Origin of the sequence: Mycobacterium sp. D16Q13 (genome assembly GCF_002013375.1) — a bacterium.
In the GTDB taxonomy this organism is placed as follows: Bacteria; Actinomycetota; Actinomycetes; order Mycobacteriales; family Mycobacteriaceae; genus Mycobacterium.
Genome location: NZ_MAEW01000007.1, coordinates 171,537 through 228,989, shown reverse-complemented (window position 1 = coordinate 228,989; position 57,453 = coordinate 171,537). Strand labels below are relative to the sequence as shown.

General features: G+C 63.3%; 57 protein-coding genes, 2 tRNA genes and 1 pseudogene (2 of these 60 running past the window's edge). 31 read left to right on the top strand and 29 right to left on the bottom strand.

Translation table 11 applies throughout. The annotated features are described in order from the left end of the window. The 12 genes from B4400_RS08110 to B4400_RS08060 all read left to right on the top strand — a co-directional run. Positions 1-1,673: the 3' portion of a DNA primase family protein gene (locus tag B4400_RS08110; RefSeq protein WP_286151138.1), read on the top strand. The gene continues 820 nt to the left of window position 1, outside the view; only the last 1,673 of its 2,493 coding nucleotides appear in the window; its start codon lies beyond the left edge, outside the window; its stop codon occupies positions 1,671-1,673. A gap of 10 nt (positions 1,674-1,683) precedes the next feature. Further along, positions 1,684-1,809 carry a hypothetical protein gene (locus B4400_RS24865; protein ID WP_286151137.1) on the top strand — a complete coding sequence of 42 codons (126 nt, stop codon included), beginning with the start codon at positions 1,684-1,686 and terminating at the stop codon, positions 1,807-1,809. A gap of 34 nt (positions 1,810-1,843) precedes the next feature. Then, a complete protein-coding gene (locus tag B4400_RS08105) occupies positions 1,844-2,722 on the top strand; it encodes a hypothetical protein (RefSeq protein WP_078309238.1) in 879 nt (292 codons plus the stop codon). A gap of 681 nt (positions 2,723-3,403) precedes the next feature. After that, a complete protein-coding gene (locus B4400_RS08100) occupies positions 3,404-3,736 on the top strand; it encodes a hypothetical protein (RefSeq protein WP_043078140.1) in 333 nt (110 codons plus the stop codon). Then, positions 3,736-5,931, top strand: coding sequence for a type IV secretory system conjugative DNA transfer family protein (locus tag B4400_RS08095; RefSeq protein WP_078309237.1), 2,196 nt, complete (start codon positions 3,736-3,738; stop codon positions 5,929-5,931). The genes B4400_RS08100 and B4400_RS08095 overlap by 1 nt, the downstream gene beginning before the upstream one ends. Continuing rightward, complete coding sequence (locus B4400_RS08090; RefSeq protein ID WP_043078142.1) at positions 5,928-6,569, top strand: hypothetical protein; 642 nt, start codon at positions 5,928-5,930, stop codon at positions 6,567-6,569. The genes B4400_RS08095 and B4400_RS08090 overlap by 4 nt, the downstream gene beginning before the upstream one ends. Beyond that, positions 6,566-7,288, top strand: a complete 723-nt coding sequence (locus B4400_RS08085) for a hypothetical protein (RefSeq protein ID WP_043078143.1) — start codon at positions 6,566-6,568, stop codon at positions 7,286-7,288. The genes B4400_RS08090 and B4400_RS08085 overlap by 4 nt, the downstream gene beginning before the upstream one ends. 50 nt (positions 7,289-7,338) lie before the next feature. Next, entirely contained in the window at positions 7,339-7,596 is a 258-nt protein-coding gene (locus B4400_RS24335) for a hypothetical protein (protein WP_054416665.1), read from the top strand. A 2,033-nt stretch (positions 7,597-9,629) separates the two neighbouring features. Further along, positions 9,630-10,319 (top strand): hypothetical protein, encoded by a 690-nt coding sequence (locus tag B4400_RS24860; protein WP_286151133.1) that lies wholly within the window; start codon positions 9,630-9,632, stop codon positions 10,317-10,319. Positions 10,320-10,330: 11 nt separating this feature from the next. Continuing rightward, positions 10,331-10,516 (top strand): hypothetical protein, encoded by a 186-nt coding sequence (locus B4400_RS08070; RefSeq protein ID WP_078309235.1) that lies wholly within the window; start codon positions 10,331-10,333, stop codon positions 10,514-10,516. After that, on the top strand, positions 10,516-10,830 hold the full coding sequence (locus tag B4400_RS08065; protein WP_078309234.1) for a hypothetical protein: 315 nt from the start codon (positions 10,516-10,518) through the stop codon (positions 10,828-10,830). Before B4400_RS08070 ends, B4400_RS08065 begins: the two co-directional genes overlap by 1 nt. 245 nt (positions 10,831-11,075) lie before the next feature. Continuing rightward, on the top strand, positions 11,076-11,537 hold the full coding sequence (locus tag B4400_RS08060; protein WP_139361312.1) for a TIR domain-containing protein: 462 nt from the start codon (positions 11,076-11,078) through the stop codon (positions 11,535-11,537). 256 nt (positions 11,538-11,793) lie between these two features. On the opposite strand, the gene B4400_RS08055 is transcribed toward B4400_RS08060, so the two are convergent. Together B4400_RS08055 and orn are read right to left on the bottom strand one after the other, a co-directional pair. Next, positions 11,794-11,866 (bottom strand) — tRNA-His (locus B4400_RS08055). A 47-nt stretch (positions 11,867-11,913) separates the two neighbouring features. Continuing rightward, positions 11,914-12,540, bottom strand: a complete 627-nt coding sequence (gene orn, locus B4400_RS08050; RefSeq protein WP_139361311.1) for an oligoribonuclease — start codon at positions 12,538-12,540, stop codon at positions 11,914-11,916. A gap of 127 nt (positions 12,541-12,667) precedes the next feature. Here orn and B4400_RS08045 point away from each other — a divergent pair, with 127 nt between their 5' ends. Beyond that, positions 12,668-14,194 carry a helicase HerA-like domain-containing protein gene (locus B4400_RS08045; protein ID WP_078309231.1) on the top strand — a complete coding sequence of 509 codons (1,527 nt, stop codon included), beginning with the start codon at positions 12,668-12,670 and terminating at the stop codon, positions 14,192-14,194. A 25-nt stretch (positions 14,195-14,219) separates the two neighbouring features. On the opposite strand, the gene B4400_RS08040 is transcribed toward B4400_RS08045, so the two are convergent. Continuing rightward, positions 14,220-15,170: an AurF N-oxygenase family protein gene (locus B4400_RS08040; protein ID WP_078309230.1), complete on the bottom strand. Its 951-nt coding sequence runs from the start codon at positions 15,168-15,170 to the stop codon at positions 14,220-14,222. A gap of 128 nt (positions 15,171-15,298) precedes the next feature. On the opposite strand from B4400_RS08040, the gene B4400_RS08035 reads away from it, so the two are divergent. Next, entirely contained in the window at positions 15,299-15,958 is a 660-nt protein-coding gene (locus B4400_RS08035; RefSeq protein WP_286141890.1) for a TetR/AcrR family transcriptional regulator, read from the top strand. Here the strand turns inward: B4400_RS08035 and cmrA are convergent. After that, positions 15,955-16,758 (bottom strand): mycolate reductase, encoded by an 804-nt coding sequence (cmrA, locus tag B4400_RS08030; RefSeq protein ID WP_078309431.1) that lies wholly within the window; start codon positions 16,756-16,758, stop codon positions 15,955-15,957. The two genes, B4400_RS08035 and cmrA, sit on opposite strands and share 4 nt — an antisense overlap. A gap of 109 nt (positions 16,759-16,867) precedes the next feature. Between cmrA and B4400_RS08025 the strand changes: the two genes are divergently transcribed. Beyond that, complete coding sequence (locus B4400_RS08025; RefSeq protein WP_078309228.1) at positions 16,868-18,187, top strand: MFS transporter; 1,320 nt, start codon at positions 16,868-16,870, stop codon at positions 18,185-18,187. Here the strand turns inward: B4400_RS08025 and B4400_RS08020 are convergent. Continuing rightward, positions 18,184-18,915 carry an MmpS family transport accessory protein gene (locus tag B4400_RS08020; RefSeq protein ID WP_078309227.1) on the bottom strand — a complete coding sequence of 244 codons (732 nt, stop codon included), beginning with the start codon at positions 18,913-18,915 and terminating at the stop codon, positions 18,184-18,186. The two genes, B4400_RS08025 and B4400_RS08020, sit on opposite strands and share 4 nt — an antisense overlap. A 135-nt stretch (positions 18,916-19,050) precedes the next feature. On the opposite strand from B4400_RS08020, the gene B4400_RS08015 reads away from it, so the two are divergent. Continuing rightward, positions 19,051-20,430, top strand: a complete 1,380-nt coding sequence (locus B4400_RS08015; protein WP_078309226.1) for a cation:dicarboxylate symporter family transporter — start codon at positions 19,051-19,053, stop codon at positions 20,428-20,430. A gap of 11 nt (positions 20,431-20,441) precedes the next feature. Here the strand turns inward: B4400_RS08015 and B4400_RS08010 are convergent, their stop codons facing one another. Continuing rightward, positions 20,442-22,277, bottom strand: coding sequence for an amino acid permease (locus B4400_RS08010; protein ID WP_078309225.1), 1,836 nt, complete (start codon positions 22,275-22,277; stop codon positions 20,442-20,444). A 133-nt stretch (positions 22,278-22,410) separates the two neighbouring features. On the opposite strand from B4400_RS08010, the gene B4400_RS08005 reads away from it, so the two are divergent. Further along, a complete protein-coding gene (locus B4400_RS08005; protein ID WP_078309429.1) occupies positions 22,411-22,752 on the top strand; it encodes a DUF732 domain-containing protein in 342 nt (113 codons plus the stop codon). Positions 22,753-22,774: 22 nt separating this feature from the next. On the opposite strand, the gene cysC is transcribed toward B4400_RS08005, so the two are convergent. The 6 genes from cysC to B4400_RS07975 all read right to left on the bottom strand — a co-directional run bounded on the left by cysC (position 22,775) and on the right by B4400_RS07975 (position 31,598). Further along, positions 22,775-24,652: an adenylyl-sulfate kinase gene (gene cysC / locus B4400_RS08000; RefSeq protein ID WP_078309224.1), complete on the bottom strand. Its 1,878-nt coding sequence runs from the start codon at positions 24,650-24,652 to the stop codon at positions 22,775-22,777. Further along, positions 24,652-25,578: a sulfate adenylyltransferase subunit CysD gene (gene cysD, locus B4400_RS07995; RefSeq protein WP_078309223.1), complete on the bottom strand. Its 927-nt coding sequence runs from the start codon at positions 25,576-25,578 to the stop codon at positions 24,652-24,654. Before cysD ends, cysC begins: the two co-directional genes overlap by 1 nt. Next, positions 25,575-26,378, bottom strand: coding sequence for a trehalose 2-sulfotransferase (stf0, locus tag B4400_RS07990; RefSeq protein ID WP_078309222.1), 804 nt, complete (start codon positions 26,376-26,378; stop codon positions 25,575-25,577). Before stf0 ends, cysD begins: the two co-directional genes overlap by 4 nt. A 61-nt stretch (positions 26,379-26,439) precedes the next feature. Then, positions 26,440-27,816, bottom strand: a complete 1,377-nt coding sequence (locus B4400_RS07985; protein WP_139359850.1) for a sulfatase family protein — start codon at positions 27,814-27,816, stop codon at positions 26,440-26,442. A gap of 186 nt (positions 27,817-28,002) precedes the next feature. Further along, positions 28,003-29,202, bottom strand: a complete 1,200-nt coding sequence (locus tag B4400_RS07980) for an AAA family ATPase (RefSeq protein ID WP_078309220.1) — start codon at positions 29,200-29,202, stop codon at positions 28,003-28,005. 41 nt (positions 29,203-29,243) lie between these two features. Next, on the bottom strand, positions 29,244-31,598 hold the full coding sequence (locus tag B4400_RS07975) for a Tex family protein (protein WP_078309219.1): 2,355 nt from the start codon (positions 31,596-31,598) through the stop codon (positions 29,244-29,246). A gap of 45 nt (positions 31,599-31,643) precedes the next feature. Here B4400_RS07975 and B4400_RS07970 point away from each other — a divergent pair, with 45 nt between their 5' ends. Then, positions 31,644-32,342, top strand: coding sequence for a hypothetical protein (locus B4400_RS07970; RefSeq protein ID WP_078309218.1), 699 nt, complete (start codon positions 31,644-31,646; stop codon positions 32,340-32,342). Positions 32,343-32,349: 7 nt separating this feature from the next. On the opposite strand, the gene B4400_RS07965 is transcribed toward B4400_RS07970, so the two are convergent. The 3 genes from B4400_RS07965 to B4400_RS07955 all read right to left on the bottom strand — a co-directional run bounded on the left by B4400_RS07965 (position 32,350) and on the right by B4400_RS07955 (position 34,681). After that, entirely contained in the window at positions 32,350-33,411 is a 1,062-nt protein-coding gene (locus B4400_RS07965; protein WP_078309217.1) for a hypothetical protein, read from the bottom strand. 98 nt (positions 33,412-33,509) lie between these two features. Beyond that, complete coding sequence (locus B4400_RS07960; RefSeq protein ID WP_078309427.1) at positions 33,510-33,854, bottom strand: DUF732 domain-containing protein; 345 nt, start codon at positions 33,852-33,854, stop codon at positions 33,510-33,512. 77 nt (positions 33,855-33,931) lie between these two features. Next, a complete protein-coding gene (locus B4400_RS07955; protein WP_078309216.1) occupies positions 33,932-34,681 on the bottom strand; it encodes an SDR family NAD(P)-dependent oxidoreductase in 750 nt (249 codons plus the stop codon). 190 nt (positions 34,682-34,871) lie between these two features. Between B4400_RS07955 and B4400_RS07950 the strand changes: the two genes are divergently transcribed. The 4 genes from B4400_RS07950 (at position 34,872) to B4400_RS07935 (ending at position 38,619) form a co-directional block, all read left to right on the top strand. Then, positions 34,872-35,699, top strand: a complete 828-nt coding sequence (locus B4400_RS07950; RefSeq protein WP_078309423.1) for a helix-turn-helix domain-containing protein — start codon at positions 34,872-34,874, stop codon at positions 35,697-35,699. A gap of 76 nt (positions 35,700-35,775) precedes the next feature. Further along, positions 35,776-36,666, top strand: coding sequence for an aldo/keto reductase (locus tag B4400_RS07945; protein WP_078309215.1), 891 nt, complete (start codon positions 35,776-35,778; stop codon positions 36,664-36,666). A 13-nt stretch (positions 36,667-36,679) separates the two neighbouring features. Next, the gene (locus tag B4400_RS07940) at positions 36,680-37,513 is read left to right on the top strand and encodes an LLM class F420-dependent oxidoreductase (RefSeq protein WP_078309214.1); all 834 of its coding nucleotides are present in this window, start codon (positions 36,680-36,682) and stop codon (positions 37,511-37,513) included. Between the two features lie 95 nt (positions 37,514-37,608). After that, complete coding sequence (locus tag B4400_RS07935) at positions 37,609-38,619, top strand: GNAT family N-acetyltransferase (RefSeq protein WP_078309213.1); 1,011 nt, start codon at positions 37,609-37,611, stop codon at positions 38,617-38,619. 22 nt (positions 38,620-38,641) lie between these two features. Here B4400_RS07935 and B4400_RS24855 read toward each other — a convergent pair. Continuing rightward, a pseudogene (locus B4400_RS24855) lies at positions 38,642-38,804 on the bottom strand (cupin domain-containing protein); the annotation flags it as partial. A 611-nt stretch (positions 38,805-39,415) separates the two neighbouring features. Between B4400_RS24855 and B4400_RS24330 the strand changes: the two are divergent. The 3 genes from B4400_RS24330 to B4400_RS07915 all read left to right on the top strand — a co-directional run bounded on the left by B4400_RS24330 (position 39,416) and on the right by B4400_RS07915 (position 42,608). After that, on the top strand, positions 39,416-40,093 hold the full coding sequence (locus B4400_RS24330) for a helix-turn-helix domain-containing protein (RefSeq protein ID WP_139361309.1): 678 nt from the start codon (positions 39,416-39,418) through the stop codon (positions 40,091-40,093). Positions 40,094-40,177: 84 nt separating this feature from the next. Then, positions 40,178-41,173, top strand: a complete 996-nt coding sequence (locus B4400_RS07920) for a hypothetical protein (RefSeq protein WP_078356008.1) — start codon at positions 40,178-40,180, stop codon at positions 41,171-41,173. Positions 41,174-41,924: 751 nt separating this feature from the next. Next, a complete protein-coding gene (locus B4400_RS07915; protein WP_170914945.1) occupies positions 41,925-42,608 on the top strand; it encodes a hypothetical protein in 684 nt (227 codons plus the stop codon). 1,209 nt (positions 42,609-43,817) lie between these two features. Here the strand turns inward: B4400_RS07915 and B4400_RS07910 are convergent. The 11 genes from B4400_RS07910 to B4400_RS25035 form a co-directional block, all read right to left on the bottom strand. After that, positions 43,818-44,228, bottom strand: coding sequence for an HK97 family phage prohead protease (locus B4400_RS07910; protein WP_078356007.1), 411 nt, complete (start codon positions 44,226-44,228; stop codon positions 43,818-43,820). After that, positions 44,225-44,641, bottom strand: coding sequence for an HK97 family phage prohead protease (locus B4400_RS07905; protein ID WP_078356006.1), 417 nt, complete (start codon positions 44,639-44,641; stop codon positions 44,225-44,227). Before B4400_RS07905 ends, B4400_RS07910 begins: the two co-directional genes overlap by 4 nt. Before the next feature lie 156 nt (positions 44,642-44,797). Next, entirely contained in the window at positions 44,798-44,986 is a 189-nt protein-coding gene (locus B4400_RS07900) for a hypothetical protein (protein ID WP_078309199.1), read from the bottom strand. Continuing rightward, entirely contained in the window at positions 44,983-45,231 is a 249-nt protein-coding gene (locus B4400_RS07895) for a hypothetical protein (RefSeq protein ID WP_078309198.1), read from the bottom strand. Before B4400_RS07895 ends, B4400_RS07900 begins: the two co-directional genes overlap by 4 nt. A gap of 324 nt (positions 45,232-45,555) precedes the next feature. Further along, a complete protein-coding gene (locus B4400_RS07890) occupies positions 45,556-45,750 on the bottom strand; it encodes a hypothetical protein (RefSeq protein WP_078309197.1) in 195 nt (64 codons plus the stop codon). Next, complete coding sequence (locus B4400_RS07885; protein WP_078309196.1) at positions 45,747-46,781, bottom strand: helix-turn-helix domain containing protein; 1,035 nt, start codon at positions 46,779-46,781, stop codon at positions 45,747-45,749. Before B4400_RS07885 ends, B4400_RS07890 begins: the two co-directional genes overlap by 4 nt. 30 nt (positions 46,782-46,811) lie before the next feature. Beyond that, the gene (locus B4400_RS07880; RefSeq protein WP_078309195.1) at positions 46,812-47,357 is read right to left on the bottom strand and encodes a hypothetical protein; all 546 of its coding nucleotides are present in this window, start codon (positions 47,355-47,357) and stop codon (positions 46,812-46,814) included. Next, the gene (locus tag B4400_RS25140) at positions 47,354-47,530 is read right to left on the bottom strand and encodes a zinc finger domain-containing protein (protein WP_139361307.1); all 177 of its coding nucleotides are present in this window, start codon (positions 47,528-47,530) and stop codon (positions 47,354-47,356) included. The genes B4400_RS07880 and B4400_RS25140 overlap by 4 nt, the downstream gene beginning before the upstream one ends. Positions 47,531-47,532: 2 nt before the next feature. Beyond that, entirely contained in the window at positions 47,533-47,847 is a 315-nt protein-coding gene (locus B4400_RS07875; RefSeq protein ID WP_078309194.1) for a hypothetical protein, read from the bottom strand. Positions 47,848-47,909: 62 nt separating this feature from the next. Next, complete coding sequence (locus B4400_RS24735) at positions 47,910-48,254, bottom strand: hypothetical protein (RefSeq protein WP_078309193.1); 345 nt, start codon at positions 48,252-48,254, stop codon at positions 47,910-47,912. 154 nt (positions 48,255-48,408) lie between these two features. Then, positions 48,409-48,633 (bottom strand): helix-turn-helix transcriptional regulator, encoded by a 225-nt coding sequence (locus B4400_RS25035; RefSeq protein ID WP_078309192.1) that lies wholly within the window; start codon positions 48,631-48,633, stop codon positions 48,409-48,411. A gap of 125 nt (positions 48,634-48,758) precedes the next feature. Here B4400_RS25035 and B4400_RS07860 point away from each other — a divergent pair, with 125 nt between their 5' ends. Both B4400_RS07860 and B4400_RS07855 read left to right on the top strand, forming a co-directional pair. Further along, a complete protein-coding gene (locus tag B4400_RS07860) occupies positions 48,759-49,373 on the top strand; it encodes a helix-turn-helix domain-containing protein (RefSeq protein ID WP_078309191.1) in 615 nt (204 codons plus the stop codon). 229 nt (positions 49,374-49,602) lie between these two features. Next, positions 49,603-50,532, top strand: a complete 930-nt coding sequence (locus B4400_RS07855) for a tyrosine-type recombinase/integrase (RefSeq protein WP_286151124.1) — start codon at positions 49,603-49,605, stop codon at positions 50,530-50,532. A gap of 47 nt (positions 50,533-50,579) precedes the next feature. Here the strand turns inward: B4400_RS07855 and B4400_RS07850 are convergent. After that, positions 50,580-50,653, bottom strand: a tRNA-Arg gene (locus tag B4400_RS07850). Between the two features lie 73 nt (positions 50,654-50,726). On the opposite strand from B4400_RS07850, the gene B4400_RS07845 reads away from it, so the two are divergent. After that, positions 50,727-52,736 (top strand): bifunctional copper resistance protein CopD/cytochrome c oxidase assembly protein, encoded by a 2,010-nt coding sequence (locus B4400_RS07845; protein ID WP_078309189.1) that lies wholly within the window; start codon positions 50,727-50,729, stop codon positions 52,734-52,736. Here B4400_RS07845 and atzF read toward each other — a convergent pair. Beyond that, positions 52,733-54,343 (bottom strand): allophanate hydrolase, encoded by a 1,611-nt coding sequence (gene atzF, locus B4400_RS07840; RefSeq protein WP_078309417.1) that lies wholly within the window; start codon positions 54,341-54,343, stop codon positions 52,733-52,735. The genes B4400_RS07845 and atzF overlap by 4 nt on opposite strands. Positions 54,344-54,529: 186 nt before the next feature. Between atzF and B4400_RS07835 the strand changes: the two genes are divergently transcribed. From B4400_RS07835 to B4400_RS07825, 3 genes are all read left to right on the top strand, one after another. Next, a complete protein-coding gene (locus B4400_RS07835; RefSeq protein ID WP_078309188.1) occupies positions 54,530-55,012 on the top strand; it encodes a single-stranded DNA-binding protein in 483 nt (160 codons plus the stop codon). A gap of 117 nt (positions 55,013-55,129) precedes the next feature. Beyond that, the gene (gene ettA / locus B4400_RS07830) at positions 55,130-56,803 is read left to right on the top strand and encodes an energy-dependent translational throttle protein EttA (protein ID WP_078294218.1); all 1,674 of its coding nucleotides are present in this window, start codon (positions 55,130-55,132) and stop codon (positions 56,801-56,803) included. 227 nt (positions 56,804-57,030) lie between these two features. Beyond that, positions 57,031-57,453, top strand: the start of a protein-coding gene (locus B4400_RS07825) for an NAD-glutamate dehydrogenase (protein WP_078309415.1). 4,251 nt of this gene lie beyond the right edge of the window; only the first 423 of its 4,674 coding nucleotides appear in the window; the start codon lies at positions 57,031-57,033; its stop codon lies off the right edge, out of view.

The following is a 57,453-nucleotide window of genomic DNA, read 5'->3' as shown; positions in this document are numbered from 1 at the left end:
TGTCCGACCTCGACCTGGGCGACATCATCTTGGACGAGGCTGGGCTGCCGAAAGTCACGGGTGAGGTGGCTGACGGCTCGATGTGGTTCGACCCGGTAAGCGGGGAGTTCGAGCCCGAATCGACGGCCCGCGAACTCATCTCGGCACCGGATTCAGAGGTCGCCGCTATCGCCACCGGGTCCGATGACGGCGGTGCCTTGACGGTCTATTCACGTGGTGTCTGGCACACCGGACGTGCCGCGTTCACGGCGGTGGTCCTCTCGCTGCTGGGCGACAAGTTCTCGTTGCAGCGGCTGGCGACCGTCGAGGCGGCGGCGCTGACGCTGTGCATCCGGCATCGCCGGGTGTTGCCCGACCGCACCCCGTTCAAGGGGATGCTGAACTGCCGCAATGGAATGGTGGACCTGACCACGCTGACCCTGCATCCGCACGCTTCGAAGTTCCAGTCCATCCGCCAGGTCGCCGTCGAATGGAACCCGGACGCCACCTGCTCGAAGTTTGAGGCGTGGCTGGAAGACCGTGTGGGCGCGCAGCAGGTGCCCGCGTTCCTAGAGGCGTTCTCGCAGTTCCTCGACGAAGGGCGCACGCCAAGCAAAGCGTTGTTGCTGTTCGGTCCCAACAGGACTGGCAAGAGCACGGCGCTGCGTATCGCTAAGGAGCTTGTCGGAAATAACGTCTCGGCGGTCTCACTGCAGCAGCTCGCGGACGGCCAAGGCGGCGGAGGCTTCGCCGTCGCCGAACTGTTTGGTCGGGCGTTGAATGTCTGCCCAGACTTGCCGAAGGATCACATTCCAGACCTCAGCGCGTTCAAGCGGGTCACGGGAGACGACCCCATTACGGCGTCCAAGAAGTACGGGGCGATGCTGACATTCAGGGCGAACAGTCAATTCATGTTGTCGGCCAACACGTTGCCTACGGTTCCCGCCGCCGAGGGAACGAGCTACCTCAGCAGGGTCGTCCCGGTGGCGTTTTTGAAGACGTACCTCGGCTTTGAGAACCCCGGCATCGAGGACGAACTGATGGATGAGCTTCCGGGAATCTTGGTGCTGCTCGCTAAAGCGCGTCAGGCGCGTCTCCAGCGCGGACCCGGCTGGGAGCCTGTGCATCCGTCTGTCGCGGAGCACTTCGCGTCCGAGAGCGACCGCGTAGCACGCTTCATCGCGTCCTGCTGCCGTGTCGGCGTCAAGACAGCCACCAAAGAAGCCAAGCAAGCCGCCGCCGCGACCGGAACCGACACGGCTGCTGTGCGGCGTTTCGGTCCGACCGTGGTCAACATCAACCTGCAGACCTGGCCGAGCTTCCCCGCCCCGGCGACTAAGACGAATTTGTTCGATGCGTTCCAGGCGTGGACCACCGACGAACAGGGCAAGGGGATGAGCAAGAGCTTGTTCTTCAAGAGGTTGGAACAGATTCCGGGTGCGCGGATGGACCGCAAGGACTCGAACGGGAAAGACGTGACGAACATTTCCGTTCGACCCCAGGCCGAGTGGTCGAGCGGCGACAGCGCCACGTCGCTCCGGGAAATCCTGTTCCCCGGGTGGACTCCACCGGGCGCTGACCCCAAGGAGCCCTCGGAGGTCGCGGTGGGCGAGAACGCAGCCGACAACGTGACGACGTTGGATGTCCGGCGAAAGAAGTACGTCGGGGAAGCCCGAAGCAAGTATTGGAAATAGAGGAGCTGACGTGACCATCGACCCGTACCCCGATCTCCCGCAGCTCCCGCGCGCCGTGCAGTTGGCTTGTCAGACCATCCAGCGGGTCGTCGAGGAAGCGCTGAGCAACAGTGGGGACGTGACGCCCAGTGACTAGTCAAATGCCTTCAGCCCCAGGAACACTGACTCCCATGAGCATCCTCACCCGCCGAGAAGCCGAGCAGGCAGAGCACCAAGCGGTCACTCACACGCTCAAGGCCGACCGCCGATTTCTCTGGCTCTGGCTCACCATCGCCACCATGCTCAGTGTTTGCGGAAACATCGGACATGCCTGGCTCACCGTTCCAGCCGGAACCGCCCAACTGCTCGCTATCGGGTGGGCGGCGGCACCCCCGTGCCTCTTGATGCTCGCCGTGCACGGACTCCCGACGCTGAGCCGCATGCTCGGCTCCGAGCGCTCCGACACCCTCCTCAAGTTCGTGGTGTGGGGTGTCGTCGCGGTGACATTCGGCTGGAGCGCGTTCGGAATTTTCGGCTTCACCGCCGCGCTCGGAGTGCCCGCCGCGCTCGCGTGGGTCGCGCCCCTCGGAATCGACTTGAGCGTCTTCGGCGCGACGCGCGGTCTCGTTTTGACAAGCCCGCTCGCGGCTCGGCTCAAAGTCGGCGCGCCACCAACTCGCGCCGCGCAACCCCAGGTCAGCAACCGTCCCGCGCCCGCCACCGCGCCGCGTTCCACCCCTTCAACCGCGCCGCCCGCCGCGCCTCCGGCGCCGCGCTCACCTTCTCCGTCCGCGCCACCCGCACCGCGCCCCGCGCCTTCCGCCGCGTCGCAGGGCGGTGCTGACGCGCCGACCACCGCGCCCGAGGTGATCGCGCTGGCCGAGAGGATCGTGTCGAGCAAGTCTGTCCGACAGCCCGCTCGGGTCGTGGCGAGGATCCTCGAACTCTCGGAGACCGAGACCCGAAAGAACGTGATCGCCAAGCGGCTCGGCGTCCACCACAGCGTGATCACGAGGGTGCTGGCCGAGGCCGAGCAGGAACGCCGAAACACCCTCAGCCTGGCCTCCTGACCCCCCTTTGCCCGACCGCTGGAACCCCGCACCCCCTCATTCCGTAAGGCCGTGCGTTAGATGCCCCGTAAGACGGGTCGTAAGGCACGCCGTAAGGCGCTCCGTAAGATTCCGCTGACCCTTCCCCGAACCCTTTTTCACGTATCCGAGAGCCACCCGAGCCCTCGCTCCCGAGCGTCCTGGAAGCCCGCCCGTAAGCACCTCTGACCGCCCAATCCTGGAGCGCCATAACGGCTCTCGGACACCCGCACCACCCACTCGTAAGCACCGCTCCCTCCCCAGCACCCGCCGAGCCTCCCCGACGCACCGAGCCTGCGGCTCGGCACGCCGACTCGCGGCGAACTCCCTGGCCCCATGAGAACCCCCGCTGACCTGGACTTTCCCGTCAGATTTACTGATACCCTCAGTAGCATCTATAGCTTCTGACCTGCGGAAATGCACCGTCGTCGCAACTTCTCGTGTCACCCGTTTCCCTCGAAACCCCAGCTCACGGGCGGTTCCTGACCAGATAGCAAACGGTGGTGTTAATGCCAGAGTAACGGGAAAGCCTGGTAGACACCGGGATTGGTGAAATCAAGGGTTGACACAGCGAATATTTTGATTAGAATTAGTTAATAGCTCACGGAACTGCTCGCGCAAGCGCTCCCAGCCCGTGAGCATGGCTTTTGGAGGTGAGACCGAGTGGGCAAGTGGATTGGCGTTACAGTCCTTGCGCTGCTGGGCTTCTCACTTCTCGGTGGTCAGTACAGCCTCATTGGTCTCGTCATGTTGGCGGGCGCGGGGCTCATCATCTGGCTCGCCATTCGGGGCTCTGGGAGTTCCCGGAGCTACTCGGTGCCCGCCCGCCCCGGACAGCTTTCTTCGGCTCGATTCGACGCTCGGGAGGAACTCGCGTCCGCCGAGCACAGCGCGGCGCGCATGGTTCGTGCCGCCCAGGAGAACGCGGAAGCTGAAGGGCGCGAGGCGCTTCGCGCCGCCATGACGTTCCTCGCCTCCGAGCCGAGGTGGATGTGATGGCGTCCTCGAATCGCGCCGCGCGGTGCGCGGCCCAGGCGCGTCAGCAACACGCGCGCGATGAATTTATGTGGCGTCAGGATGTCCGCAGGGCGGAAGCCGCGCACCGTGACCTGCTCCGCGACGCCGACCAGGCCGATGCCGAACGCGAGCGCACCGCCGAGCGCGTGAAGACCATCATGGCGCGGGCACAGGCGGACGCCGACCGCGCGGTGGCCGAGGTCGGCAAGCGATTCGCCGCTGAGGAGAAGCGTTTGTTGGGACAGCCCGTAGTGCGGTACACGGGAGCGACCCGCGCCTTGGCGTCGGGCGTGATCGTGTGGCACTGGCGCGCTGCGTGCCCGCCCGCGCTCGCCGCGCGGTTGGGTGTTGGTCGCTCGGATGCTGGCCCCCTCGCGGTGCTGCGACCAAACGGTGGATTGGTCGAGACCGATAGCTGCCCTGACGTGTTCGCGGGACTGGACGCGACATTGTTGGACGACGCGGAGTTCATGGCGTGGGCGAGAACAGTGGCTGAGCTGTGGCACGGGGACGTGCAGCAGCGATACGGAATTCTCGGCACGTTGAGGGATGACGACTGGTTCGCGAGGTTGGCGGAGAGCGCTGGAATCGCGGACTCGCAGACGACCTCGGAGACACTCAGTGGACGGTATGGGGCAGTCGAGCGGAAAGTCGCCACGGTCGGGATTCCGTCCATCGCGGGTGTTGAGATTGGTCAGGACGGGTTGGAGCTGGCGTTCTCCCACAGCTCGAATGCGAGCGCGGCGAAGTGGACAAAGGGTCTCGACCTGCTGCGCAATGGGTTCCGCGCGGCGGGCATGGACTCCTCGAATTTGCGACTCGCGGATACCGCCGATGGCGGGGTGGTGATGCGCTTTGACGATGCTCCGAGTGCCTTTCCCGACGCGGCTGCGCTTCCGGCGCCTGTGCCCGCTGCCACTGTGGATGACGCCGTTCGTCGGGTGCCCGAGGCGCGCTGGCCCGTGGGGTGGGATGCACGAGGCAACCTGATCGCTCCCACTGTCACCAGCACTCGGCATTGCATCGCGGCGGGGCAGCCTGGTGTCGGTAAGTCGGTGTGGGTGCGCAGCGTTGTTGAGCAGTTTCGGCTCAGCGGGTGGGAGATTTATCTCGGCGACGGCAAGGGCTCGGACTACGCGGCTTTGGCCGAGCAGCCGAATGTGCGGATGGTCAGTAGCGAGCCCGCGCAGCATCTTCTGCTCGTGGCCGAGGTGTGTGCCGAATTGGAGCGGCGTCGTGCCGAGGCGAAGATCGCCAAGCGCACGACGGCAGAACCGTATGCCCGATACCCGGGCATCCTCCTCGTGCTCGACGAGTTCGGAACCATGAAATCGGAGGTCTCCGAGCTGGATAAGAAGAACGGGCTGGAGCTGTTCATGGCACGGCTGGCACGGATTATCCGAGTGGGCAGGGAAGCAAGGATCGTGGTGCTCATCGCCGCGCAGGACGTTTACGCCGACACCATTCCTGTGTCGTTGCAGGACCAGTTCGGCCTTGCTGTCTTGCTGGGTGTGCCAGGGGAGCGCACTGTCACGGGAACCTTCGTTCCGGAGAATCTGCGCGATGATGCACGCCGTATCGGTGGGCGGTTGACCCACCCAGGACGTGCGTTGTACGTCGATAGGGTCGGCAAGCAGGTTGTGGAGGTGCAAACCCCCTACTCCTACTCACCTGGCTCGGTGGTGTTGGCGAAGGCACCCTCAGATGAGGTTCGCACCATCTGGGAGCAGAGCGCGAAAGTCGCTGGCTCACTGCCGAGTCTGTATCCCAGGCTCGGCATCAAAGCCACTGCGGACTGGCGTAAGGGTGGCGCTGAGACCATCGCGGACACCGAGGTTGTCGTGCTTACCGACAGCGGAGGCAACCTCCTTGCTGGAGCTGAAAAGTTCGACCCACTGAGCGACCAGTGGGCGGGCGGAGAACAGATCGGCACGCTGAAACCCCGACCGGGCTCGACCACTAAAAGCCCTGTCACGCCCCCTGTACCCGCACCCGCCGACATCACCGAAATGACCGACATCGAGCGCCGCGAGGCCATCCGTCAGGAAGCGATTCGGCTGGGACTCATCCCCGCCGACGAGCAGTCCGAGTCGGTCGAGGAACAAGAGCAGACCGAGAAATCAGAGGAGAACACGGTGACGAAAAGACCATCCGCAGGGGGGTATTCACTATGAGCAGGCATGTCGTCGCACTTGACCCTGTGACCTCGGGGTGCTCGATTGTCCTGATAGCCGAGGACTCTCCAATCCCTCTGGTGAAGTGGGTTCCCGCGCCCTCGGCGAACAGCAACAGGAGCATCGCGGCTACCGTTCACCGCACCACGCAGACCGCCGAGGGTGTGCTGGATTCTGTTCTCCGCAGCGGGAAGCCAGCTCTCGTTGTGATGATGAAACCCCTCTGCGACCCCATCCACGAGGATCCCAGCGGCCCTCGGCGCATGATGCTTTCGGGCGAGATCATGCGACGACTGGTGGACGCGGATATCAAGGTAAGCGAGATCCCCCCGATGACTTTGGTGAAATGGGTGTTGGGTCGATTCGTCGGTGGGACAGCAGGACGCGAGTCGGTCACGAAGACGATGAAGGACAAGTTCACGGGCATCGACACAACGGACTTGGACAGCCGATTCCGCTGGAGCACAGTCGCACTGGCTGCGGCAGGAGCCCTGGCTGTGGGCATCCCAACCCGACTCGACGTGACGGACGACCGACTCAAAAACTTGAAGCTGATGGTTCTCCCGAGCACGTGGACACTGCCCAGCTCGGCTGCCGAATGGCACCAGAAGCACTCTATTCAGGAGGTATCAGCATGACTCTCAAGCGAATTGGCGCGGTGGTTGGACTGAGCGCCGTCCTGGCCGCTGTCCCGCTGACGATGCTCGCCACCGAGGACGGCACGACGGGCGCGATGCCCGTGGCCGCTGCTGCGCCCACGACTTTGTACCCCGGGGATCCTGGATATGACGATGCCAGGCAGTGGGAGAAGAACCTGCCGAGCTACACACCACCTGCGACCGCTACTCACACCGTCACGGTGACACCGACCACGACCACAAAGCCCGCACCGTCGAAGAGCACGGGCGGCGGCAGTGGAATACCCTGGTGGGTTTGGCTCGTCGGAACCATCGCCGCTATCGGTGGATTGCTGTGGTGGGGCACGACGCTCGACGGCGGGAGTTCCGCACGCACGGCGCGCGACGACGACGATGATGACGACGGCGGCGACGACGGTCAGTACCCGACTCCCCGCAACTCCGCCGAGGAAGCTGTGCTCGACCGCTGGGAAGAGCGCGAGGAAGCCCGCGAGCGTGCGGGTGCCTTGCCCCGCCGTTACCCGACCACCACCGAACTGACCGAAATGGCTCGGCTCGGAGTGCAGGACTACGACCAGCTTCCGGAGAATTCGGTGATGAGCTACCCCGCCATCACGAGCACGCCTGTCCCCGAGGTGGTTCCGTATCCCGAGCCGACGAGCGTTCCCGTGCAGCCCGCCCCGAGTGGCTCTCTCATGGACAGGCTCGGCGGCAAGTAGGCCTCAACCCAGACAAAACATCTGACCGACCATCAGAGAAATGAAGAGAAATGAAGAAAAACCTGATCCTCGCAGCCGTGGCAGCGAGCGCAGCGGCGGTCGGTCTTCTCACCGCCCCGCTCGCGGGCGCTGACCCGACACCAACCCCGACTCCTGGGGGCTACCAGGACCACCCGAACCCAAAGTCCTGCGCCGACGCTTGGGATTTCGACCTGTGCCGCGCCACGCACGGCAAGGACATGGGGCAACCCCCGTCCTACATCCATGTCCCATCGGCTTCCCCCGTGTGGACGGGGGCGGGACGATGAAAAGACTTGTCGCAGCGGGTGTCATGGCTCTCGGCATCCTGAGCGCTCCGCCCGCTGGTGCCGACCCGCAACCCTGGTGCACCTGGTCACCCGAGCTGGACACCCACTCGTGCGATTTAATCGTCGGAGTTCCTCCGACAGGGGAACTGGTCGATGGTCCAGGGGACTGGTCTACCCCAGAGACCCGCACGAGGGGATAGCGTGTGACCATGACTATCTATCAATCCCGGCCGGACACAAGGTATCTCGTGTCCCTGGTCGCCGCGCTCGGCGTGGGACTCGGGGTGGTGGGGTGCTCGACTCACCCCACCACCCCCACGGGGGCGAGCGCGGCGGGGACGATCAGTTCGGCGTCGGCTCAGGGCCTGGTGGACGTGGAGCAGGTGTGGGCGAGTCATCCGATGCCAGACTGCTCACGCGTTGTTATTGGAAATGCAACAGCGTCACCAGGATTGGTGCTTCCCGACGATGCGAGCGTTGCTCGGCAGCTCACGGGTGTCCGTAGTCCAGGGTCTGGGGAATGGGTGCGGAGCAAGTTGGGGTGGGTGACACAGGAACTGGCTGCGACTCGCGCGGACATTATCGACGCGAATAGTCCTGACGATAAGTCCATGTTGGACGGGTTCACGAGATACGTCGAGCATGTCAAATCCGAGTTGATTGCAGGACATGACATTACAGATTCTATCGACAAGACGTACCCCGAAGGATGTTCCTGACTGATGGCACCAAAACCCGATGTCGAGATGCCTCTCGATGACCCGTATGCCCTGATTGGAACGCACTGGCCATCTGAGTCGGAGAGCGCGTACCACGTCGCTGAGGTCGTGGCGGATGACGCATCGACCGCTGCCCGAACACAGGCCGAATCTGCTGACGATGCTAAGCGTCAGACCGATGAAGGCATGCAGGGCAGGACAGCTAACAGTGTGTCAGAAGGATATTCGAGCATCGCGGGCCAGCTCCGCCAGGAGAGTGCCGACTTCACCGCAATCTCTGGATGGATGTTGGACGCCGCCGGGAAGATTCGTGCGGCCAAGAAGCACATCGCGAATCTTGTCAGTACGGGTACGAGCGAAATCAAAGACGCCATCACCAGCGAGACGGCTGGCACCGCTGTTACACCGTCATCAACAGACCTCACCGCGAAGTACAGGGATGACATCGCTGGTGTCGCAAGCAAGCTGACCACCGACCTTGACGACATTGGCCACAGCCTTGCAGGCGCGCCAGGAGCTTCCACCACTCCGAGCTACACGAGTGTTCCCATGACGCCGAGCGCTCAGCAGCCTGATCCTCACGCGGTCGTGACGGCCTATAACACAGGCCAACACCCCGTCGTCGAGGCGCAACGCCTGCCGGAAATGCCCCGTGCGATGAGCACCTCGACTGTCGAGTTACCAAGCACGCCAAGCGCACCAGGGAGTACCAGTGCTCCCGCAGCCCCTGTGAATCCAACCCTCGCGGGACTCATCTCGGGGAGCGGTCCAGCGAGCACTCCGATATCTCCGAGCGCCAGTTCCCCGCACGGCTCGGCGTCGAGTCCGCTGAACACCCCCGCAGGACAGGGACCACGTGGCGCCGAGCAGCGCCAGGCCCCCGAGCACCACACTCCTGGACTGCCCAACACCCCGTCCATTCCATTGCCTGATCTGCCCGCCGTGGCATCGGACATCGCCACGGCGGTCACCAGCTCGGTAGGACATCAGCTCCCCGCCACGAGCATGGCACCCGCCACACCTCTCGCGCCCGCGAGCACGGGATTCACTCCAGGGACCAGCGGCACCTCTCCAATTCCCTCGGGGCTCGCGCCAATCGGCGGAGTACCGACCCCGCCACCCGTAACTCAGTCAGTAACACCCGCACCGCAGGGAACGCCAGCCTCCCCGCCACCAGGAGTCCAGACCCCCAGTGCTCCCCAGACTCCTGCATCAGCACCAGCTCCACGCGGTCCCGTGGTGGACGCCGCTTGGCTGCAAAGGACTTATGGGCTGGCCCCTGGTGTGGAACTCCCCAAGGATGAGAACACCTCTGTGACGGCACTATTCATCGCTTACCTGCCCGAACCCGAGGCTCGCCTGCACCGTGCGCTGGCTTCACTCTGTCACCAATTCGAGCAGGCGGGGTGGGCTCAGCCACTCGCTGTGGCCAGCATTCGGCGGGGGTTCGAGAGTCGCATCGTCTATGCCACGGCAGACGCCCTGTCTATCCACCCAGCGGGCATCCTCCTGCCCGCCGAGGTGACCCCGTTGGACGAGATGACAGGAATCTCAACTCATTCCGACCTTGAGGGCAGCCTCATGGTCGCGGACAAGCTCACCAGCCTCGTTCCCCCTGGCTGGGAAATCGAAAGCACTCTGAGCACCGTGCCCACCGACGAGCAGTTCCAGAGCGCCGAGCAGTTCCAAGTGTTGGCGGATGCTGGGGAGCTGTTGGCCTGCAAGGTCTCTCGTGGTCGAGATGATGTGGGAGCGGATGAGGCTGTGTCCACGTTCGCCCGTGCTGCGATTGGGAGTGCGGGTGTTGGAGAACTCGATGTCGAGTCGGCTCGGATTCGAGCCGCGCGGTGGGTCGGGGTGCGACCTGCGGGATACCTTGACACCCTGGCTCGGTACTACCTGGCCGACGCGGCAGAGGCGATGTCACGGGGGAACTGGGGTGAGGCCGTGTATAGCTCCGAGCGGTACATGTCCATCGCGGATACGAAAAGCCGAGCGGCATAAGGAGATAGAAGATGACAAGCATTCCAGAACTGCGCACGGAGGGGTTGCACTCCGACCATGCGGACATCCTGCAACAGGCACTCGATGAGGCCCGAGAGCTGCTGGAACGAGCACAACAGGGACCGTGGGGACTGCCCTCATCGGAAACCCGCGTAGTCCGCGCGGGTGAGTTCGAGACCAAGAAAGGACAGAAGTGATGGGAACTGTAGCTACTACGGGAGACCCCGTAATTCAGATGCACCGTGGAGTCGCGGCCTCGGCGCGGGAGGCGGCGGGTGTGTTGCCCATCGTGAGCGCGGAGGGGATGCGGCCAGGGCACGCGGGGATCCTGGAGAACGCGCTGGGGGAGACGCGGAGGGTGCTGATGGAGCTGGCGCGCGTGGGGGATGTCGGTGCGGGCGGTGCGGGAGCGCTCGGTGATCAGGATCGCGAGAACGCTGGACGGTACGGGTGGGACGCTCCCGAGCGGCAGGTGAAGGGTGAGTGGCACGGCCCGACGCGGGTTATTTAGCGCGAACCAGGAACTCAGGCGGCACCTGTCAGCGTGTCGTCGGTTGTAGGCCAGTGATGTCGGTGGGTGCTGTGAGGATCGAGACCATGACTACTACACACACTCAACTCGCTGGAGACGTAGACACTCGGACTGACGAGCTTCGACTGTATTTGGCGGGGAAGATTGCCAAGGTGGATTGGCGGCAAGAGGTTATGCCTGGCCCACCTTCGGAAAGTGTCTGTTATGACAAAACTGCGTGGTCGGTGGCAGAGCACCTTCTGGGGAGGGACGTTCATTACACGGGGCCGTTCTTCCTGAGCGACGATCACGGATGTACGCACGGTCCTGGCACCCACGGGCGTGGGCACGACTGCGGCTCCAATGGCGGGGACTCGCGTCGGGATACCGTTCGGCTCTGTCTGAAAGCTATCGATTCCTCGACTGGCGTTTTTGCGTGGCTCGATGACCCGACAGCTCACGGCACCCTGTTTGAGATTGGTTACGCCAAGGGGCGAGGAATTCCGGTCATCGTCGGCACGCCGACCGCAGATGAGGCACACGTCGTGCGCACGCATCGCAGCGCTACCAGGGAGGGACGGCCCGAGATGTGGTTCGCGTTGGAGGGTGTCGATACCCACCTCGCTGCCCCTACGCCACAGGCCGCGTTGGCGATGGCTATCGAAATGTTCAGACACTGGCGTGCGGTCGATAACTACGGCTACTAGGTGTCGCGGGTCAGTCGCTCGGGTGGGGATGGACGCCGGGATTTTCGCTTCTACGGCGAGCCGATTCTCACAGAACCGAGGGGTCTGGGGTTCGAGTTGACGTGAGAATCGGCTCTGAGAAAGGCGTTGACTCGAACATCTGTTTCCGGATTATCCGGAGCATTATGGATGAAATTATGGATGAACCAGTTTGTCAGCCCCTCTGGCAAACGCAAAAAGCGCCGCCTACCTGGGTAAACGACGCTTTCTGCATCGGGGTGGCTGACGGGACTCGAACCCGCGACAGCCAGGATCACAACCTGGTGCTCTACCAACTGAACTACAGCCACCATTGCCGCGTGAAGCGGCGTGAAAGATCTTAACCGGTGATGGCGCCTTAGGCCGAATCGGTATCCGCAGCGTTGTCCAGGTTCGCCACGATCGCGACAAGGTCACTGGTAGACGGCCCGGGGTCGGGAACGAAGGCCGCGCGCCGGTAGTAGCGCAGCTCGCGGATCGACTCCTTGATATCTGCCAGCGCTCGGTGGGCCAGGCCTTTGTCGGGCTGGCCGAAGTAGATCCGCGGGTACCAGCGGCGGCAGAGTTCCTTGATGGAGCTGACGTCGATCATCCGGTAGTGCAGGAACTCGTCGAGGGCGGGCATATCCCGTGCGATGAATCCGCGGTCAGTGGCAATGGAGTTCCCGGCCAGGGGAGCTACCTTGGCTGAGGGCACGTGCTGGCGGATGTAGTCGAGCACTTGCGCCTCGGCCTCTTCCAAAGTGATCGTCGACTTGCGGACCTCATTGGTGAGCCCGGACTTGGCATGCATGTCCTTGACCACCGGAGGCATCGCGGCCAGCGCCGCGTCATCGGCGTGAATGACGAGGTCAACGCCTTCGCCGAGGATGTTGAGGTCGCCGTCGGTGACGAGGGCGGCGATCTCGATCAGTTTGTCTGAACCGAGGTCGAGCCCGGTCATCTCGCAGTCGATCCAGACCAGTTCATCGCGTGGGGCACTCACAGTCTGACCACAGTAGCGGTACGTGTGATCCGCGAGTGTGACGTCAGCACGGAATTTCGCGAGCAATCCCGTGCCGACGCCACACTGAGCGATGACGGAGTCGCTTCGGGGCATTAGGGTCGTGGCCATGGCCGAGCAGACCACCGCGGGAGCCACGCCCGCACAGCAGATCGCCGCCGGATATGCCACCACAGGTCAGGCACTTGAACTGGGGTCGGTCGTGGTGGACGGCACCGTCGACCCGGCGGCGCGTATCCGCATTCCGTTGGCGACCCTCAACCGGCACGGCCTCATCGCCGGCGCGACCGGTACAGGCAAGACCAAGACCCTTCAGGTGATCGCTGAGCAGCTCAGCGCCGCGGGAGTGCCTGTGGTCATGGCCGACGTCAAGGGCGACCTGTCCGGCATCTCCAAACCCGGCGAGGCCAATGACAAGACCGCCGCCCGCGCCAAGGACACCGGCGACGACTGGGCGCCGACGGGCTTCCCGACCGAGTTCGTGTCCCTGGGCACCAACGGAATCGGTGTGCCGGTCCGCGCCACCATCCGCAGCTTCGGGCCGATCTTGCTGTCAAAGGTGCTGGGGCTCAATGCCACCCAGGAATCCACGCTGGGGCTGATCTTCCATTGGGCAGACCAACAGCAGCTACCACTGCAGGATCTGAAGGATCTGCGCGCGGTCATCACGCACCTGACCAGCGATGAGGGCAAGGCGGACCTGAAGAACCTCGGTGGCGTGTCAGCGGCGACGGCGGGCGTGATCCTGCGAGCGCTGATCAATCTGGAGGCCGACGGCGGCGACACGTTCTTCGGCGAACCCGAAATCGATCCGAACGATCTGATGCGTACGTCCGGAGACAAGGGCATCATCACGCTCATCGAGCTAGGGACGCAGGCTGCGCGGCCGGTTCTCTTCTCCACTTTCCTGATGTGGATTCTGTCCAACCTGTTCACGAAGCTGCCCGAGGTCGGCGACGTTGACAAGCCCAAGCTTGTGTTCATCTTCGATGAGGCGCACCTGCTGTTCGCCGACGCGTCGAAGGCGTTCCTGGAGCAGGTGGAGCAGACCGTCAAGCTCATCCGGTCCAAGGGTGTCGGCGTTTTCTTCTGCACCCAGCTGCCCACCGACGTGCCCAACAACGTGCTCTCGCAGTTAGGTGCGCGCGTTCAGCACGCGCTGCGTGCCTTCACGCCTGAGGACCAGCAGGCCCTTGCCAAGACCGTCAAGACCTATCCCAAGACGGATGTGTACGACATGGGCATGGCGCTGACCTCGCTGGGCATCGGCGAGGCGATCGTCACGGTGCTCTCTGAGAGGGGCGCGCCGACGCCGGTGGCGTGGACCCGGATGCGTGCGCCGCGGTCGCTGATGGCCGCCATCGGTGACGACGCCATCAAGGCCGCCGCCGCGTCCAGCCCCCTCCAATCCAAATACGGCCAGACGGTCGATTCGCGATCCGCCTTCGAGGTTCTCGCCGAGAAGGCAGCCCAGGCAGAGCAGGATGCCCCCGTCGGGCAGGCTCCCGCCAAGAAGGGCGCCAAACCGGTACCTGAGAAGCCCAGCTGGTGGCGGCGTCTGCTCAGCAACAGGAGCTTTCAGAGCTTCCTCAGCGCGCTGGGCAAGCAGCTCATCCGGAATATGGGTAAGAAGTAAGATCGCGCGTAATCGCCGCGGAGACCTAGGCGTCTGCCGTCCGTTTCGACTGTGGCACAAAGCCTTCGGGCAGCATTCGGGATCGCTGCCAGAGGTACTCCACCAGTCGGCCTTCGAGCATGTTGGCCTCATCCATGACGCGGACCAGACGCTCGCCGAAGAACCTCAGATTCGCGTGGTAGTGCGGATTGCGTAGTGCCGTCCATGCGGCCCGCAAGGGTGGAAGTCCGGCATCGCGATACACGGCCGGTTGCACCATGACCAGCGGCACCACCGCCGCCCCGGCGGCAACGATCAAGCGCTCCACGGCCATTCGGGTACGGCCGGTACGTGCGACGGCACGGTTCAGTGCCACGCGCGCATAGCTGATGTGCCGGGCCTCCTCGACGACGTGGATTTTGGCGATCGCGCGGGTGCGGGGCTGCAGGGTTTCGTCGTTCATGGTCTGACGCTGCAACCGATCCAGTATTTCCTCGACCATGAGCATCATCGAGAAGATGGTCGCGGACAGTGGGGCGAGTGCGGTGATGCCCACCAAAGCCCGGGCAATCATGGGCGGGTCATAGCTTCGATCGCTCAGCGTGTTGATCTGGCGGCCGAACATCACCGAATGGCGGCACTCGTCGGCGACCTCGGTCAGTGCGTATTGCGCTGTGGCGCTGCGGGGATCGCTGACCGAGGCCAGCTTGAGCATGGGGTGCATGAGGGCGCTCTCGGCGAGAATGCCCCAGCTGGCCAGGGCCGATGCCTCCAGGCGCCCGAGCCGAATCTTCTCGTCCTCGGTCATCCGGTCGAAGATCTTTGTGCCGTACAGGGAGATGTATTTGTCGGGCACATAGCGCAGCCCCGGAACGTCGGGCGCATCCCAATCGACGTCGACCTCCGGGTTGTAGGAACGCTCGACCGACGAACGCAGGAGCCGCACGGCCGTGCGCTCGATAGGTGAGTCGCTCTGGGTGATGGGCGTTTGTGACATGACATGCCTTCCGCTGTTCAGTCCGCCAATTCAGTAGATGGTACTGAAAAGTACCGGGTACTTGGAGTAGCGTCAATGGCATGGCGGATCGCAGTGATGCCCGGCGTGAACGCTGGGCGCAGCACAAGGTGCGGGTGCGCCGAAAGTTCGTCGCTGCGGCAGTGGTCGCGATCGAGAGAAATGGACCGTCGGCCACGGTTGAGGATGTCGTCCGGGTGGCGCACTCCGCTAAACCCAAGCTGTACAGGCATTTTGAAGACCGCAACGATCTCTTTGACTCAGTAGCACAGGCCATGGTGGCGGCCGTACGGCGGCAGCTGACCGCGGCCGTGGACATGCGCATCGCGCCGCGACAGTCCGCACAACGCGCTGCATCTCTCTTCCTCGAGCTGGTGCAGCGGTTCCCGCAATCGACCCGCTTCCTTTTCGAGCATCAGATGGTGAGCGTGCGCGGAAAGCCGGCCCCGGCTGTGCGTGACGACGGTGCGATCGCCGAACTCGCCGCGGTGATCTCGTCGTTTCTGGAGCGCGTCAACGTGCACCCGGCCGGCGCGGATCAGCTGGCGGCCGCGCTGATCGGCACGGCCGCGACGACGGCACTATGGCGAGTAGCTCGGGGTGCCGCGCCCGACGAGGCCGCCGGAGAACGCCTCGCTGAAACATTGTGGGCCTCGGTCGACGTGTTTCTGCGGTCGAAGGGTGTCATCATCGACCCGCAGCGATCGCTCGATCCGGGGAAGCTCGAGACGGCCCGCGCGGCGCTACTGGACTTGCGGGGCGACGGCTAGTCGCCAAGCCTCTTGTAGAAGCTGCCCACTATCGGGGCGACGATGGCGCGCGGTGCATAGCCGGCGGCCACCGACATCGCCTTCGACGTGATTCCGGGGACGACGCGCATCTTGTTGCGCTCCAGTGCATTCAGGGAGACCCGTGCGGTGTACTCCCCGTTGATCCACAGGAAGTCCGGAACCACCTTGTCGACGATCGACGCCTCGGTGGGGTCGGGTTCGACGGTGCGCACCGGTCCCGGTGCCAGCAGCGTGACATGCACCCCGGTGCCCTTGAGTTCACCGCGCAGCGACTCGGAGAAGGTGTTCGCGAATGCTTTGGTCGCCGCGTAGGTGGCGTTGTTAGGAATCGGTGAGTTTCCGGCCGCCGACCCCGAGACCAGAATACCGCCGGCGCCACGCTCAAGCATGCCGGGAAGCACCGCCAGCGTAAGGTCATGCACCGCAACCGCGTTGAGCTGCACCTGCTTGCGTTCGCCCTCGGGGTCCAGGCTGCGTATCGGCCCGAAGGTCGCGGTCCCCGCGTTGTTGCACAAGATCGAGATGTTGCGCTCGGAGAGCTCCTTGCAGAGGGCATCACGCGCGCCGGGGTCGGCGAGGTCCACCGCACGCACCTCCACGATCACACCCGTCTTCTCGGTCAGGGTGTTGGCGAGGTCGCTGAGGATCTCGCCGCGACGGGCGGTGATGATGAGGTTGTGGCCGCGGGCGGCAAGCTCTTCGGCGAGTGCCGCTCCGATCCCTTGGGAGGCTCCGGTGACAACGGCGCGGGCATCGGGACTTGGTGCGGGTATCGGCATGGGGCAATGGTAAAGGTTGCCCAGCGCGCGCCAGGTTACGCTGGTCGGAATGAGCATGCCTGGGGTCGAAGAGCCTGTGGGGCGTCAAGACCCAGGACCCGGCCGACAATTGAACACCCCTGTCTCACGCAGCCGGATAGCTGCCTGGGCGGCGTTCGACTGGGGGTCTGCGGCCTTCAACACCGTCATCGTGATGTTCATCTTCACGCCGTATCTGACCGGCAGAGTCGGCGCGGGGATGCCCGATGGCGTCCCGCAGGGCCTCCTTGGCTGGATGATGGGTCTGGGCGGTGTTCTTGTTTTTCTGCTCGCGCCGGTGATCGGGGTATGGGCAGACACGCCGAGGCGGCGCCGTGTCGCGCTGGGCACCCTCACCACATTGGTGGTGCTCGTTGCGAGCACGATGAGCCTGGTGCGCGAGGACAACCGCTACCTGTGGCTGGGTCTCGGGTTGTATTGCGCGGGTTCGGTGTTCAACGAGCTGGCCCAGGTTCCGTACAACGCGATGATGCATGGGCTCACCACGCCCGCCAACGCCTCGCGGGTCTCCGGCCTCGGCCTGGCGGCCGCGTACATCGGCGGTGTCGTTGTCCTTCTGGTGTGCTATCTGGGCTTCATCTCGGGGGATGGACCGACCCGCGGGCTTTTCCACATACCCGCCGCCGACGGATTCGACGTGCGCGTCTCGGCGTTGTTGGCGGCGGCGTGGTTCGCCGTGTTCGCGCTGCCGCTGGTGTTATCCCGGCCGGTACCTGATCCGTGGGCCCCACCGCCCAGCTCACCCGGATTGTTGGGGGTGTACCGGGAGTTGTGGCGCGACCTCGTCGAGCAGTGGCACATGGACCGGCGCATCATCTACTTCCTCATAGCGAGTGCGATCTTCCGCGATGGCATGGTCGCGATGTTCGCACTGACTCCGGTCATCGCCAGCGGGGTCTTTCACTTATCCGGCGCTGACATCACACTGTTCGGGGTCGCCGGGAACGTGATGGCGGCAGTTGGTGCGGTGCTGGGTGGGTTAATCGATACCCGCTTGGGTTCCAAGGGAATCATCATCGGCTCGCTTGCCGCGATCGTCACCCTCGGCGTCCTGATGATGTGCCTGTCGGGTCAGTCGGCGTTCTGGATCTGTGGGCTTGCCATCGCGGCGTTCGTCGGCCCGCCGCAATCAGCGGCCCGAACGCTGGTGCTGCGGATGGCGCCAGCAGGCCGGGAGGCGTTCGTCTTCGGTCTGTACACCATGACGGGGCGGGCGGTCTCTTTCGCAGGCCCCTGGCTGTTCGCCACGTTTGCGTTGCTGTTCCATGCCACCCGTGCGGGAATCGCGGGGCCGGTGTTGATGATCGCGCTGGGACTGGTGGCGGTGATCTTCGTCAAGGTTCCCCGGTATGACCCGGTGACCGGCGAAAACGTCAGCGGCTCAAGTTAGCCCATACCGCTACAGGTCGCCATCTTCCCGGACGTGGTGCTCTTCTGCGTTCCGTTGACGAGCAGGGTGCAGGACACGTCGTGCGAGAAGTCGGCCGCGATCACCACGGCGTTGGTCACCTGCTCGGCGTTCAGCTTGACCTCCTTGCGCCAGGGCAGCTTGACGTTGAACTCCATCTGCAGGGATCCGCTGGCGTCGAAGTAGGTGACGTTCAGGGCGGGGCCGCGGCCGCCGACCTCGTAGACCACCGTCTCGGTGGCGGCCTGGCTGCCCTGCGTCGGAGGGTTCACCGGGATCGGCGGAATGGTGAAACTCGGTATCGGCGGCAGGCTCGGCATGCTGGGTGCGGTGGTCGTTGACGTCCGGGTGGACGGGGTGGCAATAACTGCGGGGGGCCGGTCATCTTCGCGTTGAATAAGGACGACGAGGGTGATGATCAGCGCGACGATGACGACCAGCGCACCCACACCGACGACCCACAGCCAGAAGGTGTTCGATCGGCGTGGGGGCTCGGGATCCTGTGGGGGAGGTCCGTACGACCCGTATTGCTGCGGCAGCACGGCCGTTTGGTTGGGCTGGGCGGTGCTGGAGAGCGCGGGATACTCGAACGCCTGCGAGGCGTAGGCCGGGTCCTCGGGGTAATCCAACGGTTGGCTGGACTGCGACCACGGACCGTATGACGTGGAGCCGCCGGGGGCGGCCGCATCGTCGCGGCGGTTGCTGTCCATGGCCGCCAGGGTACCCGCCAAGCCATCAACGCAGGTGAAAGCCGGTCAACCGTGTTTTCGGTGGATCGTCGCCGGACGTGGGTAGATGGTGGGGTCGTGCTGTGATCCCGGTCACGGTACGGCACGATAGGGGCCATGACTGCGACCGAATCAACGGCTACCGACAGTGTTCCACCGAAGAAACGCAAGGACCGCACGCATTGGCTCTATATAGCGGTCATTGTCGCGGTGGTGCTCGGTGTGATCGTCGGCATGCTGTGGCCGGGATTCGGAAAATCGGTGGGCGTACTCGGTGAGATTTTCGTCAGCCTCATCAAGATGATGATCAGCCCGGTGATCTTCTGCACGATCGTGCTCGGCATCGGATCCGTGCGTAAGGCCGCCAGCGTGGGCCGGGTCGGCGGATTGGCATTCGTGTACTTCCTGGCGATGTCCACCGTCGCCTTGGCGATCGGGCTTGTCGTCGGCAATCTGCTCGCGCCCGGCACCGGGTTGCATCTGTCCGGGGCCAACCAGGGGGCGGGCGCCAAGTACGCCGACCAGGCCCATGCCGCAGGTGGAACCTGGCATTTCATTAAATCGATTGTGCCGGAGACGATGTTCTCGGCATTGACCTCCGGCAGCGTGCTGCAAACGCTGTTCATCGCGTTGCTGGTCGGCTTCGCGGTGCAGGCCCTCGGTTCCACCGGTGAATCGATCGTGCGCGGTATCGGGATGCTGCAGAAGCTGGTCTTCAAGGTTCTCATCATGGTGTTGTGGCTGGCGCCCATCGGTGCCTTCGGCGCCATTGCCAATGTGGTCGGTCAGACCGGCTGGAACGCCGTGAAAGAGCTGGGCGCACTGATGCTCGGTTTCTACACGACGTGCGCGATCTTCATCTTCGGTGTGCTGGGGGCGTTGCTATGGGCGGTGGCTCGGGTATCGATCTTCAAGCTGGTGCGCTACCTGGCACGCGAATACCTGCTGATCGTCTCGACCTCGTCCTCGGAATCGGCACTGCCGCGATTGATCGCGAAGATGACCCACCTCGGTGTCGAGAAGTCGACGGTGGGCATCGTCGTCCCGACCGGCTATTCGTTCAACTTGGACGGGACGGCGATCTATCTGACGATGGCCTCATTGTTTGTCGCCGACGCGATGGGAAAGCCGCTGTCGATCGGCGAACAGATCTCACTGCTGGTGTTCATGATCATCGCCTCTAAGGGTGCGGCCGGGGTGACCGGTGCCGGAATGGCCACGCTGGCAGGTGGACTGCAGAGCCATCGGCCCGATCTTGTCGACGGTGTGGGCATGATCGTCGGCATCGATCGGTTCATGTCCGAGGCGCGTGCGCTGACCAACTTCTCCGGCAATGCGGTGGCCACGTTGCTCATCGGAACGTGGACCAAGACGACGGATCGCGAGCGGATCAAGACGGTTCTTTCGGGTGCTGATCCGTTCGACGAAACCACCATGCTCGACGACCACACCGATACGGCCGCGGACGAGAAGGTGTCCGTGCCGGCCGTCAACTGACGGCGGCATCGTCAGTTCATGCGGTATGGATAGTTGGCGACGATCGCGTCGGTGCGGTCGATGAGGCTGGCTGTCAGCACAATTCCGGTCTGGTTGTGCAGAATCTGGTGCCAGCGCCGCTTCGTCTTGATCTCGGTGATGAGCACGGTCACCTGGCGACCGTCGGCCTGCCGCTTCTTGACGTATTCCACCAGCGGGGTCACCAGGGATCGATGCGCGGTTGGCAACACGATGAGCTCAAGTCCCGGGTTCCACTGATCCCAGCGCTTGGTCATCGCATGCGCCTTCTGATCCGTGCGGCTGATGGTGACGGGCACCACCTCGCCACCCAGGTGCAGTGCCGCCTCCAACAGCTGGACCGTGCGTTTGTTGATGTCGTCGATCGGCACGATCACCAGCGGTGTCTGGTCCGGGGGATTGGGTGTGAGCGTGGGCAATTCCTCGAGGGTCAGTTCGCGTTTGACGCCTAGGTAGTAGTTCTCGGTGCGCCCGAAAAGCAGAATCAGCAGGGGGATGACGATGACGAGCAGCCACGCACCTTCGGTGAACTTGCTGGCGAAGAACACCACCATGGCGACGGCCGAGAGCGCCGCACCAAACCCATTGAGTACGGCCTTCCAATGCCAGCCGGATGTGCGGGCGCCGAACCAGTGCTTGACCAAACCGACTTGGCTGATGGTGAATCCGATGAACACCCCGATCGCGAACAGCGGCAACAGGCGGTGGGTATCGGCGTCGCTGGCGATGAGGATCAGCGCGGAGAATGCGGCAAGCGCGGCGACGCCGTAGCGGTAGACCGGCTTCTCTGCGCGCAACGCGAACAGATGCGGCATCCGGTCGTCCTTGGCGAGCAGACTCATCAGCACCGGCAGTCCACCGAAGCTGGTGTTGGCCGCGAAGCCCAGGATCAGTGCCACGGTCACATTCGTGATGTAGAACGGTATTCCGGTGCCGAAGGCCGCCGCGGAGAGCTGCGCCAGAATGGTGACGTCGCCGCGGGGAACCACATGGTGTGCCTTGATGAGAATGCTAAGGCCGATCAGCATGAGGCCCAACAGAATTCCCAGGGCGACCTCGGTGTGCTGGGCCCGTTTGATGGCGGGTGTCTTGAAGGCCGGGACGCCGTTCGCGATGGCTTCCACGCCCGTCAGCGACGAACACCCGGCCGCGAACGCCTTCAGAACCAAGATGATGCCGAGCGCACTGACCGGCTCGACCGGGCCGAGGTCCTTGCCGATAACGGCCACCGGAGTGGAGTGCGCGAGTCCGAAGACGATGACCGCCAGGATGCACGCGATGAACAGGAAGGTCGGCAGCATGAGCACCTGGGCCGACTCGCTGATGCCGATGAGATTGAGGATTGTCAGGATCGCCAGGCCGATCAGTGTGATGGACAGCAGATGCGGGGCCAGCGCGGGAAAGGCGCTCGCCAGGCTCGCCGCCCCGGCGGCCAGGCTCACCGCGACCGTCAGCACGTAGTCGACGACCAGACTCGCGGCGGCCAACAGGCTCGCACCGCGGCCGAGGTCCTTCTTGGCCACGGCGTACGAGCCCCCGCCTTCGGGGTGCACGGCGATGACCTGGCGGTAGGAGAACACCAACACAATGAGCAGCACTGTGATCGCGATGGCCACCGGCAGGGTGAAGGCGATGGCACCGACTCCGCCTGCGATCAGGGCCAGCACGATGGCCTCCGGACCGTAAGCCACCGAGGACAGCGCGTCCAGGGACAGCGCCGCGAGCCCGCCGACCGAGGTCAGTTTGTGCGCGTCGTCCTTGAGGGCACGGCGCAGGCGCGGGTCGGCGACGCGCGGCGGTACGGGAGGGGAGGGAGGCGCAGAAACCACCGAGGGAGAGTAGGCACAGACGTAGGGGTTTTCGTGGTTCTTTACGTGATCTTGAGGTCTCGGCAGTGGTGTCAATCACGATGACATCTGCGAACCTATGTCCCTTGAGGTCAACGGATGTAGACTCACCGGCATGAAGGGACTCAGTCTTACTGCGATGATCGCGATGGGTGCGGGTGCTGCCGCGATCGCCATGGCCTCCCCGGCACATGCCGATGACGTCAGCTTCAACGAGACACTGCACTCATACGGCATCTACGCGCCGCCGGACAAGACTGCCTATCTCGGCAAGATCGCGTGCCACCGTCTGGACACGGGCCTGGATAAGGACGCCTACCAGGCGACCAATTTCCTGACCAAGAACCTCGATCGCACCACCTCCACCGAGCAGAAGTGGCAGTTCCTGTCCGCTTCGATCGACGAGTACTGCCCCGAGCAGCGTCCCGTTCTGGAGCGCGCCGCCAGCCACACCTAGGCCGGTTCGTTCTTCACCGCGCTCAGCGAGCGCGGTGAAGAACGTCGAGAACCTGCGCCACCAGTGCGTCGATATCGGCACCGGTAGTGTCGAGGACGAGCTCAGGATTTTCCGGGGCCTCGTAGGGCGCCTCGACACCCGTCAAACCCTTCAACTCGCCTGCGCGGGCCCGTGCGTACAGACCCTTGGGGTCTCGTTTCTCGCATTCGGCCAGCGGGGTGGCGATATACACCTCGATGAACGGCAGCTTGGCTGCGGCGTTGATGCTGCGCGCGGTCTCTCGATCGGAGCGCAGCGGCGATACCAGCGATGCCAGCGCGACCACCCCGGCGTCGGCGAAGAGCCGTGCCAGATGCGACACCCGGCGGATGTTCTCGGCGCGGTCGCCAGGAGAGAACCCGAGGTCATCGGAAAGCCCATGGCGCAGGTTGTCGCCGTCGAGCAGGTACGCGACCTGTCCGGATTCCACGAGTGCGCGTTCCACCGCCACCGCGATGGTCGACTTGCCGGATGCGGGCAGACCGGTGAACCAGATGATCGCACCGCGCTGAGTAGTACTGTCCCAACGGTATTCGCGGTCCAGCGCCGAGGGATGCCAGCGGATATCGGTGCGTGAGTGCGTCTCCGGTTTGACCTCACGCGCTTCGGTGATGGTTCCGGCGCCGACGGTGTCGTTGGACGCCTCGTCGATCAGGATGAACGCGCCGCTGTCTCTGCTGTCGGCATAGGAATCGGCCACCACGACCGAGCTGGTGCGCAGGGTGACCGAGCCGATGTCGTTGAGCGCCAGCTCAACCGGGCCATCCAGCTCGTCCAGGGTTTCCGGATCCAGCCGGGTATGCAGAGCCTGAACGGTGGCCCGTACCGTCCGGGTGCCCTGCTTGAGTGCGAGCCGGTCACCGGCCCGCAACGGACCGTTGGTGAACCAGCAGACCGTGGCGTCGAGCTCGCGGGCCAGTACCGGCAGCACCGCATCTTCTGCGCCGCTCACCAGTACGTCGCCGCGGCCCACATCGATATCGTCGGCCAATTCGATCGACACCGAAAGCGGAGCTACACCGGTGGAACGGTTTTCGTCCAGAGTGTCCACCACCGTCACGGTCGACCGGGTTCCCGACGGCAGATTCACCACCGGATCTCCGACGCTGAGGGTGCCTCCCGCTAGCCGGCCGGTGTACCGGCGGCGCTGATCGGCCGTGGGGCGCGAGACCCACTGCACGGGCAGGCGGAGCTTGGCGGGCTCGGGCTGCGGGGGCGAAAGCTCAATGGCCTCTAGGTATTCGAGCAGGGTCGGCCCGCCGTACCACGTGGTGTTCTCGGAGCGGTGCACCACATTGTCGCCGAGCTTGGCCGCAATCGGGATGACCGTGATGTCCACCTTGCCCAGCCGGTCAGCCAGCAGATGCAGCTCGCGTTCTACCTCCGCGAACCGCTGCGCGTCGAAGTCGACCAGGTCGATCTTGTTGACTGCTGCCACGAAATGCTTGATACCCAACAACTTTGCGATGCGAGCGTGGCGACGGGTCTGGCGCAGCACCCCGGCACGTGCGTCGACCAGAAGAATGGCGACATGTGCGTTGGAGGCGCCGGTGAACATGTTGCGGGTGTAGCGCTCGTGACCCGGAGTGTCGGCGAGGATGTAGCTTCGGCTCTCGGTGGAGAAAAAACGGTAGGCGACGTCGATCGTGATGCCCTGCTCGCGTTCGGCGCGCAGACCATCCGACAGCGCGGCGAGGTCGGCGTTCCCCTCGTCGTCGGTGACGGCCTCCAGATGGTCGACCGGCAGGCTGTCGGTGTCATGGAGCAGTCGCCCGATGAGCGTGCTCTTGCCGTCGTCCACCGAACCGGCGGTGGCGATACGCAGCAGTTGGCGGGTGTCCACCGCGGTCTGGGTGCTCATCAGAAGTAGCCCTCTCGTTTCCGGTCTTCCATGGCAGCCACGGATGTGCGGTCATCGGCGCGGGTCTCGCCGCGCTCGGACACAGTGGCCGCGGATATCTCCGCGATCACCCCTTCGATCTCGGTGGCCTGGGAGCGGACCGCGCCGGTGATCGTCATGTCGCCGACGGTGCGGTAGCGCACCCATTCGGTGGCGGCAGTCTCGTCGCCCGTTGGGGTGGTGTATTCCGAGGTGGCCAGCAGGATGCCGTCACGCTCAAACACCTCGCGTTGATGGGCGTAGTAGATCGAGGGCAGCTCAAGGTTTTCCAGCTGGATGTAGCGCCAGATGTCCAGTTCTGTCCAGTTGCTCAACGGAAAGACACGAACCTGCTCGCCCTTGCGGATGCGTCCGTTGTACAGCGACCAGGGTTCGGGGCGTTGTGCCCGCGGATCCCACTGGCCGAACTCGTCCCGGAAGCTCAGGATGCGCTCCTTGGCGCGGGCGCGTTCCTCATCGCGCCGCGCGCCGCCGAATGCCGCATCGAAACCGCCGGCCTCCAACGCGTCCAGCAGGGTTCGGGTCTGCTGACGGTTACGTGAGGCACCCGGGCCCGGATCGGCGACCCGCCCGGCATCGATCGTTTCCTGCACGGAGGCGACGATCAGTTTGTGGTCGTGCCCGATGGTTCGGCGATCACGGAACTCGATCACCTCGGGGAAATTGTGTCCGGTGTCGACGTGCAACACCGGGAACGGCAGCGGTGCGGGCCGGAAGGCCTTCTCGGCCAACTTCAGCAAGACGATCGAGTCCTTGCCCGCGGAGAAGAGCAGCACCGGGCGCTGTAGCTCGGCGGCCACCTCCCGGATGATGTGCACCGCCTCGGCCTCCAGCAGCCGAAGCTCGTTGACCTGCAACAGATCGGGTGTCGTCGCGGTGTCGCTCATAGTGGCAGCCCCTCTCTTTCCGCGTCGGTCCGGTATCGATCCACCCAGTCGTCAGACCGCTGGTCTGCCTGCCGTTCCAGCACAGGTGGTGGCGCGAGCCGGGGGTCTTGTCCCAGTGCCTCCAGAACGGTGGCGACCACCTGGGTCAGGTTGCGCCAGAGGTACGGATACGAGACGTCGATGGGTTCGATGTTTTCCTCGGCGAACCAGCGGCGCCAACCCGCCTCCTGCGCCTGCAGCATGGTGATGACATGGGCAATGGCCCCGGCGTGATACTCGGCGCGGGCATCGCGCCCGGGATCCGGACGTCCGCGCCACACCCGGGTCTGCACCGCACGCCAGAACGAAACCGCCTGGGACACAACGTCTGGCCGGTAAACGTGGACCAGCACCGGGTTGCTGCCAACCACATCCCGGATGCCGGCGAGCAATCCTTCACCGGAACGATCGGGCAGATCCTGCGCGCGGTCCAAGAGCAGCGGGGTCTGATTCCACATGAGCTTGCCGCCCCAGATTCCGTTGGGGGTACGGCCCACGGTGCGGATGTAATCGCGCCAGATGCTCGCGGGCGCCAGGTCGGGCTTGCCTGCGTCCAACGGATCGAGCAGACGCAGTATTGACTCGTCCTGTACATCGGCGAACCATTCCCGTGGCTGCGGAGACATGCTCGTGGTGGGCAGGTACTGGAAGAACTCCTGTGGTTCGCCGGCCACGCCGGTCGCTCGCAGGGATTCCACCAGTAGGGTGCTGCCACTGCGCTGCGATGCGAGCACCAGATATGCGGTGGGATGGTCGGGCATGCGCAGTAGCCTAACCGCAATTGTTTTGTATTCGACTAATTGGGTTCGCCGTGAATTGCAATCATGGCGAACGTAACTGTTGTTCGATGCCACGCTCGTCGGCGATGGCGGAACGGTTGGCTCCGGGCCTGCCATGGATGCGCAGGAATGTCTCGGTGTAGCGCTCGGAAATGCGTGTGCCCGCAAAATCGGAGGGAATGACGTCGAGAGTCTTCTCTCGCCAATCGTTGAGGCGCAGTGCCAGATCGTCGGCGATGGACTGGGACTCCTCGTCGGCATCGAGTCCCAGCAGGTTGTGCGCCTCGCCCGGATCGTTCACGAGGTCGTAGAGCTCGCGATGCGGGCGGGGATTGGTGATGTGTGTGGCGACGGCCCGGCCCGGCGGGCTGTCGGCAATGTCCCACGGCAGGTCCAGCACCGGCCTGGGCGCATAATTCTCTATATAGCTGTAATCCTTTGTTCGAATGGCTCGAATGGGATCAAAAGAATCGTGGTATGTCTTCGCGGTGAATAACTCGGAGCGGACTTGTTTCAGTTCGCCCGTCGGCTTCAGGATATTGTCGGCATGTGAAATTCCCTGAATCTCCTCGGGAATGTCGACACCGAGCAAGCCCAACAGGGTGGGCAGCAGATCGACCCCGCTGAAGAGCTCGTCGTACCGGAGCGACTCAGTAGTGCGGCCCCGCGGTGGGCGCACGATCAATGCGATGCCGGTACCGGCGTCATACAGGGTGGACTTGGCGCGTGGCAACGCCGGGCCATGGTCGGTCATGAAGACGACCCAGGTGCTCTCATCGAGGCCCGTCTCGGCCAGCACGTCCAGTAACTCACCGACCTTGGCGTCGGCCACCGCGATCGAGCCATAGAACTCGGCGAGATCGTCGCGTACCTCCGGGGTGTCGGGCAGATAGTCCGGGACATTCACCGTGTCGGCGTCGGACGGTTCATAACGCTCCCGAGGAAAGGGGCGGTGCGTTTCGAAGAATCCGGCGGTCAGCAGAAACGGCGTGTTGGGGGAATTGCGCAACCAGCGGCTCGCGTGTTCCACCACGTATTCGCAATACGAGTTGGATACGTCGTACTCGTCGAATCCCAGGGTGGCCGGATACGCCGTTTCATGCTGCATTCCGAACAGTGCTGTGTACCAGCCCGATCCAGACAGAATGTGGGGGAGTGTGCGCACCCCGGCGCGGTATTCCCAGCCGTGATGAGCCAGGCCGATAAGGCCGTTGCTCTGTGGGTACCGGCCGGTGAAGAGCGAACCACGCGACGGTGAGCACAGCGGCGCCGTGGCGTGCGCGCGGGTGAACAGGATGCCATCGGCCGCCAGTTGGTCCAGGTGTGGGCTGGATACGTCGGGATGCCCGTAGACGCCCAGGTAGCGGCCGAGGTCGTGCCAATGCACGATCAGAACGTTGTCTCGTGACGCTTCGGTCACTGCGCTCCCTTCCTGGGGTTCGACGGTCCACCCAACAGTGTGCATCCGTTGTCTGGCAACCCTTTGGCTCACCACGAGAAACTAACTCTCAGGCTGCGCCCCGAAGTCCCACGATATGACCGAGTAGGCCACTGACGGCACCGGCAGACCCGCCAGAGCCTCATCAGGTGGTGACGCGATAGACGTCTAGCGAGAACCCCAATGCCACGACGGGGCTTTGAGTGCGTCGAGCCCCACGATCTGCGTCTCGCCCCAGTCCTTGACAAGTTCGAGCCGTACTGCCGAACCCGCGTCGTCGAATCGGTCCTCATCGCCAGCGAGGATCTCGCACAACGACCGCGCGGCAAGATGATCTACCAGAGCGTTGGCGTGGGTGATCACGACCACCTGGGTTTTCCCGGCCGCCGCGCGAATGAGCGTCGCCAGCGGAGCGATGAGATCGGGATGCAGCGAGGTTTCTGGCTCGTTGAGCACCATCAGCGGCGGCGGTTCGGGACTCAACAGCGCGGCGGCCCACAACAGGAAACGCAGGGTGCCGTCGGACAACTCCGCGGCGCGCAGTGGCCGCAGCATCCCGGACTGCTGAACCTGAAGATCGAAGAGTCCCTCGCGCACGCCCACGGCCACCGCGGCGCCGTCGAAGGCGGCCGCGACGGCCTTGTCCAGCGTGTCGCTGCGAGTCTCGATGATTGTCTGGATGGCGGCGGCCACGTCGCTGCCGTCATTCGATAGCACCGTCGTACGCGTGCCGATCTGAGGCTGCCGGGCGGGCGCGAGCATATCGACACGGAATCCGTCGTAGAACCGCCAGCCGCGCAGGGTGTCCCGGACGGCACCCAATTCCGGGAACCTCCCCGCGAATTCGGAGAGCATGCTGCGGTAGGTCGGTATCGAGCGACTGAAGCCCTCAAACCCACGTCCCGAATCGGCGCGTGCTTCAACCACAGGACGGGTTCGCCGGACCAGGGTCGCGCTGGGGCGAAGCGATGGTCCGGTGAACACGGCCTCACGCTTGATTTCCGGGTCGCGGCCGAAGGCGGAATCGCTGGGAATCGGCAGACCTAGATCTACCAGATAGCCAAAATCCGTTGATGCGTAACCTAGTTCGATGGATATGGGCCGAGTGCGGACCGTGGGCTCAACAGTGCCGGTTCGCCGTGCGCCTTTGAGATTTTCCGGCCCGGCCCACATTGCCGATTGCAGTCCGCCCTGCCGCGCCAGCGAGCCGATGATCTCGCCGCGGCCACAATCGGCCAGTAGCTGCAGCGCCCGGTACAGCGAGGACTTTCCGGTGCCGTTAGCGCCGGTGATGACGGTGAGTTGGGCAAGCGGGAGTACAAGATCACGTAGTGATCGGTATCCGCGGATGGCGACGGTGGTGAGCACGGCGCCACGCTAATCAGTGGCACCGACAACCCAGGGTGCGCCTACCGCCCAAACCCCGCGTTACGCAACGCATCCGCCATGGAGCCCGTCGCCCGAGTTTCCTGCTGGCGCCCGGAATTCTTGCTGCGGTTCTGGTTTGGTCGTCCCTGATTCTTGTTGTCGCGTCGGGGGGCGCTGGCGTTGGCTCCCTCGGGGCGCTTGCCCTGCTGCGGATCGTCGGTGAGGCGCAGGCTCAACCCGATGCGCTGACGCGGAATATCTACGTCGGTGACCTTGACCCGCACCACCTGGCCAGACTTGACCACCTCATGGGGGTCGGATACGTACCGGTCCGACATCGCCGAGACGTGCACGAGGCCATCCTGATGCACGCCGACATCAACAAATGCACCGAAGGCGGCCACGTTGGTCACCACACCCTCGAGCACCATGCCGACCTTCAGGTCCGAGACCTTTTCGACGCCCGCGGCGAAGGTGGCCGTGGTGAACGCGGGCCGCGGGTCGCGTCCCGGCTTCTCCAGCTCGCCGAGAATGTCTGTCACGGTGGGAATTCCGAACCGATCGTCGGCGAAGTCTGCGGGCTTGAGCGAGCGCAGTGAACGCTCGTTACCGATCAGCTCGGCGAGGGTGACACCCGAACGGTCCAGAATCTTGCGCACCACCGGGTAGGACTCGGGATGCACGCCGGACGCGTCGAGCGGGTCGTCGCCTTCGCGGATGCGCAGGAATCCGGCGCACTGTTCAAAGGCCTTGGGGCCCAGTCGGGGAACCTCCAACAGTCCCTTGCGGCTACGGAACGCGCCCACCTTCTCACGGTGCGCGACGATGGACTCGGCCAAGGATTCCGTCACCCCGGATACGCGTGCGAGTAGAGGTACGGAGGCCGTGTTCAAGTCGACACCGACCGCGTTCACGGCATCTTCGACGACCACGTTGAGACTGCGCGCGAGCGTGCCGGGAGTGACATCGTGCTGGTACTGCCCAACGCCGATCGACTTGGGTTCGATCTTCACCAGCTCTGCCAACGGATCCTGCAGGCGCCGTGCGATCGAGACCGCACCCCGCAGCGTCACGTCGAGGTCGGGAAGCTCGTGCGCGGCATAGGCTGAGGCCGAATAGACCGACGCGCCCGCCTCACTGACCATCGCCTTTGTCGGGGCCTTGGCGCCAGCGGCCTTGATATCGGCGATGAGTTCGGCTGCCAGCGCGTCGGTTTCGCGTGAGGCGGTGCCATTGCCGACGGCGATCAGCTCGACACCATGGCGCGCGACGAACGCCGCGAGAGTGGCCTTGGCCTCATCCCACTTCTTCTGCGGCTGGTGCGGGTAGATGGCGCAGGTGTCGACGACCTTGCCGGTGCCGTCCACCACGGCCACCTTGACACCCGTCCGGAACCCGGGGTCCAGGCCGAGTGTGGCGCGCGTGCCGGCGGGGGCCGCGAGCAGCAGATCCTTGAGGTTGCGCGCGAAGACGCCGACGGCATCTTCTTCGGCGCGTTGGCGCAGCTTGAGGCGGGCATCGACGGACGCGGAGAACATGAGCTTGGCCCGCCAGGCCACCCGAACGGTACCGGCCAGCCACGGCGTGGCCGGGGTCTTCGCGGTCAGGTTGACGCCGAGCGATTGCGCGACCATGGCCTCATACGGCGCGTCCTCACCGCCGTCGAAGTTGAGGGCGAGCACCTGCTCCTTCTCGCCGCGCATGACGGCCAGCACCCGGTGCGAGGGCATGGTCTCCAGGGATTCGGAGAACTCGAAGTAGTCGCGGTACTTCTGTGCCGCTTCGGTTTTCGCCGCATCCTCTGACCATGGGGCGGTGCGCAGCGCACCGTCCGCCCAGAACTTGGTGCGGGTGGCACCGACGAGTTCGGCATCCTCGGATGCGCGCTCGATCAGGATGTGCCGCGCGCCATCGAGTGCCGCGTTGGCATCGGCGACATCCTCGGTGAGGAACTCGGCGGCCGCCTCGTCGGGCACCAGACTCGGGTCCGCGAGCAGCCGGTCGGCCAGCGGTTCCAGCCCGGCCTCCCGGGCGATCTGTGCCTTGGTGCGCCGTTTGGGCTTGTACGGCAGGTAGATGTCCTCGACACGCGCCTTGGTGTCGGCCGACAGCAGCGCCGCCTTGAGGTCGTCGGTGAGCTTGCCCTGTTCCTCGATGGAGGACAGCACCGCGGCGCGACGCTCGTCGAGTTCCCGCAGGTACCGCAGCCGTTCTTCCAGACTGCGCAGCTGGCCGTCGTCCAGGCTGCCGGTGACTTCCTTGCGGTATCGCGCGATAAACGGGACCGTCGCACCCTCGTCGAGCAGCCGCACAGCCGCCGTGACCTGGGCTTCGGCGACCTCCAGTTCCGCAGCGAGGCGGGCATTTACAGATTTTACGGTCACGCTCTGAGTCACGCCGAGGGACCCTACCCAATATTGGGGACAAGCTACGCTCACTGGGTGCGTGTCTGGAGCGTGTTGTGCCTGATCTTCCTGGTCACGGGTTGTGTCGCACACACGCAGCAGGGTTCGCCGATCTCATCCACCACGCCGTCCGTCAGCGCACCGTCCCAGGTGCCAACGACGTCGACGACCACGACAACCGCGCGTGCCCCCGCACCGGGGCCACGCGCGTCCGTGGAGTCGGTGACGCGCTGGATAGAGGCGGGTGATCCGGCCGATGTCGAGAAATTTCGCACGGTCGATCAGGACGGCACGCCAGGCCAGCTGTCCCAAGGTGAGGTGGCGTTCCGTGTTCCCGGCGACTTGGGTCCTCGGGTCATCGGGGGATGCATCACGGCGTTCAAGTACCAGGTGCCGTTGTCGTGCCTACCGGGGCTTCACCGCGCGCCGCCCCGTCCTCCCGATCTGCCCGGCCAGTGGATCGCGGGCTGGGTGAGCTTCGACGGCGCGACCGTTACCGTCGGTAGTCGTCACGGTGACCCGGGGCCGTTCAGTGAGGGTGTGGGCCTGCCGCTTGAGTACGGGAAACGTCTGAAATTCGGCGACTACCAATGCAGATCGGATGAGATGGGTCTGTACTGCGTGAACTACGCGCATCACTCTGCTGTGCGCTTGGGTGAGCAGCTTGAGGTGTACGGGTGCACCAAGCGGGCGACTCCTCCGCGCGGTATCGGAGTGCAGTACGACTGTGGGTGAGTGCCGGTCAGCTATGGCATACGTCAAGAACTACCGCCGCTTCGTCATACATTTGGGCGATGAGCTTGGCGTAGACATCTTGCTGCTGTAGCTGCTCGAGTTGCGTCCCTGGTTCCTTGCGGATCTGGCGGACAACGGAGACGGCTTGACCGGACAGCTCGGCAATGTGTTGTGCCCGCGGTGCGAGATCGGATCTGGTCACCTGCGCCGCGCGAGTGCGAATCTCGTTGGACCACTTCTCGTAATCGGTCAGGCTCGGCCCGTCCGGGACGATCGATTGGGCGTTCGTGAGATCCTCGCGCCCGCTGAAGACAGCGAGGGTTGCTATTGCCTTACCGCATTCGCTGCGCCCGGTGATGCCGTGTCCGGGCTGCGCTCGCTCCATCAGATAGGCGGCGGCACTGGCGATTACGGACATGGCGATCACGGCGCCGAAGACGATCAGCCACACCTTCCGTGACGGCGTCACCGACGGGTACTCGGATTCGGCAAGGGCGGGAACCTCTCCCAGCGATGAGGCAGCTGCGGCACGTAACAGGTTCAGCTGCTGTTGTAGCCGACGCAATGTGCGTGCATCCCACCAAAAAACCAACGCCATCAGCGCGGCCACCGCAAGCCACGCCATGGCACGCCAGACATCGTGATCAACGAGGCGGGCGACTGCGATGAGCGCTGCACCCGCTGGAACTAGGTATGCAACCCATCGCGCCCATGTGGGTGTCCGCAGTCTGGTTCCGACAAGGAGCGTGCACAGCCGCACAGCCGCCGACAGCACCGGCGGTTCGGTCGGTGCGTCTCCGCGCTGGCTTGCCTCGATGGCCTGGCGTCGCTGCGTCGCGTCCAGCCCATCGAGGGCGGCGAGAAAGGACCGGCGGAATCGGGCCTGAGTAACGATGAGCAAGGTCCCAACACCGATGCTGAGCACCGGTATCTGCACCGCGCGGGCTTTCCAGTCCGATCCGTCGTCCGAAATGAGGAAGATCCACAGCGGGCCGCCGATTGCTGTCATGAGGGCGACCATTACCAACCAGCGCACCCACCGCGGAGCCAGTAGCAACCGAATGTTCACAGCAAACATTCTGACAGGTCGAATGGTTGTTGTGTGTCCGGGTAGCCGCTGCTACACCAACGAGGCTACTGCTGCTTCAGCAAGGTCGCGGAGAACGGCTACGCCGGCTGGGGTGGCGCGGGGTTCAGCGCATTCGGGCATAGCTCGCTTTGCAGAATGTCGACATACACGTTGGGGGCAGGCGCGGGCGCGACACCGGAACCCACCGGGAACTGCGATCCCACTTCTTCGGGTGGCACACCGTTGCGTAGATCGCGGCAGGCCTGGTGTCCCGCCTGAACCACATACGGTTCTGCGTCCTTGTGGATGAAGACTCCCGCGGCGCGCAGGCTGTCCAGGAATGTGTGGTCATTAGCCTGCGCAGTCCCCATGCCGAACAGGCCGCCAGCCGATATGCCAGCGGCAGTGATCGCGACGACGATCCTGGTGCAGAGCTTGCCCATCATTGATTCCTTCCGGCCACCAGCATTATTGCCAGGGGAGCGGGCTCTACATCGGCGAACGGACGAAGAAGGGCCGTTTAGTTCAGGCCGCCGCCGATGACCAGGATCTCTCCAGTGATCCACGAGGCGCGGTCCGAGGCCAGGAATGTCACTGCTGGTGCGATGTCCTCCGGGATGCCGATCCGGCCAAGGGGTGTGATGTTCTCAATCTCGTTGCGGAACTCGCGGCTTGAGAAGGCGCTGGATTGCATGCCGTCGGTCACGGTCAAGCCGGGATTGACCGAGTTCACCCTGATGCCCCGCGGGCCCAGCTCCTTGGCGAGGGTGCCGGTAATCGCGTCCACCGCCCCCTTCGAGGCGGTGTACACCAGCGAGTTGGCGGGCGTGAAGCTGGTGACACTCGATCCGATGTTGACGATGCTCGAGCCGGGTCCAAGGGCGCTGCCGAGCGCTTCGGTGATTGTGATGGCCAGGCCGAAGACGTTCAGGCCGAACTGGCGCTCAAGCTCACCTGTGGTCACTGATTCAACCGCGCCCATCTCGTACACCCCGGCGTTGTTGACCAGGATGTCGAGCTTGTCGATCCGGGTGCTGAGTTCGGCGAACAGTCCTTTGACGCTGGCCGGGTCGGAGATATCGGCCTGGAGTGCGAAGGCCTGTCCGCCAGCGTCGTGTATTGACTTCACGACATGATCAGCCCCGCTCTTGCTTGACGAGTAGTGGACTGCCACAAGTGCTCCCGCGGAAGCCAGGTCGCGCGCGATGGCCGCGCCGATTCCCTTCGACGCGCCCGTAACAAGTGCCGTCTTGCCTGTCAGAATGCTCATGGATCTCCGTCTTTCATTTGACCGCAACATATTTCATTCATATCTGGTTGCTTCTCGAGCGTAGATTCGCGGGCGCCGTCCTGGAAGGGTGCGCTACTCCTACCTGGCATCCCGTGCGGCTGAAGCGATGCGTCACTGGTGGGTGTGTTACACCCTGGTTGGTGCCAGCCGCCGTGGGTATGTTGAGGTCATGGATCGGCGAAATGAGTTGGGCGACTTTCTGAAGGCGCGCCGTGCTCTGGTTTCGCCGCGACAAGTGGGGCTGCCGGAGGACGAGCCGCGCCGCGTTCTGGGCCTGCGCCGAGAAGAGGTTGCGGCCCTGGCGGGGGTGAGTGCCGACTACTACAGCAGGCTTGAGCAGGGGCGTGAGCGGCATCCCTCGGAGCAGGTGCTGCGGTCGATTTCCCGCGCACTGCAGCTGGATACGCACGCGGCTGAACACCTGGCCGGCCTTGCCCGGCCGTCTGGGGTAGCACCTGCCGCCGGTCAGCGCGATGCCAGCGAGGGAACCATGAGAATCGTCAACAATGTGGTGCACGCCCCAGCTTTGGTAGTCAGCCCGGCACTGGACATTCTGGCGATGAATGCTCATGCGCAGGCTCTTTACGGTGACTTCTCGCGTGCCGACAACCTCGCGTACATGGTGTTTCTCGACCCCGCGGCCAACGAGTTCTACGCCGAATGGGACGAGATCGCGCGGGATACCGCCCGAAATCTGCGTGCTATGTCGGTGTCGTTTCGCGACGACCCCCGCGTGGCAGAAGTCGTGGGTGAGTTGACGATTCAGAGCGACGTTTTCACGTTCGTGTGGATGCAGCACGACGTGAGGCCTCGAACGAGCGGGGCGAAGCGATTCCGCCACAGCCAGGTCGGTGAGATCAACCTCCAGTACGACAGCTTCGCGGTCGGTGGGGCACCCGGGCAGCAGCTGCTCATCTACTCGGCCGACCCGGGTGGTCCCGACGCCGATGGGCTTGAGTTGCTGGCCCGGCTTGCGCTGGACCAGCAGCCCGAATAGCGGAAAACACATCAAATCCATTTGAGACGACTAGGTTTCGCCGTCTCTTGAGTTCAGATTGCGCAGGATAGATTTCGTGACGTCACAGCAGGCTGCTAATGCGGGAACACTCACCATCGGTGGCGACATCACCGTCAACAGGCTCGGCTACGGCACGATGCAGTTGACCGGCCCGGGCGTATGGGGCCCGCCGCGGGATCCGGCTGCCGCGGTGCGGCTGCTCAAACGTGTGGTTGAGCTGGGAGTGAATTTCCTGGACACCGCGGATGCCTATGGTCCGCAGATCGTCGAAGATCTGATCAGTGAGGCGTTGTATCCGTACTCCCGCGATCTGGTGATCGCCACTAAGGTAGGGCTCGCGCGCACGGGTCCGGCGGACTGGGGTTGGATTCCGCTGGGGCGGCCCGAATACTTGCGCCAGCAGACAGAAATGAGCCTGCGGCGCCTGAAACTGGAGCGCATCGATCTGCTTCAGCTGCATCGAGTCGACCCCACTGTTCCTTTCGAAGACCAGATCGGCGAACTCAAACTCCTACAGGACGAAGGCAAGATCAGGCACATCGGACTTTCAGAGGTCTCGGTGGACCAGCTGCGCGCCGCACGTCAGATCGTGCCCATTGCCTCGGTGCAAAACCTGTTCAACCTCGCCAATCGGTCAGCGGCTGACGTGGTGGACTACGCCACTGCCCACGGCATCGCGTTCATCCCATACTTCCCGCTGGCTACCGGGGGCCTGGAAGGTCCCGGCGGTGCGCTGGATGTCGTCGCGCGTGCGCACGGCGCAAGTGCGGCGCAGATTGCCTTGGCATGGCTTTTGCGAAGCTCGCCGAATGTGCTTCCCATCCCGGGAACTTCGTCGGAAGCACACCTCGCACAGAACCTGGCCGCCGCAGACATCACGCTGAGTGACTCCGAGTTCGAGGTTCTGTCCGCAGCGGTGCCGCAGCCCCACGGCGAGCACGCGTAACGGGAAGAGTTCAATGCGGATAGGCATTTTCACGACGATCACCGACGAGGGCATGGAGCCCGGCGAGCTGGCGGTCGAGATCGAGGAGCGCGGGTTCGAATCCCTCTTTGTGCCCGAGCACACGCACATACCGGTGACGATCGAGACGATTCATCCCGGATGGGAGGAGATACCCCGCGACTATTGCCGCAGCCTCGATCCGTTTGTGGCGTTGTCCTTCGCGGCGGCTGCCACCAGGGACCTGCGCATCGGCACCGCCGTGGCGCTACTTGTCCAGCGAGACCCGATCACGTTCGCCAAAGAGGCCGCGACCCTGGACAGGGCATCGGGCGGGCGGCTGGAACTAGGAATCGGTGTCGGATGGCTGCGTGAGGAGATCCGAAATCACGGCACCGATCCGCGCACACGGGTGGCATTGCAGAGCGAGCGCATCCAAGCGGTCAAGAAGATCTGGACGGAAGAGCACGCCGAATTCCACGGTAAGTATGTCGCGTTCGACCCCATCCGCTCCTGGCCCAAACCTGTCCAACGACCGCACCCGCCGGTGTGGTTGGGCGGCTGGGGCCCGTCTACCCACGAACGTGTACTCGACCATGCCGACGGCTGGATGGCGCCGACAATGCTTGAGATGGTAGAGCTTCGGAAGGGGATCGGTGAACTCAACCTGCTGGCGACGCAAACGGGCAGGCCAGCCGTTCCCGTGACCGCGACCATTCTGGAGCCGCGGCCCGGAGATATCGAACGCCGCGCCGACCTGGGCGTGCATCGTGTGCTGTTGGGGCTGGCGGTCGCGTCCCGCGATAACACCTTGCGCCGACTGGATCGCTTTGCCGCACTGATGGCCTGAGCACGCCCGCTGCGGATGTGGTACCGCTATTAGCCGATCAGACCTGGTGGCGGTGATTACCATGCCAACTGACTCAGCTGGTTCGGGCTAGGGCGGTGCACATCGTGGACGGAGCGTGGCCGGGATCTGTCGGCGTCGATGCCGCAGAGCTCGCGGAACTGGAGTTTTTCGCAGGCAATTCGGCCAATGCGCTTACTCCGCTGGCTGAGCTGCTCGCGCCTCTCGAAGCGGCTGCCGGGGAAGTGCTGATGCGTCAGCGCGAGCCGGCCGACTGGTTCCTGCTCCTCGGCTCGGGCGGCGGCGAGATCCTTCACGCCGAGGAGAGCGGGGACGTGGTCGTCGCGCACCTGGTACCCGGCACTGTCGTCGGTGAGATCGCACTCCTGCGCGGAACTGCCCGGACCGCGACCGTCGTGGCGACCGAGCCGCTTCGGGGCTGGGCCGGTGGCCATGATGCGTTCACCGCGATGCTTGAAATCCCTGGCGTGTCAGAGGCATTGGTGTGGACGGCCCGTCAGCGGTTGGCGACCTTTGTCACCCCCATTCCGGTGCGGCTGCGTGACGGCGCCGAGTTCTACCTACGCCCCCTCCTGCCCGGTGACCGGCAGCGTTTGGCGAGGCTCTCCCCGAGGACCGTGTACCGCCGGTTTCTGGGGGTGCCCAACAAGCGGATGATCACGTACCTGTTTGAGCTGGACTATCTCGACCATTTCGCGTGGGCGCTTACCGACGGGCCCGACGGTCTTGACGGTCTCGTTGTGGCCGATGCCCGATTCATCCGCCATGTCGCCGAACCCGACAGCGCCGAGCTGGCCTTCACGGTCGGTGACGACTATCAGGGCCGGGGGATCGGAACACTGTTGATGGAGGCGTTGTCGGTGTCTGCTCATGCGGACGGTGTACGGCGGTTCACCGCCTCGGTGCTCTCAGACAACTACGCGATGCGCAGCATTCTCAATCGGCACGGTGCACGGTGGGAGTCCGATGGACCGGGTGTGGTCACCACGGTCTTCGACGTTCCCCATGTGCGGGACCTGAGTATGTCTTCAGAGGTGTCCCGGCAGATTCACGTCGCGACGCGGCAGGTGATCCAGGCGTTGTGTTGACGGAGTGAGAGCGCCTGATGTTCTACGTAACCAAAGAGTCGTCATACGTCGCAGTGAGCAGACCACCGGCATCCCCGGTATTCACTACCCCGGTTGGCTCGATGAGGACCGCGTGTACTTCGCCGCGGGCGATCGGGCAGTGCTTCAACTCCTTGGGGGACGACAAACAGTTGGCCGGGGCTGATTTCCATCCAAACCCCGCGGCCCCAGTTGAGCACCGTGTACGTAGAAGTCGTGAACATCACTGCTTCCGGGCGGTGGAAGATCTGGCACGAATGGGAACGAGTCTCTAGCGGACGCCGTCAGATCGCATGGTCGCGCCGCCGGCGTGATCCGAGCTCTGCTCGCGAGGTCGTGTGGAACGTCTTGTTGGACAGTCGCGGAGCCTCCACCGAACGAGCTGACGAAGAGGTTGCTACTGACGGATTTGAGGGTGAGATCGTGGCGGAGATTCGTCGTGCTGACTGGTATTGCGTGTTCACCTGGCGACCTGGTCTGGTTGTGGATCTACTGGAAGCCGCTGAGCTCCAGGTGTTGACACGGCCTTTTGCAGATCTAGGTATGCGTTTCTGGGTGGAGTCCGTTGGGGCGTCACCGTGACTGAGTGCAAATACCCTCGTCAACCAGCCCATTCCCGCAAGCGGTAAGCCTCGTCACGCTAGGCTCGTCGACCTGTAACAGTCGTAGACCGAGCCTAGCGTGACGACTCGGAATTTCCGGTTCGACATGCCGTAAGGGATATTTAGCAGGTCGGAGGTAGGTGCACAACTATTCCGGAATCGGTATAGTTGTGTACATGAGTGAGTACATGAGTGGTTCGGAGGTTGCCGCGCACCTTGGCGTGAGCGGCCGCCGCGTGCGTGCCCTCATTGCTTCTGGCCGGCTTCCAGCGCACCAGGTTGCTGGTCGCTGGCTGGTGGCCGCCGATGTGGTCCTGGGCTTCCGGCATAAGGACGGTGGTCGCCCAATGGCGGAGGGTTCGGCGTGGTCGGTGCTGGCTAGCCTCGCGGGGGAAGATGTCCATGTGCCCTTGCGGCTACGCAATCGTGTGGAGATATTGGAAAATCAGTCTTCTCCGCATTTACGACTGTGGTCTTGGGTCTCCGCCCGCGGACATCTTCATCGGGCGTGGGCGTTTCGTCCTGTAATCGATGAGCTTGCTGCCGATGATCGTCTAGTGCTTAGCGGGGGGCACGGATCACAAAACCTCTCGCCGTCGAACCATCTGCGTGCTTACGTCTCTGCTGCTGAGATTGATGCAGTGGTAAGCGAGTACGGACTACGGGTGCCCTCTGAAGGTCAGGTCCCGAATGTCTTCTTGTGGGCAGTTGCAGACCCAGGCAGTGTGCCTCGCCGTCGCGACAATCCGCGTATTGTTGCTTCTGTGGTGTCGGCAATGGATCTCCTTGACGACGGCGATCCCCGTGCTGTGGGCGAGGCGAAGGATATTGTTGCAGGCTTAGTGAATGTGTGAATTTTAGTGAGCGCACATCATCGTCCGCTAATCAAACTGGTTTTGACGGAGATCCGATCACCTACCCTCAAGGAAGAGGGTAACGTGGGGCTATTCCAGACCATCGCGGCTGCGCAGTCATCAATATCCAAGCGGCGGAACGCATCTGATGAAATACTTGTAGAGTTCGTAGACGATCTTATAGCTCGATTTCCGGCTCGCTCGGCGGATATTCTAAAGGCAAGTCAGGATATCGATCGGCCGAATATCGCCCATATTGTTGCGTTACGTGTGATGCTCGATCTCCAGCCTCAGGAAGTCCCGGATCACCCCGGCCTGGAGGTATTATTACCGGTGCAGTTGCCTGCCGAAGTTGTCGCGTGGAACGCGATTATGGATCTGGCCGAGTTCCGATGTCGCGGATGGACACTTGTCGGCGGGCAGATGGTGCATTTGCTCGCATGGGAGCACGATGAGGAATCGCCGCGGGTGACAACCGATGCTGATGTTGTCTTAGATGTACGCGCTTATCAGACGGCGTTACATGATGTGACTCGGAAGTTAGTCGAGAACGGATTCTCCGAGGACGGCGTGAGTCCCGATGGGATTGGGCACCGATACCGGCACCTAGAGACGGTGGGCGCGACTGTTGATGTTCTAATCCCAGAAGGTCTGAACGCTGAGAACTTCACGACTGTGACCGGTGCTCGTACCATTTCAGCAGCCGGTAGCGTGCAGGCACTTGAACGATCCATGCGCCGACGGATCAGAGTAGGCGACAGGCAGGGCTATGTGATCCGACCGGATGTTCATGCCGCGCTGGTCGGTAAGGCCGCTGGTTATCAAGCAGAGTGTGGCAAGGACGCGGCGGAGCGACATCTTCGAGATTTCGCGTATCTAGCATCGCTCTGTGCCCGGCGGTATCCACTAGCTGAACTGCAGGATCGACTCACCAACACGGATCGGCGGCGGATTGCCAATGTACTTGGATATCTCCTGCCGGAGAACCCAATCTGGCGAACCGTTCAGGACGGAGTCGCTGCGCGTGAACAGATCGTATCGGCCTTAAGAAGTACGACCAGTGTTGAAACTGGTTCCTGAAACTAACCCTCCTGGGTTCTCGGAAAATTGAACCACCTCCGGGAGTGTTTGGAGGGTGATCACTGTGGAGGGTTGGGCTGAGATCTGTCATATCGGGTGTTTGCCCGGCGTCCAGATTGGATTATGGGTCTATTGGAGGTAGCCGAATGCTCATTTGCAGTTGCGCCTTGAAAACAATTTGCGGGGCCTGGGCATTGAATTACCGAGTGGTCCATCATGCCTGACGTAGGTCTCAGCCGTGATTGTCAACCAATAAAGTGATGCGGTGCGCACTTATAGCGGTATCCGACGATATCGTCAGAACGTGAGCGAAGGACTAGAGCGTGCCGTTAGACGGCTCGATGAACGAGTCATCCGAGATGCTGATGTGCGCGTCAGTCAGTGGTACGGACCGCCGCCTGAGGACCATTGTCCCTGCGGATCGTATCGACGTGCCACCAACTGTCATCGGGCCAACGACGGATCTTGGATTGCCCAGGCACCCCCACCATTGCTCACGGGCCCACGCACCGGGTATTCGAACCCGGGCTGCTACGCGCGCGTGAGTGAGGACTGTGACGAGCAACTGACGCGGGAGCACTTCATCACTGATGACGTGCTCGGTGCAATCTCGGCAGACGGGAAGGTCGTGGTCGTTGAGGGTGCGGCATGGCAGGAAAGATCCGAACGGCGTAAGACGATTGGTCGTGCGTCACTGTCTCGAAAGATGCTGTGTCGCCGCCATAACAATGCGTTATCACCCTTAGACAAGATGGCGGCCGAGTTCTTCCGGCACTCGTTGGAGGACCACCTAGACATCTTCAGGTATCTGGGCAATGATGACCGCGGCAGCTTTCCGCGTGGATTCACTATGGTCAGCGGCCCCTACATCGAACTATGGATGCTCAAAGTTCTCTGGGGAGCCATTGAGGCCGGGGCGATCGAAGTGGACGGTCAGCCCGCCTACCGCTTCCGCCTCGGTGTCACGCGTCAGCAGTTGGCCGAAATACTTTGGCGTGGAGCAGAATGGCCGCCCGCATGGGGGTTGTATGTCCTACTCGACCACGATGTCGATGAACCCGCGATACCAAAGGCCATCCGACTTCGGCCAGCCAGTATGGGCAGTGAGATTCTCGGTGGCTATGTCCAGATCGCTGGATTCGAGTTCCTCATCAGTTTCGAGACGCCGCCGGTGCGGCGGATACACCGCCCATGCGGTATTACCTTCACGCGGGTGGGATTTCCGGCGAGCAGTTACAAGATGATCGCATTCGCCTGGCCCGAGATCGGTCACCCGATCATCAACGTCGTATCCCAGGTGCCGCCAAACGAGGACTATTCGGTGCCGACCAGCCCGCGCGCGGCCGCCCTATACGGCGAGGTCGCGCCTGGTTCATTACGTGTGGCCCCCGTTCCGAGTCAGCCAAGAAGAAGCTACAGGTCTAAAAGTCTGTAAGCGCAACGCGTTCGGCGCACATCTGGTTGTCTGGGCGCAACCGAGATCAGCTATTGCTGACATAGAGCATCCCCGGCTCGTCAGACTCCGTCATTAGTTTGCCGGGAGCTCAGCATTGACGCTGCGGCTAGCTCGGTTGCTGAGCGGTCCTGCGGCCTCCCGTTGTGCGGGCGTTCAGCGGTCACGAAGTGTTCCAATGTTTCCTTCGATCTGGGCGAAATTAGGTTGACGCAGTCGCCTAGCTGCCTACAGTTAGTGACATGGTCAACAGCCTCGCCAGCAATGAGAGAGAAACAGCCGTATCTCGCATAGGCAGCTACTACATGTTCGGATTCAGACAACGATCCTAAATCAGTGCCAGATCTTATTGTGTTAGACCAAAACGTCTGCCTGCATATTTCGAGATTCTACTTCGGTAAAAGTCGAGATCATGCTGAAGATATTGAACAGCTTCTGCTGTCGTTCCCGTATTCGCGGTTTAGGTCGAGCACTCATATCACCAGCGGGTGGGGTGTAGAAGAAAACGCTTGGAAGCGGACCGGCGAATTCGACGAAATGCAGAAACGATCACTCCAATGGGCTACCGAGCGTGTCCTCGACTGGGAACCTGAACGTGTGAAGGCTGAATTTTCCAATAAGCAGCCACCCTGGAAGCGCGACAAGAAATGGGCAAAAGGCGTCCCGTTCCCCTGGAAGGACCATCACCCACTCCAAGGGCTAATAATGAGCTACGCGCCGATGCTCCGGTTATCCAGCCTATTCCAAGGGGCCTCTAAACGAGGCGGCCGGTGGGCTTTTGATCAGTACGTCGAATGGATGATGCACGAATTCGGCTACCTACTCTCGTACGAATCGGCACTAGCTGCGCAAGCTCTACTGGGTGAGGGAAATGCGAAGACTGACGCGCGCGGAATATTTCATCTAGGCGGCGGAGAATCGCCTGACAAACTAGCCAATAAGGCGTGGTCCGCAGCTTGGGACATGCAATACGCCCGGCTGATCGACCTTGGGCCGATGGGGCTTGCGCGGATCGCCCACCGCCGATTCAGGAAGGTGGCGATAGTAACTCAGGATGATGACCTCGTTGATTCCAAATCCCGAGCTCAGCATATCGAAACAATCCGTGGCTACTCTATGTACCTAATGCCATCAGAAGTCGAGCTATCCGGAAGCAAACATGTCGATGATCTCGGTTACGGCATCTCGCTACTAAAACGGACTAAACCGCGCAACCCGCGATGTGACCCCATGGAGGCCCTGGACACCCTGGAAAGATCCATCGGTGTGCAGCGGCTCCCAGAACTGGGATGCGGCCATGCGTGCCCGGACGAACAACCCGCGCTCGTCCTCGTAGATGTCCGTGACGGCGCCGATGGGTAGGGAGCCGATCATCGGGTGGTGTCCGTGGTCGAACTGGAACTTAGGCGTCTGCTCGCGCAGTGACGTGACGAACGCACCGCGTGAGATCTGCTCATCGAAACGGCCTTCCCACGAGTCGATCCGGGTGGGTGCGTTGAACACCGCCCCGTATCCCTCGAAGGTCAGCCCGTCCGATTCACCGCTGCCGGTATCGACGGCCCGCAGGGTGCATGGCACCGAGCGAGTCAGGATGGCGGTCACAGGTCGAGCAGTCGGAGACGCGCTGCCGCAACGGAGAACGGCAGGGGTTTCCGGTTGCGCTGAACACCGACGCTGATCTCCATCAGCGCCGCCTCGGTGCGCACCAGGACATCGCCCTCGGTGCGTTCCTTGATTGGCCGGAACGCCACGGACAGTGGTCCTGTACGGGTGCCCTGTACCTGCAATGCGGCGTACAGCCCGTCAGACTGCTCCCACAATTCGGTCACCTGCCCGATGCGCTTGTGGTTTTGGTCGTACACGGCGATCTTGTCGCCGCGTTCACGGATCGACCGGGCGAAAGCTCCCGGCTCGAAACGCTCACCGGATGTCTGCCCATACGGCAGTAGTAGCCCACGGACTGTGCCGTCAGGCTGTAGCCCCAGATCGGAGCTGCGAATGATGTTGATAGTCAATTGATCACCTAGTTTGGACGTGCGTAATCGCTTGCGTCGCATGGTGACCCGTTGTCCGAGGTGGCGACCCTTGCCGCGTTCGGCGTGTTCGGTGATACCGAGCTACGCCAATTCTAGCGCGCCATAACGACAATCGCGGCGACACAACACGCCGGGTCATGCCTTGCCCTCGAACTGGATGGACAGCATCCCGCCAAGCAGCTCGATAACGGCGACTAGATCATCGCGGCTCAAGCCCTTGGTGTGGATGTAACAGGCTTCGACATAGGCCTCACCGTCACCTAAATTGCGTGCAGCGGTCACGATGCCGCGCGCAGCGGCCAGCTGCCGATCGGTGGCGATCACTGCGCGTCATCCTCGGTGAGACGCTGTACCAGTTCCCCGAACGCCAGGTCATTGCGAGCCTGGCGGGCACGTTGCGACGCCGCCATAACGTCGTACAACTCAGCCAGCAGCGGATAGACCAAGCGCAGCAGCGACACCAGCTCGTCACGGTCCAGCCCATCCAGGCAAGCGGTGCCCTCATCGGTCCCGGCACCAGACTTGGCGGCTCGAATCAACTGCGCCGCAGCACTCACCGGCCCGGTCACCGAGCACCACCGGGGGCGGTCGGGGCATCGTCACCAGTGGATCCGCATGACCCCGACCACCAGTCAGCCTCGCTGTGTGTACGGGTCTGGGGATTCTGGCGGGTTTGGTGTGGAAAAAAAACTTCGGAGAGATAAACGACTGTGCAAGCGGGGTCGCCCTGGCTGGGTGTGCTTCGCGACGGGGGGTGCCCCGGGGTGGGTGATGGGTTCACTGCCTATGTTCCTTGCTCTTGGCATTACGGCGCGCGCGACGTGCCTTGCCTCGGTGTGTGGGCCACAGGCTCGCGTCACGCCGTGGTTTAGGTGCGCTGGGTACTTGGATGCTCACTCGTGTTCTCCTTCATCGAGCCAGTGCGTGCAGGCCTCATCGACGTCGATGTCCAGCTCCTTGAGAAGCAGCAGCTGTTCCATTTCCGCGCGCGTCTCAGGTAGGCGATCGATCTGCAGGTACAGGTTCATGTCCTCTTGCAGCCGTTGACGTTCCGACGGCGTGATGGGACCTAGGTCGAAGTCGCTCATGCCGACGCCCTACGTGCTCCGAACCGCCGACGCTCATGGCTCCGCTTCGAGATTGCCTCGTTGTGAACAACAACCGCAGGCGGTTCCTGTGTGTTCGACGCCAGCACCAGAGGTGCGCCGTCACAGTCATCACACAGCGGGTTGGTGGCCGACACCGGCAGGTCGACGTTGCAGCGCTCGCAATTGGTGGGCCGGACAGGCTTCGTAACCTCGCTATCAGGTTCCTGTTGCAGGACTTCGGGTTCTGCATTCGCAGCGCTGATGATCTCCTCGGCCTCGATACTCGGGATGGGTTCTGTAGAACGCGCCTCGTCGTCAAGCAGGGACGTGATTGCGGCACTAACCAATGTGAGATTCATGGCCACGTCGATGAGTGCCTTGGCGTCGTCATGAGTGAGGCGCAGCGCAGCCTTCGGCCACCGTAGGTCGTAGGTCAGTTCAACGAGCTCGCCGACTGTCACGTTCAGTGTCGTGGTGATAGCTCTTACGGCGGTCGGGATCTGAGTCTTCCGCCTCGGAGTCTCGGTCTCCTCGGTGGGCGTTTCTTCCGTCAGCTGCGGTTCAGGCTTCTTACGGGGCTTGGGCTTTCGGTATTCCTTGTCATCCCGCCCGTATGTGATCTTCTCCTCAGTGACGGCTTGCGCCCCTTCGGATTCACCTGTCCCATTTTGGGACACCTCATTTAGGATTCGGGACACCGTCGATTTCGATGAGTCGGTGATCGCCGCGATGGACCGCACGCTCATCCCTTCACCCGCCAGGAACGCCATGACCTCTTGGCGGGCCGACCCGTGCACCTCGATCTTCCCGCCGAACTGAGCCTCGATGAACTCGGGCCAACTGCGGTACCCAAGCACCTGGTGGATGTTGGTGGTCTTGGCCCGGCCGACCGCTAGTGCCAGCTTCTCGAATCCGTCCCTCGCGACCGCAGCGAGTTGGCGTATCTCCACTGCCAGCCTCTCGGCCTCGTCCAGGGTGATGGACTCCAGCACCTCGACCTCATGCTCATCTACCACCGCTACTTCACTCATTGATCTACTCCTCTGAAAGTTGTTGGGGGACTACTTGTATTCGTCGTATGGGTTAGAGCCAGGACCGCGCCACTCATCACCGGCAGCGAGGGGCAAGACGTTCTGGTGGTCACCCTTGTCCTTGCCTCGCCTAGCCTGGCCTCGCCTAGCCTGTGTTTCCGGTCTGGATTCCGACTGGACTTCCACGTGGACATCCGAGCGGACATCCTGCGGACTGTCCGGTTGAGACTTGGCCTCGGCACGGGCCTTGGCCTTGCGTACTCGGTCCTTGGCCCGTGACTGGATGCGTGCCTGCTCTGCCGCCTCCAGTGATTCACGGGAGCTTTGGGTGGACTCGAAGTCGATGATCAGCCAGCCCTTTTCGCGTGGCTGCCAGAGTTCGTTATCCACGAATGCCTGGCAGGCATTGGCTGCGAACTTCGGAATGGTCGCCAGGTCTTCCGGTTCGACTATCCCGTCTGTGCGGTTGGACACCGCGTAGATAAGGGACAGCACATATGACCTGAAATGCCCATCAGACAACCGGTTCAGACGCCGGTCGTGCAGCCATCGGTCAGGCAGTCGCGCATCTGTCATCCAGCTCGCCTCCTCCACCGTGACCCGTGTGGCACCTTCTTCTTCACGCCATTGGAGAACCGGCACACCTCGCCCACGCCCGCACCGCATTCCGGGCACTCACCGTCAGCACCGAGAACGTCGTAGCCGGTGGGCCGGTCGTGTCGCCCGGTTTCTTCTTCGTGGTCTGCCATCGCTACCCGCCGGATCTCTGCAGGGAATCTGCTCGACGGCGCTCTATTGCACCGAGGTCCACGGCGACGCCAGCGGCAACAACCTGCGCTGCTGCGTTGATGTACTTGTCCAGCGCCATCCGTAGATAGACGGCCTCAGCGATGGTCAGATCCGCCTCGGCGTCGATGTTGGACCGACCACCGTTGATATGGACCATGATTCGTGGCTGGGCGTCTAGCCCTTCGTGGAAAGCAAGCCCCGCACCGACTGTCAACATCTTGACGTCATCGGATTGAGCCTCATTGCCGAGACCGGCTGTGGCCCCGCTGTAGTCCATCCCGTGGTGTTCATTGTCGCCAGGCTGTTGGTCGCACCAATCGAACCGGCATCCGCATCTATTCATCGCGCCGCACCCCCGGCCCATTGGACGGCCTGCGTTACGGCTTGAATGATGGCGTTGGCAGCTTGGTACGCACTTGCAATGTCGTAGATCTCGCCACCAATCCAAATCTCCGGGGCGTATTCACTACCATCTGGGGCTACAGTGCCGTCGCTGTATTGGCATACGACGCTACGAACTTCGAGGCGGTCTGGCCCGAACTGAGGTGACCAGACGAACCGGTACCGGCTCCCGTCTGGATTGACCTGCCAATCGTCCATCTCTCCGGGATCGGCGCCTTCGGGGAGTGGCACGTCGGTGAGATTGGAATCTTGCCGTTGACTAGTTGTGGTTGTACCGTTCATTAGAGAACTCCTTGATTCTGCAATCGGGATTCGGAACGGACCTCGCTCAGCGCGCGAACGCTGGGGACAACGGGGTCCGTTTTCAATAGGTCTTCGGTCCGGTCGTCGTCGACCAGGCCGATGTCGGGAAATGCCTCGTGCGGGTAGTCCCGCATTAGGCAGCGCTCCCGCCGGTCGCTTGCGCGTTTTCCCAAGCGATTACGTCGGACAGTCGGTAGCGGACGTGCCCGCCGAACTTGTAGAACTTTGGTCCGCGGCCTTGCGATGACCATTGCGCGAGCGTCTTGGGGCTGATTTTGTTCCTGACGCTCAACTCGGCTCGTGTGAGCCATGTGTCTTCGGGTGGTATTTCCACCACTGCCTTCTCTGCATCCGTCATCTGGAGGTCGACCTTCCCGAGTCGGTATTTGTGGGTTCATACGCAGTTCCCTCTAGTTCCGCGTATGTTCACTCACGCTACGCCAGTCGCGTACAGTCCCGCAATATCCCGGTACGCTGCGTGTCATGACGCAACCGAGTTGGGCGGAAGACCAGGCGGCACAGATCGCGGCCGAGGTTCGACGGCTCAGGGGAAAGAGGTCGGCGCAGTGGTTGTCCGACCGCACGGCAGAGCTTGGCCATACCGTCACCCGGTCTGTGATTACGGACTTGGAGAACGGTCGCCGGAAGTACGTGACGATCGCTGAGTTGATCGTCTTGGCTGCGGCACTGAACACCTATCCGATCGCCTTGTTGTATCCGCCCCCATACGGCGAACCGGTGCGGATACTGCCGAGTGTGCCGGCCGGGCGACCGGAACGGCTATCCGCCGGGTTGCCGAAACATGATGCTGTTGAATGGTTCTCGGGGAGCGAACCCACTGCGGAGGCAGTCCATCGGGTAGTCGTCGGCGGCGATAAGAATGAACTGAAAGAGAATGTTCAGGCATTTCGGGCGGCGGGCGAAATCCCCTCCCTTGAGAGGCAATTAGCGCAGTCGTCGGCTCACTACGCAGACAGGTTTACTCAATACGGAGCCGATGACCCGGTTGCGGGGGCACTGTTTGAGCAGATCGAATTCCTGCGGGGCCACTTAGACGATCTCCGAGAGACGGCTGGGATAGACAGCGATGGCGGGTAGGCCTCCGCTGCGGATTGGGCAGCACGGAAAGATCACGCGAACGGCATTGGGTGGGGGAGTGTGGTTGGCACGCTGCCGATTCCGGGACTCCGATGGGGTTACTAGAATTGTGGAGAGGCGCGGCCCTGAGGGCGATCAGCGTGGCAAGGGCGCTGAGGATGCACTCATTGAGGCTCTGGCCACGCGTAGGCCGCCGGGGTCCGCGGATGAGATCACACTCGATTCGAAGGTGATTGATCTTGTGAATGCTCATATTGATCGCCTCGAAGAAGACGGACGCGCATCGCGGACCGTCGACACGTATCGCTATGCATCATCCAAGTTGGCCAAGTTCCTGGGCGGTGTCCGGGTGGGGGAGGCCACGCCTGCTCGATGCGATGCAGCGATCAGGTCGATGAAGACAGCGCACGGCCCAACCATGGCTCGGCAGTCAAGGACGATCATGAAGGGCGGCCTGCAGCTTGCGGTGATGGCGACAGTGCTGGGTGCCAATCCGGTCCGCGATGTGTCACCGATCAGCGCGGGGGAATCGACCAAGGGGGCCACTGGGCTTACCCGTGAGCAACTGAAAGCACTGCTGTCTAGCATTCGTGAGTCTGAGTACTGCCGATCGCGAGACCTATCTGACCCCATCGCCGTCTTCATCGCCACGGGCCTGCGGCGGTCCGAGCTCTTGGGCCTGCGCTGGGCAGATTTCAATGAAAAGCAAAGAACCCTCACGGTCACTGGCAAGGTGGTGAGGGTTGCGGGCAAGGGGTTGGTTCGGTTCGACAGTGCGAAGACGAAGCTGAGCCGACGAACTGTGTCGTTGCCTAAATTCGCTGTTGAGGCCCTATCCCGGCGCCGACAGGTTCCGTTCCTGGGGGAGCAGGACGTGATCTTCGCGTCGTCGACGGGAACGCTTCGAGACCCGGATAACTTCGGTGCACAGTGGCGCAAGGTGCGTGGTGACCTCGGCGTAGCTGACGTCACCAGCCACTCATTCCGAAAGTCCATCGGTACGTTGATCGATGAAGACGGGATGTCGGCCCGCGTGGGGGCTGACCAGTTAGGACACTCTAAGGTGTCGATGACGCAAGACCGCTACATGGTTCGTGGGCGTGTGCACAAAGAGGTTGCTGAAATGCTAGATCGAGAGCTTGGCATAAGCGATGAATAACCGATGGATCGCATCCGTCGGATGGGGCCAAAATATCCTCTGAGCTGCGCCCCCGGCAGGAATCGAACCTGCGACCTAGGGATTAGAAGGCCCTTGCTCTATCCGACTGAGCTACGGAGGCATGTGGCGCTAGCCGGATGGGAGTCTATCGAACCGGTGGCGGTGCGGATCGCATCTCGCCATACCCTTGACTGGTGACGACGATCCCCAACGCCAGGAAGACCGACTCGCCGATCTGGACGATCGTCGTCGGTCTTGCGGTACTGGCGGGCCTGGTCGCGGCCACCATCGGCGCACTGTCACTGGCGGAGGCCCTGATCGCGACGGGTCTGCCCAATCCCGGCCCCGTCACCTCATATGGTCTGCCGTTCGTGCGTGCCGCCGCCGAAATCGTCGCCGTCGTCGCCGTCGGCGCCTTCCTGCTCACGGCCTTCTTCGTCCCACCGCAGTCCAGCGGAGTGCTCGACGTGGATGGTTACCGCTCACTGCGTGTCGGCACCGCGGCATCGACCGCGCTCGCGGTGCTCTCGGCGGCCATGGTGCCGTTGTCGATCTCCGATGTGGCCGGTCAGCCGATCGGTGATTTCGGGCCAGGGGAGCTGTGGACGCTCGCCGGCGACATTGAGACCGTGAACGCATGGCGCTGGATGGCCTTCATCGCCGCCGGCGTCGCGATCGCCAGCCGGGTGGTGCTGCGCTGGTCGTGGACACCGCTGCTGGTGCTCGGATCCATCGCAACACTGATGCCGCTGGCCCTGGTCGGGCATTCGGCCACCGGCGGCGCACATGACCTGGGCACCAACAGCCTCATCATCCATCTGGTGTCCGCGGCGCTGTGGGCAGGTGGGCTGGTCGCGCTGTTGATCCACGCGCTGCGCGGCGGCGGCTATCTCGATGTGGCCGCACGCCGATTCTCCATGCTGGCGCTGTGGTGCTACGTCGCGATCGGGCTCAGCGGCATCATCAACGCGCTTATCCGGGTGCAGCTTTCGGACCTGTTTACCACCCGATACGGCTGGCTGCTGGTGGGCAAGGCCACTGCGCTGCTGATCCTCGGCGTACTGGGATATCTGCAGCGGCGTTCGGCCATAACCGCATTGGACGAAGAACCTCAGAACCTTCGACCACTGATTCGACTGGCAGGCGTTGAAGCCGTCATATTCGCGGTCACCTTCGGCATCGCCGTCGGGTTGGGTCGCACCCCGCCACCGCCGCCGGTCAACCTCAACCCCTCACCGGTCGAGGTCGCCATCGGCTACACGTTGGACGGTCCGCCCACCCCGCAGCGACTGCTGTTCGATTGGCGCTTCGATCTCATCTTCGGAACGGCCGCCATCGTTTTCGCGGTCGCTTACCTGGTCGGTGTGCGTCGGCTGAAGAAGCGCGGCGACGAATGGCCGGTGGGGCGCACCATCGCCTGGCTGGCCGGCTGTGCCTTCCTGCTCATCGCGACATCGTCCGGTGTCGGCAGGTATATGCCCGCGATGTTCAGCATGCACATGGCCGCGCACATGATGCTCTCGATGCTGATACCGGTGCTGTTGGTCCTCGGTGGCCCCATCACACTGTTGCTGCGGGTGCTGCCTGCCGCGGGCAAGGGCGATCCGCCGGGGCTGCGTGAATGGGTGCAGATCGCGTTGCACAGCAAGTTCTCTCGCTTCCTGACGCATCCGTTGGTGGCGACCTCGTTGTTCATCGGCGGGTTCTACGGCCTGTATCTCAGTGGGCTCTACGACGCCGCCGTTGACGTGCACGCCGCGCACCTGGCGATGAATGTGCACTTCCTGCTCAGCGGATACCTGTTCTATTGGGTGGTCATCGGCATTGACCCGTCGCCGCGGCGGCTGCCTCCGGTGGCCAAGCTGGGCATCGTGCTGGTCTCGCTGCCCCTGCACGCCTTCTTCGGTGTCATCTTGATGGGCACGAAATCGGTTCTCGGCGAGAAGTTTTACAGCAACCTGGCGCTACCGTGGCGGATTGATCTGGCCGCTGATCAACACATGGGCGGCGCGATCACCTGGGCGACCGGAGAGCTGCCGCTGCTGGTGGTGATGATCGCGCTGGTTATCCAGTGGTCACGTTCGGACGAGCGGCTGGCCCGCCGCCAGGACCGCGCCGCCGACCGTGACGATGACGCCGACCTGGCCGCCTACAACGCCATGCTCGCCAAAATGGCCCAGCACGACGAGAAGACGCGCAGCTAGAAGGCGCCAGCGGCGATGGCCGCCGGCCAGCTGCCGTGCTCGCTGATATCGATACCGGCCTGCGCGGCGGCGCCGTCACAGCCAAACCCGGTGCGCCACACACCGTCATCGCATTCGACCTTGCCCAGCAGCATCGGCTCGGGCAGCTGCGCGAGGAAGGTACCCAGTGCGGCGGGGGACAGGCGCCAGATTTCGCCGCCGATGCTCACCCCATCCTTTTCCGAACGAGTGAGCCCGGGTTTGGGAGGTGTGGTGCGCAGCGCCGCCATCCGATACTTCGGCGCGGTGCGCACCGGGCCGACCCAGCGCGCGCCCAGATCGGTGAGCTGAAACTCCAGCGGGCCGCCCTTGAGATGCGCGCCGAACACCGCGAGCTCATGAGACAAGGTGATCGCTGCCGGCCAAACATCTTGTTCGACAGCATCTCCGGTGACCAGTGCGGCGATGTCGAAGGCCACCGCGTCATCGAAGGCGCGCGCCAGCACGGTCACTCCGAACTGGGCCTCACCGGCGGTTCCCGCGGGTACCGCCACCGCGCACAGATCGAACAGGTTGCAGAAGTTGGTGTAGGTCCCCATCGTCGCGTTGACGCCAATCGGGTCGGCCTGCACCTGTTCAATCGTTGGGTGCAACGGCGCGGTGGGCACTAACAGTGCGTCCGCACCCGCGAGGGCAGCCATGGCCTCCTCGCGCAGACGCTGCACCTCGGCGCGGTCGCGCACCAGGCGATGCGCCGGGATATCGCGTGCACCCGAAACGATCTGCGCGACAGTGGGATCAAGCGTTGCTTCGGGGTTGGCGTCGATGAACTCGCCGACGGCGGCATAGCGTTCACTGACCAACGCGCCCTCGTACAGCAGTTTCGCGGCGGCCAGGAACGGCGCCAGATCGATCTCGACGATCGTCACTCCCGTTGCGCGAAGATGCTCTATGGCCGCGTGAAATGCGTTGCGCCACACATCGTCCAGAGCTGGCAGTTCACGCGGTACGGCGACAGTGGGCTGTGGGGGAGCGGCCAATCGGGTATTAGCCGGCCAGAGCCGCGGCCCGGTGGCTGAGCCCATGGCGGACATCGCCGCATTCGCGGTAGCCAGGCTCGGCGCGAAAATGGTTACACAATCATAGGATTCGCAGGCGGGGACCACGCCCTCGGTGGAAATAACGCCGACGGTCGGCTTGATGCCCACGATGCCCTGCAGCCCCGCGGGCACCCGTCCGGATCCGGCGGTGTCGGTGCCGATCGCGATCTCGACCTCGCCGGTGGCGACGGCCACCGCGGATCCCGAACTGGAGCCGCCACTGATGTATTCGGGACGCCGCGAGTCCGGCACCGCGCCGTACGGGGAGCGCGTGCCCACCAGCCCGGTCGCGAATTGGTCGAGGTTCGTCTTGCCGACCACCACGGCACCCGCGGCACGCAAGGCCGCGACCACCGGTGCGTCGCGCTCGGGAACGTATGCGTACTCCGGGCAGGCGGCGGTGGTGGGCACGCCACCGACATCCACGTTGTCCTTGACCGCGAGCCGAACACCGGCCAACGGCCCTGATGAGGCCTCCAATTCGGCAGCGATGTCGTTCTCGGGGCGGCGCATGATCCAAACCGTCATGTCAAGCAAGGTACGGGTGGCCGGACGCATCGGCCAGTTGTCCCCAATCCGGAACTCATCCACAGCGACCGCCCGAACGCGCCCGCATGTCGTCGCGGTGTCGGTGCGTGCCGGGTTACTGGAGCTGCCAAGGGCACCGGATTGGCGGTGCTGAGAACAGATATAGCGATAGGAAAGGCACGAACCATGTTTGAAACGCCAGTGACTGTGATCGGCTCCATCGTCGGAGACCTCAAGCGGCGCCAGGTCGGCTCCGACGAAATGATCAAGTTTCGCGTCGCCAGTAATGCGCGCCGGCGGCGTGAGGACGGCAGTTGGGTGAATTCGAACTCCCTCTTCATCAATGTCACCTGCTGGGGACGTCTAGTCACCGGGGTGGGTGCTGCGCTGGGGAAGGGAGCGCCGGTGATCGTGCACGGTCATCTGCATACCAGCGAGTTCGAGGACAAGGACGGCAACCGCCGTCAGGTCACGGAGATGAAGGCGATCGCCGTTGGGCCAGATCTGTCGCGGACCATCGCCCGGATAGAGAAGGCCGGGTACACCGGCAAGCAGGAGGATGCCGAAGCAGCGGAGCAACCCGATCCGGGGCCCGAACAGTCCACGACGGACCTGCCGGAAACGGACGAGAGCAGCGAGGAGTCGGGAAACCTGCGCTTGAGTGCGTGATCCCGAGCTGACACCGGCGACCGCGCGGTCGCCTCTCACCTAGGATGGTTCGGGCGGCTCACAAGAATGGTCGTGAGCTGCGGCTAAAGAACTTAGAGGAGAGGCGACAGCGCGGCAATGGCTGAGTACATCTACACGATGATGAAAGTCCGCAAGGCGCATGGCGACAAGGTCATCCTCGACGATGTCACCCTGAACTTCCTGCCCGGCGCCAAGATTGGTGTGGTCGGTCCGAACGGTGCCGGTAAATCCAGCGTCCTGAAGATCATGGCCGGGCTCGACAAGCCGAACAACGGCGAGGCCTTCCTGGCCAATGGGGCCAGCGTCGGCATCCTGATGCAGGAGCCGCAGCTAGACGAGACCAAGACGGTGCGCGAGAACGTCGAGGCCGGCGTGGCGCTCAAGGGCAAGCTCAATCGGTACAACGAGGTCGCCGAGTTGATGGCCACCGACTACTCCGACGAGCTCATGGAAGAGATGGGCAAGCTCCAGGAAGAGCTGGACGCCGCCGATGCCTGGGATATCGACTCGCAGCTTGAGCAGGCCATGGACGCGCTGCGTTGTCCGCCCCCGGACGAGCCGGTGACGCATCTGTCCGGTGGTGAGCGTCGACGCGTCGCCTTGTGCAAGCTGCTGCTGTCCAAGCCGGACCTGCTGCTCCTCGACGAGCCCACCAACCACTTGGACGCCGAGAGCGTGCTGTGGCTGGAGCAGCACTTGGCCAACTACCCGGGCGCCATCCTGGCCGTGACCCACGACCGGTACTTCCTGGACAATGTTGCCGAGTGGATCCTCGAACTGGACCGCGGCCGCGCGTACCCCTACGAGGGCAACTACTCCACGTACCTGGAGAAGAAGGCCGATCGCATCGCCGTGCAGGGGCGAAAGGATGCCAAGCTGCACAAGCGCTTGCAGGAAGAGCTCGCGTGGGTGCGTTCGGGAGCCAAGGCCCGGCAGGCCAAGAACAAGGCACGGCTCGGGCGGTACGAGGAGATGGCTGCCGAGGCGGAGAAGACGCGGAAGCTGGACTTCGAGGAGATCCAGATCCCCACGGGCCCGCGGTTGGGCAATGTGGTGGTCGAGGTCAGCCATCTCGACAAGGGCTTCGAGGAACGCGCCCTCATCAAGGATCTGTCGTTCACGCTGCCCCGTAACGGCATCGTCGGCGTCATCGGCCCCAACGGCGTCGGTAAGACCACCCTGTTCAAGACCATCGTCGGGTTGGAAAACCCCGATGGTGGCGAGGTCAAGGTGGGCGAGACCGTCAAACTGAGCTACGTCGACCAAAGCCGCGCCGGCATCGACCCCAAGAAGAACGTCTGGGAGGTCGTTTCCGACGGGCTCGACCACATTGTGGTCGGTCAGAATGAAATGCCTTCGCGGGCTTATGTTTCTGCGTTCGGATTCAAGGGGCCGGATCAGCAGAAGCCAGCGGGCGTCCTGTCCGGTGGTGAGCGCAACCGTCTCAACCTGGCGCTTACCCTCAAACAGGGCGGCAACCTGATCCTGCTCGACGAGCCCACCAACGACCTCGATGTCGAAACCCTGAGTTCACTGGAGAACGCGCTCGAGCAGTTCCCCGGCTGCGCGGTGGTCATCTCGCACGACCGCTGGTTCCTGGACCGCACCTGCACGCACATCCTGGCGTGGGAGGGATCCGACGATAACCCCGCCGCATGGTTCTGGTTTGAAGGCAACTTCCAGGCGTACGAAGACAACAAAGTTGAACGTTTGGGTATCGATGCAGCCAGACCTCACAGAGTTACCCACCGCCGCCTGACTCGCGACTAGGGTGAGATTGCGTGCCGAAACCCGGCATGCAAACTCGGCCAGGAGCGTTCTGCGTGACTGTTAAGACAGGGACCACAACTCCCGAAAACACGCCATCTACCAATGGATCTGGCGTGCCGACCATTGAGGCGCTGGAGGCTGCATTCAGTCACTCCCGATTCCTGGGCGACCAGGAATGGGACGAAGCGCTCGATGCTGACGGCCACGCGACACCGCCGGCGCCGCCCGTGCGTGAGGCACTCATGCGGTCGCTGCTGCGGCTGGCAGCGCAACGCCCGCCGCACGCGATTTCGATGGCCGTTTATCGCAACGGAGACGATGCGGGGCTCGGAACCGCCTTGCAGTTGGTCACCGACTACACGCCGTTGCTTACCGACTCCGTCACCGTGCTGCTGCGCCGTTTGGGCGTCGCGATAGTGGACCTGATGGACCCGGTCTTTACGGTCGAACGTTCCGCCGACGGCACCCTGCTCTCCGCGGTACCGGTCGACAACCCGCACAGCGATACCGCCATCGGTGCCGAGTGCTGGATCCATCTGCAGCTGCCGCCCTCCATCGACGCCGAGCGGCTGGCCTTCATCGAGACGCAGCTGCCGCACACCCTCGAAGACGGCAGCCATGTCGCTGCGGACACCGATGCCATGCGTGAC

Bases quoted from the DNA above. Each gene is read 5' to 3' on its own strand.
- B4400_RS07960 (WP_078309427.1), bottom strand. From the start codon at position 33,854: ATGGGCAAGCTCTGCACCAGGATCGTCGTCGCGATCACTGCCGCTGGC.
- B4400_RS08090 (WP_043078142.1), top strand. From the start codon at position 5,928: ATGAGCAGGCATGTCGTCGCACTTGACCCTGTGACCTCGGGGTGCTCG.
- B4400_RS25035 (WP_078309192.1), bottom strand. From the start codon at position 48,633: ATGACGGATGCAGAGAAGGCAGTGGTGGAAATACCACCCGAAGACACA.
- B4400_RS07955 (WP_078309216.1), bottom strand. From the start codon at position 34,681: ATGAGCATTCTGACAGGCAAGACGGCACTTGTTACGGGCGCGTCGAAG.
- B4400_RS07860 (WP_078309191.1), top strand. From the start codon at position 48,759: ATGACGCAACCGAGTTGGGCGGAAGACCAGGCGGCACAGATCGCGGCC.
- B4400_RS07885 (WP_078309196.1), bottom strand. From the start codon at position 46,781: ATGAGTGAAGTAGCGGTGGTAGATGAGCATGAGGTCGAGGTGCTGGAG.
- atzF (WP_078309417.1), bottom strand. From the start codon at position 54,343: ATGACGGTTTGGATCATGCGCCGCCCCGAGAACGACATCGCTGCCGAA.
- ettA (WP_078294218.1), top strand. From the start codon at position 55,130: ATGGCTGAGTACATCTACACGATGATGAAAGTCCGCAAGGCGCATGGC.
- B4400_RS07940 (WP_078309214.1), top strand. From the start codon at position 36,680: ATGCGGATAGGCATTTTCACGACGATCACCGACGAGGGCATGGAGCCC.
- B4400_RS08040 (WP_078309230.1), bottom strand. From the start codon at position 15,170: ATGTCACAAACGCCCATCACCCAGAGCGACTCACCTATCGAGCGCACG.
- B4400_RS24335 (WP_054416665.1), top strand. From the start codon at position 7,339: ATGAAGAAAAACCTGATCCTCGCAGCCGTGGCAGCGAGCGCAGCGGCG.
- B4400_RS07915 (WP_170914945.1), top strand. From the start codon at position 41,925: ATGGCGGCCGAGTTCTTCCGGCACTCGTTGGAGGACCACCTAGACATC.
- B4400_RS25140 (WP_139361307.1), bottom strand. From the start codon at position 47,530: ATGGCAGACCACGAAGAAGAAACCGGGCGACACGACCGGCCCACCGGC.
- B4400_RS08065 (WP_078309234.1), top strand. From the start codon at position 10,516: ATGGGAACTGTAGCTACTACGGGAGACCCCGTAATTCAGATGCACCGT.
- B4400_RS07880 (WP_078309195.1), bottom strand. From the start codon at position 47,357: ATGACAGATGCGCGACTGCCTGACCGATGGCTGCACGACCGGCGTCTG.
- B4400_RS07950 (WP_078309423.1), top strand. From the start codon at position 34,872: ATGGATCGGCGAAATGAGTTGGGCGACTTTCTGAAGGCGCGCCGTGCT.
- B4400_RS07835 (WP_078309188.1), top strand. From the start codon at position 54,530: ATGTTTGAAACGCCAGTGACTGTGATCGGCTCCATCGTCGGAGACCTC.
- B4400_RS07890 (WP_078309197.1), bottom strand. From the start codon at position 45,750: ATGAGCGACTTCGACCTAGGTCCCATCACGCCGTCGGAACGTCAACGG.
- B4400_RS08085 (WP_043078143.1), top strand. From the start codon at position 6,566: ATGACTCTCAAGCGAATTGGCGCGGTGGTTGGACTGAGCGCCGTCCTG.
- B4400_RS08095 (WP_078309237.1), top strand. From the start codon at position 3,736: ATGGCGTCCTCGAATCGCGCCGCGCGGTGCGCGGCCCAGGCGCGTCAG.
- B4400_RS08105 (WP_078309238.1), top strand. From the start codon at position 1,844: ATGAGCATCCTCACCCGCCGAGAAGCCGAGCAGGCAGAGCACCAAGCG.
- cysC (WP_078309224.1), bottom strand. From the start codon at position 24,652: ATGAGCACCCAGACCGCGGTGGACACCCGCCAACTGCTGCGTATCGCC.
- B4400_RS24330 (WP_139361309.1), top strand. From the start codon at position 39,416: ATGAGTGAGTACATGAGTGGTTCGGAGGTTGCCGCGCACCTTGGCGTG.
- stf0 (WP_078309222.1), bottom strand. From the start codon at position 26,378: ATGCCCGACCATCCCACCGCATATCTGGTGCTCGCATCGCAGCGCAGT.
- B4400_RS08015 (WP_078309226.1), top strand. From the start codon at position 19,051: ATGACTGCGACCGAATCAACGGCTACCGACAGTGTTCCACCGAAGAAA.
- cysD (WP_078309223.1), bottom strand. From the start codon at position 25,578: ATGAGCGACACCGCGACGACACCCGATCTGTTGCAGGTCAACGAGCTT.
- B4400_RS07875 (WP_078309194.1), bottom strand. From the start codon at position 47,847: ATGGACTACAGCGGGGCCACAGCCGGTCTCGGCAATGAGGCTCAATCC.
- B4400_RS08070 (WP_078309235.1), top strand. From the start codon at position 10,331: ATGACAAGCATTCCAGAACTGCGCACGGAGGGGTTGCACTCCGACCAT.
- cmrA (WP_078309431.1), bottom strand. From the start codon at position 16,758: ATGCCGATACCCGCACCAAGTCCCGATGCCCGCGCCGTTGTCACCGGA.
- B4400_RS08045 (WP_078309231.1), top strand. From the start codon at position 12,668: ATGGCCGAGCAGACCACCGCGGGAGCCACGCCCGCACAGCAGATCGCC.
- B4400_RS08005 (WP_078309429.1), top strand. From the start codon at position 22,411: ATGAAGGGACTCAGTCTTACTGCGATGATCGCGATGGGTGCGGGTGCT.
- B4400_RS24735 (WP_078309193.1), bottom strand. From the start codon at position 48,254: ATGAACGGTACAACCACAACTAGTCAACGGCAAGATTCCAATCTCACC.
- B4400_RS08020 (WP_078309227.1), bottom strand. From the start codon at position 18,915: ATGGACAGCAACCGCCGCGACGATGCGGCCGCCCCCGGCGGCTCCACG.